Source organism: Volucribacter psittacicida (assembly GCF_004339025.1).
In the GTDB taxonomy this organism is placed as follows: Bacteria; Pseudomonadota; Gammaproteobacteria; order Enterobacterales; family Pasteurellaceae; genus Volucribacter; species Volucribacter psittacicida.
In genome coordinates this window covers 657,064-714,734 of record NZ_SMFT01000001.1, presented here as the reverse complement: position 1 = coordinate 714,734, position 57,671 = coordinate 657,064, and the positions used below count along the sequence as shown (strand labels likewise).

Sequence of the window (57,671 nt, the reverse complement as noted above, 5' to 3'; positions counted from 1 at the left end):
TCCTACTTTGGAATTAACTCGATAGCCTACTGAAATAATCACATCTAAATTATAAAATTCAATTTCACGATTAACTAATCTATTACCTTCTTTTTGAACCATTGCATTTTTTGCAACAGTTGAATCTTTGTCTAATTCTCCTTCAGCATAAATATTTTTTAAGTGGCGAGAAATTACCGACTTATCACGCCCAAAAATATCAGCCATCTGCTGTAAAGATAACCATACCGTATCCTGTTCAAACCGCACCTCCACTTTGGGATCTCCATCAACGGTCTGATAAATTTCAACTGGATTTTGCATTGTTTTCCTCCGCTATGATTATCGTTGTTAATTATAAAAAACACAAAAGTGCGGTCATTTTTCCATTATTTTTGAGCCAGTTTTGCCAAACGAATACTCACCGCCTGTTTGTGGGCTTCCAGTTGTTCTGCTGTAGCCATTAACTCAACAGTTTTGGCTAAATCCATAAAACCTTGTGGCGTTAATTCTTGCACTGTCATTCGCTTGCTAAAATCCGCCAATCCTAAGCAGGAATAGGTTTTGGTATAGCCATAAGTAGGCAAAACGTGATTAGTGCCTGAGGCATAATCGCCCATACTTTCTGGCGAATAAGCACCGAGAAATATAGAACCCGCATTATCTAACAATGGCAATAATTGGCGAGCATTCTCCACTTGCACCACCAAGTGCTCTGGGGCATATTGATTGCTAATGGCAATACATTCATTTAAATCTTTTGCCAGCAAAATACGGCTATGTTGCAATGCCTTACGAGCGGTTTCTGCTCGTGGTAATTGTGCTAATTGGCGTTCAATGGCATCAAGGGTATTTTGGGCGAGCTGTTTACTGTCAGTAACCAGCATTACTTGGCTATCTGCACCGTGCTCCGCTTGGGATAAGAGATCACTTGCCACAAACTCTGCATCAGCAAATTTATCTGCAATCACTAGCACTTCTGACGGCCCAGCTGGCATATCAATCGCTGTACCTAATTGTTGCACTTGGCGTTTTGCCTCCGTAACAAAAGCATTACCTGGGCCAAAAATTTTATCCACCTTGCTAACCGTTTGCGTACCTTGTGCCATGGCAAAAATTGCCTGTGCCCCACCGACGGTATAAATCTTATCCACGCCACATAAATTCGCCGTATATAAAATTTCATCGGCAATGGGCGGCGGACTACATAATACAATTTGCTTACAACCTGCCAATTTCGCTGGAATTGCCAACATTAATACTGTTGAAAATAACGGTGCAGAACCACCCGGAATATACAAGCCCACCCCATTAATCGGACGAGTTATCACTTGGCAACGCACGCCTTTTTGCGTTTCAATCTCCACCTCTTGTGGTTGTTGAGCTTGATGAAAGGCATAAATATTGGCATAGGCGTTTTGAATAGCTTGTTTTAACTCATCATTAATACGTTGACTGGCTTGTTCAATTTGCTGTGGCGTAACCACTAATTCATTGAGTTTACAACCATCAAATTTCTCCGCCAATGCCAATAAGGCTTGATCGCCTTGTTGTTCAACGAAAACTCGAATATTATCCACCGCACTTTTTACCGATTGCCCCGCAGAAATGGCAGGACGTGTTAAAATTTGTTGTTGCTGTGTTAAGGTTAATTCCGCCCAGTTAATCATTTGCATAATCAATTCCTTTTCCGTTAATTACTCTAACATTTTCTCAATCGGTAAAACCAAAATAGAACTTGCCCCAATTTCTTTTAAGCGTTCCATCGTTTCCCAAAATAGATTTTCTTGGCTAACCACGTGCATTGCCACTTTATTGCTATCTTCCGCTAATGCCAAAATAGTCGGATTTTCTACGCCGGGCAATAATGCCGTAATTTCCGCCAACTTATCTTTTGGCGCGTGCAACATAATATATTTACTTTCATTGGCTTGTTGTACCCCTTGAATACGTGTTAATAAGCGATCCACTAATGCCTGTTTTTCCTCCTCTAAGGGCAAAGCTCGCTGAATTAAACAAGATTTAGAGCGATAAATTACCTCCACTTCTCGCAAACCATTTGCCTCCAACGTCGCCCCTGATGAGACTAAATCACAAATGGCGGTGGCTAATCCTGCACTTGGGGCAACCTCCACCGAACCAGTTAATAAACAATTTTTAAACTTCACACCTTGCTGTTGCATATAACGTTTTAACAAGTTTGGGTAAGAAGTGGCGATACGCGCATTATTTAAATCTTGGATACTCTGATAGGGCATTTCTCTTGGTAATGCAATCGACAAACGGCAACTGCCAAAATCCAAACGGCGTAATTTTTTATAGCTGACCTGTTCGCCCGCAGAAATGCGTGCTAATTCTTCTTCCTCCAACACATTCTCGCCAATAATGCCCAGATCAACCACGCCATCAAACACTAAACCGGGAATATCATCATCACGCACTCGCAAAATCTCAAGGGGCATATTTTCCGCATAAGCAATTAAACGTTGCTCATTCCAATTAATTTTTACCCCACATTGCTTGAATAATGCTTGGGATTCCTGACTTAAACGTCCTGATTTTTGCATTGCAATTCTAACTCGATTATTTGTCATCATTTTTTCCTTTTTTGTTACTGAAACATTTATTTTAACCAAACAAAAACCCCTCGAAAGTTCACTTCCGAGGGGTGCTAAAATTGTTAATTTATACGCATTGCTCGGAAGTCCCATCTTCCAAGCAACACCAAACGCCTGAAAGATAATCAGGTGTGATGGTGATGATGAGCAGTGCGTTTGAAAATCATAATATTGTCCTTTTGTGTTAAGTGGTTTTTAACATACGCCGATTAAAATAAAATTGCAAGCGTTTTTTATTGGTAACAAATATTTTATTTATTTTCTTTTTCTTGCTTTAACAAATAACAACGGTGGGCGGTGTTTGAGATCTTTAAATTCCTGTTGCCATTGTGGTTGGTCGGCGAGCATTGGCTCGGCAATTTGTTCTATACAAAAACCTGTGGCGATAAGTTGGTTAATAATTGTCGCCATTGTGCGGTGATAGGTGGTAAAAGATTGTTGAAACCAATTACGCTGGCGTATGCCTTCTTGTTGATAATGATTAAGTCGGTAGGCGATTTGCTCTTTATGTTCATTTTTTTGCCAGCGTTCGCCTTGTTGGTGAGCAGTGGTAATGGGGTGTTCTTGCGAGAAAACCAATAAGCCGTTGGGGTTGAGTTTTGTATAAATTTGTTGGGTCAGTTGGGCAAAATCTTCAATATAATGAAAGGCATAGGAACTGGTAATTATATCAAAATCTTGCTCGGGTAATTGAGCAAGTTGATTCATTGATAATTGATATAAGGCAAAGTGCGGTCTGTTTTTGGCGAGATTTTTTTGTGCTTGCGCTAACATTGCTTGGGATAGATCCAGTCCAACCACAAATTTTGCACCTTGTTGTAAATAAAGGGCAATATGTTTACCTGTGCCACAACCAAGATCGAGCATTTTTTTACCTTGAATATTATCTAATAAGCCCAACATTGTGGGCTTTTCAATAATTTCGTTAATGCTGATGGGGTTTTGTCGTAATTGTTGATAGCGGTCAAAAAAACCTTCGCTATCATAAACGCTTTTTTCCGTCATTATTTATCCTTTGAATTGTGGCAAGATACCAAGCTGATCAGCTATTTGTGCCACAATATTTAATACGCCAAATAAAATAATGAAATAGATCATAAAGTTACCACCATAAACACGATAGTCGGTATGAGGATATTTTTTACGGCTTGCTTTGGCTAATAAAGCCGGGACAATAGCCGCCCAAATGGTGGCGGCGAGCCCTGCGTAGCCGATGGCAATCACAAAACCATAAGGAAATTGTAAACTTAAGAGTAAGGGCGGTAAAAAGGTGATTAAGGTGGTTTTGGTTCTGCCCATTGGGCTATCATCAAATTTAAGCATATCGGCAATATAGTCAAATAAGCCTAGGGTTACGCCTAAAAAGGAACTGGCAATCGCCATATAGGCAAAGAATTTTAGCACTAAGCCAATATAATCCGTTTGAATATAGGCATTTAGGGCTTGTAGTAATGCAGAAATATCGCCACCCTGAGCAATCACTGGGGCAAATTCGCTACGTGGTAAATTGCCTTGAATAGCAAGTTGCCAGAGAATATAAATCACTAAGGCAATGCCTGTGCCAATAAAAATACTATAAGCCACACGTTTGCCATTACGGTTATAATATTTAACTAAGCTCGGCACATTGCCATGAAAGCCGAAAGATACTAGACAAACAGGAAGTGCGGTCAAAATATAAGGTAAATATTGTTGTTCGCCTTGAGCGATATGATTAAACAAAATATCCGTTTTCACATCGCTTAATAGCCCTGCGGTGGAGATAAAAAAGGAAATGACCATACCTGCGATTAACACAGTGGTAAAGCGATCCACCGCTTTAGTAGAAAACCAAACAAAGAAAGCAAGGATTAAGCAAAAAATCAATGAGCCTGCACTACGCCCTATTAAGCCTTGTTCTGGGCTGGCAAAGTATTGATTAATCAAACTTTCAGTGATACTGCCGCCCGAAGTGATATAAGCATAGGTAAGAATATATAGCACAAAGGCGACAGAAAGACCGTTAATAATATTCCAGCCATTACCCAAGAGATCTTTAACAATGGTGTCAAAACTTGCTCCCGTTGGATAATGTAGGTTTGCTTCTAAAATCATTAACCCTGAGGTAGTCATACAAAACCAAGTGTAGAGTAAGACAAAGATTGAGCCAATAAACCAAATACCAGACATAGCGGTCGGATTGGCAAGCATACCTGCCCCAACGGCGGTGCCTGCGATAATCATTGCACCACCTAACAATGATGGAGATTTTGTTTGCATAGGGATTTCCTTATTTGTTTTTATTTTCGCACTATTATAGTAGTACAAAATAAAAAGTAAATAAGCGGATTTAAGCAGAATAAATTCTAATAAAACTTAGGGTATATTGCACAATCCAACCTACGGCGAGAGCAAAGATTAGTGTCATAATCCCTATAGTCCCGCCTAATAAAAAACCGAATGCACAAACCATGACTTCTATAATGGTACGAACAATCCCCACAGGACAGCGAAAATGATAACAAAGCCCCACCATTAAGCCATCTCTTGGTCCAGCCCCCAGATGACAAGTAAGATATAAGGCAGAACCTATACCAAAAAATAATATGCCTAAGCTGGCATAAGCGAATTTGGTTAAATATTGTTGTGGGACAGGTAAATTATCTACGCTGAGGCTTAAGACAATGGCGATCACAATAATATTTAAGATTGTGCCTAGCCCTGCTCGCAAGCCTAAGGGAATCCAAAGTAACATAACGGCGGCACTAATCCAAAAGGACGCCCAACCTATATCAATATGTGCTTGTAAAGAAATGCCTTGTGCGAACACCGTCCAAGGAGAAGAACCTAAATCAGCTAACACTAATAAACCATCGCCTAAACCCATTAATGCTAATGCTCCCATTAACATAGCTAAAGGTTTGGGATCTAAAGCATAAAGATGTGCCGCTGTCCATTTTGTGGTGGGTAATACCGAATATTTTTTCGTCATAAGCCTATTACGTTAATGAATTGCCCTAATCATAAAAGCAAATGGCTAAAATCGCCAAGATATTTATTTTATTAATCATACTTTTTTCTCATAAAAACAAGGTTAATCGATTGCTTAGCTTGAACAAAAAAAGTAGAATGGCGACCCATCTTTAACTTCAAATAGGTAAATCGCTATGGATACGCTTATTAGTATCATTGGTATTTTCGTTCTTCTTGCCCTTGGGGCATTATTTTCCAATAATCGTCGAGCCATTAATTTCCGCACCGTTGGTGGGGCATTATTGATTCAAATTGCCATAGGGGCATTAATTTTATATGTGCCTGTTGGTCGTGATGTACTTTTAGCCATGGCAAATGGTGTAAGCGAAGTTATTGCTTATGGTAACGAAGGAATTCAGTTTCTTTTCGGCGGTTTAGCCACAGATAAAGCCTTTGAAGTGTTTGGCGGCGAAGGATTTATTTTTGCAATTCGTGTATTACCTACCATTGTTTTCTTCTCTGCCTTAATTTCTTTACTTTATTATATTGGGGTTATGCAATGGGTTATAAAAATTATCGGTGGGGCATTGCAAAAAGCATTGGGTACATCAAAAGCAGAATCCATGTCCGCAGCCGCTAATATTTTTGTAGGACAAACAGAAGCACCTTTAGTGGTAAAACCTTTTATTAGCAAAATGACGGAATCTGAGCTATTTGCCATTATGTGTGGGGGCTTAGCCTCTATTGCTGGTTCTGTATTAGCAGGCTATGCTAGTATGGGAGTGCCAATCACTTACTTAATTGCCGCTTCCTTTATGGCAGCACCCGCTGGATTATTATTTGCCAAATTAATGTACCCACAGACACAAGTTTTCAACGATGATATTCAAAAAGTGGAATTAGAAAAGCCAGCGAATATTTTAGATGCTGCGGCTTCTGGTGCTTCGGCAGGTATGCAATTAGCCCTTAATGTAGGCGCTATGTTATTGGCTTTTGTGGCATTAATTGCTTTGCTTAACGGACTATTAGGCGCAATAGGAAATTGGTTTGATTATCCACAATTATCCTTAGGCTTAATCCTTGGTTGGATTTTCAAACCTCTTGCTTGGATCATCGGCGTACCTTGGTCTGAAGCAGAAGTAGCGGGACAACTGATTGGTACCAAGTTAGCCATTAATGAATTTGTCGGCTATCTTGAGTTTTCTAAATACTTATCGCCAGAAGCCCCTATGCAATTAAGCGATAAAACCAAAGCCATTATTACCTTTGCCCTTTGTGGTTTCGCTAACTTTAGCTCTATCGCTATTCTTATTGGCGGATTAGGGGGTATGGCACCAAATCGTCGTGGCGATATTGCTCGCTTGGGTATCAAAGCGGTGATTGCAGGTTCTTTAGCTAACTTAATGAGTGCAACCATTGCAGGCTTATTTATTGAATTAAGTGGCTCAGCCTTAGTCTAAAGACATAATGAGCGCAAAGTGCGGTCAATTTTGATAAAATTTATACACCACGCTTAGCGTGGTGTTGTTCTATAGTCGTCCCACTTTAAAATGATACAGCGTTGGTACGCCTTGTACTGTCTTCGGCGTTCCGCCTTGTCTCATTTTAAATTGAAACGACTATATTAAGCCAACGAAAACCTTTGCGTAGGAGGAAAAATGAAACGCGTATTTGTCATGATGTTAGATTCATTCGGTATCGGTTATGCTGATGACGCAGAAAAATTTGGCGATAAAGGCTCAAATACCCTAGGACATATCGCCGAACAATGCTTTGCTGGACAAGCTAATCAAAATCGGTCAGGAAAACTTCAATTACCCAATCTTGAAAAATTAGGCTTAGGGCTAGCAGCTCAACAATCAAGAGGGTTGCCCGCAGGTTTTAACCCTAATCCTGAGCTAATTGGCGGTTATGCCTATGCCAAAGAAATCTCCTCTGGCAAAGATACCCCCTCTGGACATTGGGAAATTGCAGGTGTACCCGTTTTATTTGATTGGGGATATTTTCCTCAGCACCAAAACAGCTTTCCAGAAGATTTATTGCAACGTATCGTAGCAAAATCAGGTATCCCTGGCTATCTTGGTAATTGCCATTCTTCTGGTACTGTCATTTTAGATCAACTTGGCGAACAACATATCCAAACAGGCAAACCGATTTTTTATACTTCCGCCGACTCCGTATTCCAAATTGCTTGCCACGAAGACAGCTTTGGCTTAGAAAAGCTCTACGAACTTTGTCAAATTGTGCGAGAAGAATTAGCGGATTATAATATCGGACGCGTGATTGCTCGCCCATTTATTGGACAAAAAGCTGGCGAGTTTCAACGTACAGGCAACCGCAAAGATTATTCCATTGAACCCCCATCAGCCACCGTATTACAAAAATTAGTACAAGAAAAACAAGGTGAAGTGGTTTCCATTGGTAAAATTGCGGATATTTATGCCCATACTGGCATTACCAAAAAAGTGAAAGCCACTGGCTTACCTGAATTATTTGATAAAACCTTAGAAGAAATCCAAAAAGCGGGCGACAATACTATTGTTTTCACTAATTTTGTCAACTTTGATTCTGATTATGGTCATCGTCGTGATGTGGCTGGTTATGCAGCGTCATTAGAATATTTTGATCGACGTTTACCCGAACTCCTTTCCCTCATTCGTGACCAAGATTTGTTAATTATTACCGCTGACCACGGTTGCGATCCTACTTGGCAAGGAACGGATCATACTAGAGAACATATTCCTGTGTTATTATACGGAACAAATGTGCCGAAAAAATTCTTAGGTAAACGAGAGACGTTTGCTGATGTTGGGCAAACCATTGCGAGCTATTTTGATTTGTCGCCAATGGATTACGGAAAAAATATTTTAGATTAACTCAAAAACTAACAAAATAAGGATACAAAATGACTCCACATATTAACGCACCAGCAGGTGCATTTGCTGATGTTGTATTAATGCCAGGTGATCCACTGCGTGCTAAATATATTGCCGAAACCTTTTTACAAGATGCCAAAGAAGTGACCAATGTACGCAATATGCTTGGTTATACTGGTACTTATAAAGGCAGAAAAATCTCCGTTATGGGGCATGGTATGGGTATCCCTTCATGTTCTATTTATGCCAAAGAATTGATTACCGAATATGGCGTAAAAAAAATTATTCGTGTAGGTTCTTGTGGTGCGGTGCGTAACGATGTCAAAATTCGTGATATTATTATTGGCTTAGGGGCTTGTACCGATTCCAAAGTTAATCGAATTCGTTTTAAAGACAATGATTTTGCCGCTATTGCCGATTTTGAGATGACCTCCGCTGCGGTACAAGCTGCACAACAAAAAAAGATTAATGTGCGTGTAGGTAATCTTTTTTCCGCTGATTTATTCTATACTCCTGATGTCGAGATGTTTGATGTAATGGAAAAATATGGCATTTTAGGGGTGGAAATGGAAGCCGCTGGGATCTATGGTGTTGCTGCGGAATTTGGGGCTAAAGCTCTGAGTATTTGCACCGTTTCTGATCATATTCGTACTGGTGAACAAACCTCTTCAGAAGAGCGTCAGCTAACCTTTAATGAAATGATCGAAATTGCCTTAGAATCGGTATTAATTGGGGATAACCAATAAATTAAGTGCGGTGCATTTTTTAAATTTTTAGTATCATATTCTTACCTACTTCTAAAGTAGGTAAGATTTTTTTATGTGTGATATTCTTGTTTTAATTTAAGACAAAGATTAATAATTTATTAAGTTTTAACCATTATCATTATGGTTAGGCATATAAGAAACAATAACAACATAAAGAGGGAAAATTTAAGGTGAATTTTATTGGAAAATTATTAGGTTTTATTGTGGGATACCGTTTTGGTGGTTTTTTCGGTGCAATTTTTGGGGCGATTCTAGGGCATCTTGCCGATAAAAAAATTTATGAATTAGGCAGTGTTAATTCTAGTTTTTTCCCAAAACCTCTGACTCGCCAATCACTCTTTATGCAATCCACCTTTGCGGTATTAGGGCATTTAAGCAAAGCAAAAGGGCGAGTAACCGAAAATGACATTCAACTTGCCACCAATTTAATGGCACAAATGCAATTAGACGATGCAAACCGTAAATTAGCCCAACAAGCCTTTAATCGTGGTAAACAAGCGGATTTTCCTATCCGCCAAGTGATGCGTGAATTTCGTGTCGCTTGCGGACAACGTGGCGATTTATTGCGTATGTTCTTAGAAATTCAAGTGCAAGCCGCTTTCTCCGATGCCCATTTACACGATAACGAAAAAGATGTCTTATTTGTGGTGGCGGAAGAATTGGGGTTATCTCGCTTACAATTTGAACGTATGTTAGCCATGGTTTATGCTTCACAACAATTTGCTCGTGGCGGTTATTATCAACAACATCGCCACCATCAACAAAACCAACAAGGCTATCAACAACAGCAATATCAACAGGGAGCAACCCTTGAACACGCTTATCAAGTCTTAGGAGTCACCGCCCAAGATGATCAGAAAACCGTTAAACGGGCTTATCGCCGTTTAATGAATGAACATCACCCTGACAAATTGGTTTCTAAAGGTTTGCCTGAAGAAATGATGGAAATGGCAAAAGAAAAAGCCCAACAAATCCAAGCCGCTTATGATTTAATTTGCAAAAATAAGGGGTGGAAATAAATTTGGCTATGCGTATTATCCTCGCCCCCATGCAAGGGGTTTTAGATCCCCTTATTCGTCAATTATTAACCGCCATTAATCAATATGATCTGTGCATTTCTGAATTTGTCCGAGTTGTGGATCAACGCTTGCCCAGTAAGCTGTTCTATCGCCTTTGTCCAGAATTAGCCAATCAAGGTTTTACTCCCTCTGGCACGCCTGTGCGTGTGCAATTATTGGGACAATATCCCCAATGGTTGGCAGAAAATGCCGAACATGCTATTGAACTAGGGTCTCAAGGTATTGATTTAAATTGTGGTTGCCCCTCAAAAACTGTAAACGGTAGCCAAGGTGGGGCAAGTCTGCTCAAACAGCCTGAATTAATTTACCAAGCAACCAAAGCCATTCGTCAAGCCGTCCCCAAACAACAGGTGGTCAGTGTCAAAGTACGGTTAGGTTGGGATAGTGCGGATTTTGCTTGGGAAATTGCCGATGCGGTACAACAAGGCGGTGCCAATGAAATAACAATCCACGCGAGAACCAAAATGGACGGTTATCGTGCCGATCGGATAAATTGGCATAAAATTCAACAAATTCGTGAAAAACTGCAAATTCCGGTGATCGCTAATGGCGAAATTTGGGATTGGCAATCAGCACAACGTTGCCAACAAATTACGGGTTGCCAAGATATTATGATTGGGCGTGGTGCCTTGAATATTCCTAATTTGAGTTTAGTTATCAAATATCAGCAACCTAAAGCTCAATGGGCAGAGGTTATGCAATTATTGCAACAATATGCTTATTTGCAAAACCCTTATGATACGGGGTTTTATCATATTGCACGCATTAAACAATGGCTCCAGTATTTAAAACAGGTTTATCCTGAAGCCAATACTTTATTTCATCAAATTAAAACCTATCAACAGGTGGAGCAGCTCAAAACCTGTATTAACCAACATCTTAAGGCATTTGACTTGCCACACGGCGATATAAATCCTTGCTATAAATCACAGCTGTGGGATTAGCCTGCTGATAGCCCGCTAAACTGGGATTCAGATAAACAGGGTAACGATATTGGAAAAGCGGTAAAACTACCTTGTCCTCTTGCACAAGGTTTTCTAATTGAGCATAAATCGCCGTTAAATTTTCTTCGCCTTGGGCAAGCAGGGCTTGCTCTAATTGCTTATCTAACTGAGCGTTGTGATAGCCCATTTTATTATCGGGGCTTTGGGAATATAACAGGCTAAAAAACGCCATAGGATCATTATAATCCGCACACCAGCCCGAACGGATTAAATCAAAATCGCCTTGATTACGCTTTTGTTGTAATTGCTGCCAAGTTACTGGCTCAGGCTTTATTCTAATCATATCGGATTGCGACCACATTCGGATTAATTGTTGTGCAATCAATGAATGTTCGCTTTCTTCGTCATAAGTTAGCCTTAAGGTCAATGGATTTCGCTCGCTAATTCCCTGTTGGGACAATAACTGTTCTACACTATTTCCTTGCCAATGATCGGTAAATTGCTGTTGTAAAGATTGGGGCAGAAAATCACGATGAACACGCAAGGTTGCTGGCAAGTCCTCTAAATGGCTTAACGCCAATAAGGAAGTTAAACCATTGCGGACTTTTTGTTGTGCCAATAAAGGATGACGAAAATTAAACTCATAATAATAAGTACATAACCGATCAAAATAGGAGAGATTTTCCATAGAAGATGGTGGATTTTCAACCAAATCAAGGGCAGTAATATCTTGCTTTGTGCTGATTTTATGATAATCCACTTGCTTGAATGATACGGCTTTTTCATTCCAGTAAAAGGGATTTTTCGCTAAATGAACCACATTATTTTGTTGAGATAAGAATTGATAAGCCCCATTTCCTACAAATTCTCCCTCGTTGACTTGCCCTTGATAATGCGGTAATAACGCCACATTGGCTAACATTTTGACTAAATAAGGCGTAGGTTTATCTAAGGTGATTTGCAAGGTACGAGGATCAATCGCTACAACGCCAAGTTGCTGTTCAGGTAAATCCCCTGCAATGACTGCTTGTGCATTATTCAGATTCATTAGCACTAAATATTGTTTTAATGGCGATGCTGAACCTGCTAATTGTTGCCAACTTTTTACCACATCCTCGGCCACCAGGGGCGTGCCATTAGACCAATGCAAGCCTTCACGTAAATGAAATTGCCATTGTTTACTATCCTCGCTATGCCAACTTTCCGCTAAGGCTGGGCTCACTTGCCCAGCGGCATCAAGAATGACTAAGCCTTCCAAAATATCACGCAAAAACGCCACTTGTTCTTCTCGCTTAAGCTGATAAAGATCGAAGGTCAAATCTTCATAAACACCCCTGGTTAATAAGGTTCGGCTCGGCTGGGTGTTTTCTGGCGCAAGCTGTTTATCTAACGAGGATTGCGATACAGGTTCGCAAGCGGTTAGCAAGCCAAAAATAATAGAAAAAAGCACCGCACTTTTCTTAATCATAGTCACCAAATATCCTTTATACCGCAGCAATCACGACAATTTCCACTTTCCATTCAGGATTTGCCAAAGCGGCTTGAACACAAGCTCTCGCTGGTGGGCAATGAGGATCAACCCATTGATCCCAAGCCTGATTCATTCGCTCATAATCTTGCATATCCGCTAAAAAAATCTGTGCCGATAAAATCTTCCGTTTATCTGATCCTACCGATGCCAATAATTCATCAATGAAACGCAGAACCTGTTGTGTTTGCCCATAAACATCAGCACTTGTATCTTCTGGCACTTGCCCTGCTAAATAGGCAATGCCTTGATAAACTGTCATTTCACATAAACGTGAATTTGCTTGAAATCGTTGAATGTTCATATTTTCCTCAATCATATTCCTAATAATACATCATCGTTTTAATTTAAAATAAGACAAAGCGGGCGGCGAGATGTGCCAACGCCATATTATTTTAAAGTGGGGCAAGAATATTATTCAAACTCATCTAAACCAAATTGATATAAGGCATTTTTCTTATATCCATACAATTTTGCCACAATAGCTGCCGCTTTTTTCAATGGCAACTCTTCACTAATCAGCTTCAAGGCTTGAATTGCTTGGGGAGAAAATGCTTGTTCCTCAAGCTGTTGGTAGCCCTCTACAATAACGACCATTTCGCCCTTTGTTCGATGGCTATCCTGTTGCAACCAAGTGATTAAATTTGCCAAATTATCGCCATAAATGGTTTCCCAAGTTTTGGTTAATTCACGAGCCAACACCACATAGCGATCCTCACCAAACTCTGCCAACATATCCTGTAAACAAGCCAAAATCCGATGAGTGGACTCATAGAAAATTAAAGTGCGGTCTTCTTTGGCTAAATTTTTTAACTTATCGCAACGTGCTTTAGGTTTTGCGGGTAAAAAACCTTCAAAGCAAAAACGGTCAGAGGCAATCCCTGAGGCACAAAGCCCTGTAATTGCCGCACAAGCCCCAGGAATAGGTACAATCGTAATTCCAGCTTGTCGGCATTTACGCACCAAATGAAAACCGGGATCACTAATTAAAGGCGTTCCCGCATCAGACACCAAAGCAATATGCTTCCCTTGTTTTAGCTTTTCCACCAATAAATCCGCTTTTTGTTGCTCATTATGATCGTGTAAGGCAAAAAAGGGCTTATGAATGCCATAATGGCTTAATAATAGCCCTGAATGTCTAGTATCTTCGGCAGCCACCAAATCCACTTGTTGTAAAATTTGTAACGCTCGTTGGCTAATATCTTGTAAATTACCAATGGGCGTTGCCACAATATAGAGAGTACCTAATACATTATCCATCATATTTTTGTCTTTAATTTGCTTTTCATCATTGAGAAAGTTAAGATTGCCAAGATTTTGGCACGAAATCTGTTAATATTTACCACAAAGCATGGAATATTAAAAAAATTTAGTGCTATTATACCCAGTCAGCAACAAAATAATGCCATATTATTTGCTGCCATGGATTATTTAATAAACATAATCATTGATTTCACAATCCTTATGGAGTAATTATGTTAGCTATTCTATTACAACGCATTAATTTTAAAAATCGATTAATGCCTTTTTTATCCGCACTGTTACTAGCAGGTTGTACGGCAAACGGTATTTTTGGTACCAGCAGTAGCAATCTGCTAAAAAATGATGCCAATTATCATTCTGAATTTTACCTCAACCAAATTCAACGCCAACAAAATGCTGAAGATAAAATTACCTATCAACTTTTAGCGGCACGTGTGTTAGTAAATGAAAACAAAATCCCCCAAGCTGAAGCCTTATTAAGCGAATTAGGCGCGATTTCGGATAAAACACAGTTACTTGATAAAAGTCTTGTGGAAGCTGAGATTGCCGCAGTGAAAAAAGAGAACAGTAAAGCCACAAATTTACTCAAAAGTCTTGATCTCTCACAACTTAGTGCTTCACAAAAATCACGTTATTATCAAACTGAAGCCCGAATTGCTGAAAATCAATATGATGTGTTAGCGGCGATCCAAGCGAGAATTAAAATGGACGCGGAATTATCCGATAGCCAGCGAAAACAAGAAAACAATGATCGTATTTGGGCATTATTGCGTAATGCCAATCGTGGCGTAATCAATAATACCAATCCACAAGGTAATGCGGCACTTGCAGGCTGGTTAGATTTAGCACAAGCTTATAATGACAATCTTGCTAACCCAAGTTATCTGACTACTGCCTTACAAAACTGGCGATCCTCTTACCCAAGCCATAGTGCCGCGTATTTATTACCAACAGAATTACAAGGTATTTTTAACTTCCAACAAACTCACTTAGGTAAAATTGGTTTATTACTTCCTTTAAGTGGTAACGCTCAATTAATCGGTTCTACCGTCAAAGCAGGTTTTGATGATGCCAAAGGCAATAGCCCTGAAAATATACAAGTCTTTGATACTATGGCAAATTCTATGCCTGACATTCTTGCTCAAGCACAACAAGCAGGTATTACCACGTTAATTGGTCCATTGATTAAAGGGAATGTGGATAATTTAATTAATAGCAATAATCTACAAGGTTTTAATATTCTTGCCTTAAATTCAACACCAAATTCTCGTGCCTTAAGCCAAGTATGCTATTACGGCTTAGCACCTGAAGATGAAGCACAAGCGGCGGCAAATAAAATGTGGAATGATGGTATTCGCCAACCTCTCGTGATTGTGCCACAAAATGATTTAGGACAACGTACCGCTTCCGCCTTTAATTTACGCTGGCAACAACTTGCAGCCACAGATGCCAATACACGCTTCTACAATAATGCTGACGATATATTGCCATTATTAGAACAAAGTGGCGAGGTACAAGCCTTATATATTGTGGCGTTAAGCGATAGCTTACCAATGATCAAAAATGCGGTAGATAATAGCAATCGTCAGCTTAAACTCTACGCAAGCTCAAGAAGCCATTCGGGCAATAATGGTCCTGAATACCGTATGATTATGGACGGATTAACATTCAGTGATATTCCATTTTTCCGAGATACTCAATCTAGCCAATACCAAAAAGTAGAAAACCTTACCCAAGGGGATTACTCACTTATGCGTTTATATGCCATGGGATCTGATGCTTGGTTGCTGATCAATCAATTCAATGAATTACGTCAAATTCCGGGATACAGCATCAATGGTTTAACGGGAGTGCTTAGTGCGGGGCCAAATTGTAATATTGAACGTGGAATGACCTGGTTCCAATATGTTAATGGTGAAATTCGTATCCTGAATTAATGAAAAAAACAAATAAACGTCAACAAGGGGCAGAGTTTGAGTATCAAGCTCGCCTCTTTTTAGAATCTCAAGGTTTAACCTTTATCGCCGCTAATCAATATTTTAAATGTGGCGAATTGGATTTGATTATGCAAGATCAGCACACGCTCGTTTTTGTTGAAGTACGCCAACGTTCTAGCAGCCAATTCGGTAATGCCATTGAAAGTATTGATTATCGTAAACAGCAAAAATGGATACAAGCGGCAAATCTTTGGCTTGCAAATTATGAACGTAGTCTTGAAGATACCGATTGCCGTTTTGATCTCATTGCTTTTGGTGCGAATGTTAAACAAATACAATGGTTACAAAATTTTATTGAATTAAATAATTAATTTTATGTTAGAAAAAATCAAAGATCTCTATACAGAAAGCCTACAAACCCAAATTTCAGCTGCGGAATTACTTCCTGAAAGAATTCAACAAGCTGCCCAAAATATGGTGAATTGCCTTATTCGAGGTAATAAAATTATTGTCTGTGGACATGGACGCTCACATATCAATGCCCAATTATTGGTGGCTAATTTACTTAACCGATATGAATTAGAACGCCCAAGTTTCCCTGCGGTATTGCTTTCGCTAGAAAGTGCGGTGGGTTCTGCCATTATTTTTGATAGTGATCCCGACTGTTTATACCAACGCCAATTTAATGCCGTTATTCAGCAAGGGGATATTCTTGTCGTCTTTTCGCCCTATGGAAAAGAAGACGTTATTTTAAATCTTATCCATAATGCCGCCAGTAAAGACATTATGGTTATCGCTCTAACCAGTGCACAAAACGATCATATTCAAGGTTTATTGGCAGATGATGATGTTGAAATTGCGCCACCAACAAGCAAAGAAAGCCGAATTATAGAAAACCATACCTTCGTCATCAATGCACTTTGCGAACTTATTGATCACGGTATTTTATTCTCATCTGACAACGATCAACATTAATCCTGATGCGATAAAAAAGTTTTTGTTATATACTAGCTCACTAATTATCGTCATGACATAGTCGTTTGCCATTAAGGAGTTATCATGAAAAAAAGTCATTTACTCAAATTAAGCGCCATTATTGGCAGTGTTTTTGTTTTACAGGCTTGTGTTACCGCTGCTGTGGTTGGTACAACCGCCGCCGTTGCCACCAAAGTAGCGACAGATCCGCGCACCTTAGGCACACAAATTGATGATGAAACCTTAGAAGAACGCGTCTTATCACAAATACGCTCCGATGAACAAATTAAAGAAGAAGGACGAATTCAAGTGGTGTCCTATAATGGACGTATCTTATTAATCGGACAAGTTCCCCAAGAAAACTTAAAAGAAATGGCAAAAAACCTGGCGATGGGCGTCAATGGCGTTACCGATGTTTATAATGAAATCCGCTTAGGCAATCCTATTACTATTGGACAAATTAGCAAAGATAGCTGGATCACCACACAAATAAAATCCAAAATGCTCGTGAGTGCCGAAGTAAAAGCCTCTAATATTAAAGTAATTACCGAAAATGGCGAAGTATTCCTAATGGGAAATGTTACCCAACAACAAGGTGATGCAGCCGCAGAAATTGCAAGAAATATCTCGGGCGTACAAAAAGTCATAAAAGTATTTGCATATTTAAACTAAATCCCATAGTTTAAACAAAAAACAAAAATAAAGATGAAGGGTAAACAAGATGAATGAACAAAATAAACTTAGCAAATTAGAACGTCAACAAAAACGCCATACCAAAGAATTTCTTATTTCTTTCTTAGGTGTTTGGTTAGTTATCGCTGTTTTAGCGGAAATATTTATTGTGATTGAAGTATTGGATAACCACCCTGGCTATCTCATCACTTCTATTATTGCTCTAGCTTTTGTATTAATCTTTTTTGCCTTATTTGTTTGGAATAAAAAAACCAAAGACAAAATTTAAGCAATAATCATCATATAGTCGTTTCAATTTTAAAATAAAGCAAGGCGGTACGCTGAAAATAGACAAAGAAGTAGGACGAGGCGTGCCAACAGCCTATTATTTTAAAGTGAGCGACTATAAAACCACTATCATCGCAAACCTACCTTTTATATTTGACACGAATTTTATGCCTAAAATCTACCTTTCTCATCAACAGATCAAGTTACAGCATAATAATCAAATTTCCCTATTAGAAAAGCTAGAACAGCAAGGCATATCCCCAGAATACCAGTGCCGTCAAGGTTATTGTGGTGCCTGCCGCACAAAATTAATTAAAGGCAAAGTATCCTATAAAGAAGCCCCCCTTGCCTTTTTACAACCTGACGAGATATTACTTTGTTGCTGCGTTGTTGAGCAGGATTTAGAAATTGAGTTATAGGTTTTTTAGGAAACAATCATTATTTTATTCGGCTATTTTTCTCCTCCAATATTTCCCAACGATTAAAAGATTGCTCAAGTTCCGCTTCTAAATCAGCGAGTTGCTGTAACTTCGCAGAAGTATATTGATGATCTTGTTGAAAAAACTCGGGTTGGCTGACCTCTTGTTGTAATAATTCAATTTGTTGTTCTAATTGTTCCAGTAATTGAGGTAATTGCTCTAATTCCCGTTGCTCTTTATAAGTCAGCTTAACTTGCTTTTCTTGCTGAAAAACTTTTTTATTTTTGACCGCACTTTCCTTATTTTTATTCGTAGTTAATGAGCTAGCTTGTTGCGTGCTCTGCTTTTGTGCAAAATATTGTTGTTGCTGTTGTTTCGCATCAGAAAAACCGCCCACATATTTATTCACCACGCCATCACCTTCAAAGAAATAACATTCTGTTACGGTATTATCAATGAATTGACGATCATGGCTAACGATTAATAATGTACCTTGATAATGGGTAAGAATATCTTCTAATAATTCCAAGGTTTCCACATCAAGATCATTAGTAGGTTCATCAAGGATTAATAAATTGTTCGGTTTTAGTAGGAGCTTTGCCAATAATAAACGATTACGTTCACCACCAGATAAGGCTTTGACCGGGGTCATAGCACGCTTGGGTGAAAATAAAAAGTCCTGCAAATAGCCTAGAACGTGACGTTTGACCCCATTGATTTCAATATCCTGTTTGCCATCAGCCACATTATCCATCACCGTTTTTTCTGGATCTAATTCCGCACGATATTGATCAAAATAAGCAATTTCTAATTTTGTGCCGCAACGGATTGTGCCACTATTTGGGGTTAATTGCTCTAATAACAATTTAATAAAAGTAGTCTTTCCACAACCATTTTCGCCGACTAAGGCAATTTTATCGCCGCGTAAAATGGTTGCTGAAAAATTTTTGAGTAATACTTTATCATTAATGTTGTAACTGACGTTATCTAACTCAAAAACGATCTTGCCCGAGCGATGAGATTGATCTAATTGAATGTTGACATTTCCCATCACTTCTCGCCGATTTCGTCTTTCTTCTCGCAAGGCTTTTAATGCCCTTACTCGCCCTTCATTACGCGTACGGCGAGCCTTGATCCCTTGTCTAATCCAGATTTCTTCTTGTGCAAGTTTTTTATCAAATAAATCATTTTGCAATGCCTCAACCCGTAAATTCTCTTCTTTACTTTGCACATAATCATCATAATTACCTGCATAAGACACTAATTTACCTCGATCTAAATCCACAATACGGGTCGCCATTTTGCGAATAAAAGCACGATCGTGAGAAATAAAAACAATCGCCCCTTTAAACGACAGTAAGAGTTCTTCCAACCATTCTATGGTTTTTACATCTAAATGGTTGGTCGGTTCATCAAGCAGTAAGACATCGGGATCACAAACTAAAGCACGAGCCAAAGCGGCTTTGCGTAACCAACCGCCAGAGAGTTCTGTTAAGGGCGTTTGAGCTGATAGGGACAATTTAGTCAGCACATCATTAATTTTATTTTCAAATTGCCAAGCCCCAAGATGCTCTAATTGGCTTTGTAATGAAGCTAATTCATTTAGTTTTTGCTCGCTATATTGTTGTTCTAATTGGAGAGAAAGGGAATGATATTGTTTGAGTAATGCCGCTAAATGTCCTATGCCTTCCGCAACATAATCAAATACCGTCCCGCCACGATGACGTGGCGGATCTTGTTCTAAACGGGCAATAACCGTTTCTTTTTCATATTGCAACACGCCATCATCTAACTTCATTTCACCCGCAAGAATTTTTAATAATGATGATTTACCCGCCCCATTACGTCCCACCAAGCAAACCCGTTCGCCTTTTTCAATATAAAGTTCGCTATGATCTAATAAAGGGTGATCGCCAAATGAAAGATAGGCGTTGTTAAGATGAATTAATGCCATATATTGCCTTTTATTTAGGGCTGTTTATGTTAAACAACCGAAATGTTATAGTCGTTTCAATTTATTCTGAAAAATGTCGCCATTCTAGCAAATTTACTAAGATGTGGACAGGGAGGATTTTTGTGAAAAAATCAAAAAACAGACCGCACTTGAAATTAAAGATTGCGATTGTTACCTAAAAAGATAGTTACACTAGATTCAGCCATAATTAATTTAATAAGATATCAAAGCAAAGTGTAAAATGGATATTTCAAAATATTGCCTAAGTCTTTGGCTACATTTATTACTTTAATTTCAATTATATAAAGATTACAAACCGCTTTAAGTTATGTTAAAGCGGTTAAAAACTATTTTCATTATTATAAGAAATAGAATCAAGATCCAGACTAACTTGTCAAGCTTTGTTCGAAGCTGTTTTTTTATAGCCGTTACACTTGATTCCTCAACCCCATCTCCCAAAAGCCTATTTCCATACGCACAGCGGTGTTAAAAATCTGTTGGATTTTGTTTGGCTGATGAGGTTGGGCGAGTAAGCGGTTTAGGGTGCTTTCCGCTTGTTGGGCGGCGGTTTGGTAGTCTTGGCTGGCGTACATATTAATCCAACTTTGGTAAGGGTTGTTTGCTGGGCTTTGGGTGGCAGCCTGTTTGCCGATTTCGGCGTAGCCCAGTATGCAAGGGGAGAGGGCGGTGTGGAGTTCGGTGAGGGTGCCTGTTAAGCCGCAGTCGATGACATAGCGTGTGTAGGCAATGCAGGCGGCGTGTTCTTCTAGGTGTTGAAGTTGTTGTTCGGTTACGCCGTATTGCTGGCAATATTGGATATGTAGTTGAATTTCTTGATCAAGCATTGCATTAATGCCTTGTTGCGCGGCGCGCATATCGGCGAGGTTGTCGCTTTTATAAACGGCTAAGCCCCAAGTGCGGGTGAATTGGAGAAGAAAAAGATAATCTTGTTGTAAATAGTAGCGAAAGTTGGCGAGGGGGAGGGTGCCTTGACGCAGTTGTTGGACAAAGGGGTGATTGACATAGTCTTGCCAGTGTGGGCATTGTTGTTTGAGTTGTTGAAAGGTCATATTTTCTCCTTAGTTTGTGAGTAGTTGTTGAACGCTTTGGGCGATGTTGGGGGATTGGGTAAGGGCGGAGATGACGGCAACGCCATTTGCACCTGTTTGGCGGAGGTGGCGACAATCTTGGGGGTGTTTGATGCCACCAATGGCGACAATGGGTTTCTTTATTCCTGCTTGTCTGAGTTGTTGAATGAAATTTAATCCTACCACTGGTTTGGGATCTTCTTTGGATTGGGTTGGGAAGATCGGCCCAACGCCAAAATAATCAATATCTGGGTTGTTATCGCTGGCGAGGGCTTGGGATAGGGTGTTGATGGATAAGCCTAGAATAAAAGGGCGGTCGATTTTGCGTTTAATTTGGGCGATAGGGGTATCGGTTTGCCCGACGTGGATACCGTCGGCATCAATTTCTATTGCCAGTTCCACATCATCATTGATGATAAAGGGGACTTGATATTGACGGCATAAATCTCGGCATTGAATGGCGAGCTGTTTTTGTTGTAGCGGTTGGGTAGCAAGGGAAAATTGCCCTTTATCACGAAATTGAAAGCAGCTAATGCCCGCTTGCAAGGCTTGGTTTAAGGTATTGAGAAAATGTTCGCAAGGGTTGCCCGCTAAATGGCGAAAGTCTTGGCTACCTGCGACAAAATAAAGGGAGAGTTTGGTTTGCATTATGCCTCCTGATAAGCCCAATGGTTGGTTGGTCCATGCCCTTGACCGATATTGAGCGGGTGGGCAATGGCGGCGGTAATAAAATCTTTGGCGGTTTTAATGGCTTGGGTTAGAGACCGCCCTTTGGCAAGTTCGGCAGTTAAACAGGCGGAGAAGGTGCAACCTGTGCCGTGGGTATGTGGGGTATCAATGCGTGGTGTGGTGAGGCTAAAGTGTTCTGTGGGGGTAAAAATCCAATCTTGACAATATTCACTTTGTGAATGGCGATAATGCCCCCCTTTAATAATCACGTTTTGACAGCCCATTTTTTGTAATTGGTGCGCCGCTTGTTGCACACTTGCTTGATCGTTAATGTTAATCCCCGTTAAAGTTTCCGCCTCTGGGATATTTGGCGTGATCACATCAGCAAGGGGCAGTAAATGTTGAATTAAGGCTTCAATGGCATTTTGTTGTAGCAAGGGCGCACCTCCTTTGGCAATCATCACAGGATCAAGCACAAAATGCCCAAAATGATGTTGCTTTAATTGGCGCGCCACACATTCAATAATCTCCACACAACCGAGCATACCCACTTTAAAGGCGTTAATCTGAAAATCTTGTGCAATGGCTTGGAGTTGCGCCTCAATATTGCCACAAGGAATGGTATGAATATCAAACACGCCCAGCGTATTTTGCGCGGTTACCGCCGTAATCACTGATGTACCAAAGACTTGACGCATTTGAAAGGTTTTCAAATCCGCCTGAATGCCTGCTCCGCCGCCGCTATCCGAGCCAGCAATGGTTAATGCTTGTGCTATCTTAGACATAATCTACCCTCTCATATTGCGTAATTTGTTCAGCATTGAGCGCACCAAGTGCATCTAATAATGCCATATTGAATTGCCCATATTGGGTCGGCTGGAGTGGTTGGGCGGCAAGTTCGCCAGCAATCGCATAAGCTGTACAAGCCTCAAGGATTGCCGCAAAATATTGAGAGGGATCAGCTACCGCCACAAAAGCCGCACAAATTGCACTCAATAAACAGCCAGACCCTGTAATTTTGGGAAACATCGGCGTACCATTGTGGACTAAGGCGGTATTGGCACCGTTACTAACCACATCCGTTGCCCCACTGATGGCTACCACACATTGATATTGTTGAGCGACACGCTGTGCAATGCTAATGACATCGGCATTGCCTTGCCCAGCGTCCACCCCTTTGCTTTGCCACTGCTCCCCAGCAATACACGCCAATTCGCCAGCATTGCCTCGAATCACCGCAAACTTCACTTCGGCAAGCAAGCGATCAATGGTTTCACGACGATAAGCCGTTGCCGCCACGCCCACAGGATCAAGCACCACAGGAATATGCTGTTGATTCGCGGTTTTACCCGCTAAAATCATCGCTTCCACTCCTTTGCTAAATAGCGTACCAATATTAATCACTAAACCACGATTAAACTGCTGAATATCCGCCACTTCTGCTACATTATCAGACATCAACGGCGAAGCCCCTAACGCCAATAAACCATTGGCACTATAATTGGCAACTACGATATTGGTCAGATTATGAATCAGCGGATTTTGTTGCCGAATCTTGGCTAAAAATTGAGATTGCATAGCAAGTCCTTATTGCAAAATTGAACGAAAGAAAAGATCGTCAATACTAAGAAATAAGGCAAGCAATAATTAAAGAAAGGGATAAGCATACTTAGTTTCCTACGGCAGTATTAACTGAATCAGGTTCACGGGTATTTTCTCAGCTTGATGATGACATCACCAACAGCACCCCGACTAATGTATGGCAGTATAGGGGATTTTGGGAGAGATGGGAAGTTTATTTCGTAGATACTGGTGAAATGTTACTTTATTAATATAAGAACAGGCAAAATTAGTATTAGCATCTCATTTATAATTTTACAAATACCCAAATTTTCCCTTATCTCTTTAATTTACCTATAAAAAACGTTAGTATAATGCTTTGTTTTATGGATTGATAAGGGAACATAATGATTATTGTTTATGGGATTAAAAATTGCGATACGGTAAAGAAAGCCTTGAAATGGTTGGCGGAACATCATATTGAGCATAAGTTACATGATTATCGTGTTGATGGCATTGAGCCACTTTTTATTGAGCAGGCGGAAAAGGCGTTTGGTTGGCAGAGTTTAGTTAATAAGCGTAGTACCACTTGGCGTAATTTAGCGGATGATGTGAAAGAAAATTTGTCAAAACAGACCGCACTTGAGTTGTTGTTCGCTCAGCCTACTTTGATGAAACGTCCTATTATTTTGCAAGATAATCTGGCGTTAATTGGCTTTGATGAGGCGGAATATCGTCAAGCCTTTATTAACTAAAAATTTTGCAAAAAAACACCGCACTTTTAGGCAAAGAAAAGAATGAAAACAGAGATTATTGCGTTAGCTCAGGCGTTAATTCGCCGTCCTTCTATTAGCCCTGATGATCAGGGCTGTCAAAAATTGATTGCAGATCGTTTAGCCCCTTTGGGCTTTAAATTAGAATGGCTACCTTTTAATGATACCTTGAATTTATGGGCAACCCATGGGAGTGGCGAGCCTGTAGTGGCTTTTGCGGGGCATACAGATGTGGTGCCAGTAGGCGATGAAACGCAATGGCAATATCCGCCATTTTCTGCGCAAATTGTTGATGATATGTTATATGGGCGTGGTGCGGCGGATATGAAAGGCTCGTTAGCCGCGATGGTGGTGGCGTTAGAGCAATATGTGAAAAGCAATCCCAACCATAAGGGAACATTGGGGTTATTGGTAACATCCGATGAAGAGGCGGCGGCTCACGATGGCACAAAACGAGTGGTCGAAACCTTAATACAGCGTGGCGAGAAAATTGATTATTGCTTGGTGGGGGAGCCGTCCAGTAGCCAGCAATTAGGCGATGTGGTAAAAAATGGGCGGCGCGGTTCAATAACAGGGAATTTGTATATTGAAGGCGTGCAGGGGCATGTGGCTTATCCTCATTTAGCGGATAATCCTGTGCATAAGGCTTTGCCATTTTTGACTGAATTAAGCCAGTATCAATGGGATCAGGGCAATACCTATTTTCCACCGACAAGTTTGCAAATTGCCAATATTCAAGCTGGGACAGGCAGTAATAATGTGATCCCCGGTGAGCTTTATGTGCAGTTTAATTTACGTTATTGTACTGAAGTCACGGATGAAATCATTAAGCAGAAAGTGGCGGAATTGCTGGATAAATATGGGTTATCTTATCGCATTGAATGGTGGTTATCAGGTAAACCTTTTTTAACGCAACCGGGTAAATTAGTGAATGCGGTGGTTGAAAGTTTACAGCAAGTGGCGAATATTACGCCTAAATTAGAAACCAGTGGAGGCACCTCCGATGGGCGTTTTATTGCTTTAATGGGGGGGGAAGTGGTGGAGCTAGGGCCGCTGAATAAGACCATTCATAAAGTTGATGAATGTGTGAGTTGCCAAGATTTGGCGACCTTGGGGCAAGTTTATTTCGCTATGTTGCCACCTTTATTGGCATCTGAATAAGTATTTATGCAAGAATATCATTTTGATTGGGCAATGTTGACAGGTAAAAGTCGTGCTCATTTAGCACCTTTACCTTGCCCTTTTTCCACACAACATTATTTGCAACCAAAAGCCAATAAGGCTTTTCAAGCCTTGCAACAACAGGCAAAAAAAGCGGGGTTTAATTTACAACCTGCCAGCAGTTTTCGCGATTTCCAACGTCAGCAGCAAATTTGGAATGCTAAATTTGTGGGACAACGTAAGGTGCATAATGATGAGGGAGAGGCTATTGAATTAAGCCATTTATCCCCTTGGCAAAAATGCCAGGCAATTTTGCGTTGGTCTGCTTTGCCGGGGGCGAGTCGTCATCATTGGGGAACAGAAATTGATATTTTTGATCCTGATTTATTGCCCCCCCATCAATCGCTTCAACTAGAGCCTTGGGAATATGAAAATGGGGGGTATTTTGCCGAACTTAGCGAGTTTTTACAGCAAAATTTAACGCATTTTGATTTTGCTTTACCTTTTTTAACTGATAATCAAACTAAAATGGGGCGTGAACCTTGGCATATTAGTTATTTACCTGTTGCCGAGCTTGCTCAAAAATATTTTACCCCAGAGGTTTTATTAAAGGCCTGGCAACAGGAATACATCGCTGGACAGGATTGTTTGATTAAGCATCTTGATGATATTTTTCAGGATTATATAGTCATTCCACTTTAAAATAATACAGTGTTGGCACGCCTCGCTGTACTTGTTGTACTGTCTTCGGCGTGCCGCCTTGTCTTATTTTAAATTGAAACGACTATATTATTGCAGGCTAAGTTGCAATAATAATGGATTGTGATCGGAGCTTTCCGTATTAATCACTTTTGCTTCTTCTACCTTAACCCCTCGTACAAATACGTGATCGAGGGGATTTCCCATAAAACGTTTACGCACATCATTGGTATAGCCAACTTCTTTGAGCTGATATTTTTCTGCAAGACCTCGAATCAAGGATAAACGATGATGATTCCAAGTGTTAAAATCGCCCGCAAGAATAATAGGGCCTTGATGCTCATTGATAATTTGGAACATACGTTCTACTTGGATTTTATAATTATTGAGATTCCATTCAAAATTTACCAGATGAAGATTAATAACCAGTAATGGTGGCTGGTTTGCACGTAAATACTCAGTAGCAATGCCTACTTTAGGTACTTGAATCCAAGGCTCAGATTCAGTGCCTACACAATAGGAAATAGGAGCTACTTTGGATAAGGTATTGACGCCACTTTCATTATTTAAGTAAGAATAGGCTCGTGCATACAATGAAGTAGATAAAATAGGGCTTAATAATTGAGCAATATTTTGGGTAGTAGAAGCCTCTTGTAACAGCACTAAATCCATATCTTGTGCAAGTTTTTCTAATTCGGGCTTCCAACCTTGATCTTCGCCTTTATGAATATTCCATACTAATACATTCACTTTATTTGGAAATGGTGGCGTAATGGTTTTAGCCTGATAACAAAGCAAGCGATCATAGTTTGCCACAACAGGATAATAGATTTCAGGATTTGCGCTAGATAAACTGATTTTAGGTTTATCATAGAGATCAAAACTATAAAATAAATAGATAATAACTAAGGAAATAAGAGCAAAAATGCTCAAAATAATGGTTTTAATTTTATTCATTTGAGGTATTTAATAATATTTATCTTTATAAATAGTGAGACTTTGCTTATACTACACATCGCCCTTAAAGCCAGTGTTTAAGGGCATTATGAATATTTTATTCAATTTATCGTCATCTTACTTTAAATGGAAATGACTATAATATGAGTTGAATTTTTCACAGTTTAGCATGTTTTATTAAAATGTCAGATAGGACGAGTCATTATATTTTTTTAAGGTTTAATTTATGAGCATTTATAGCTATATTTGTTTTTTATCTGCTTTATCTATTTTACTCGGATTTATCACCAGTAAAATTAACGATAAGATACAATCGACTATTGCTATTACAGCTTCCGCAATGGTGGGGTCATTAATTTTAATTGTTTTAGGTTATTTGAATTGGTTTAACCTTGATACTATTGCCAAAGTTGTTATGGAGGAGCTTGATTTCAAGAGCTTCTTATTAAATGGAATTTTAGGCTTTCTGTTATTTGCTGGGGCATTAGGCATAAAATTACCCGTTATGAAAGATCAAAAATGGGAAATTGCCACTTTTTCTTTATTTTCCACCCTTGCTTCTTCCTTTATCGTTGGTGGACTTATTTATTTAGGTGCCAATCTAATTGGTTTATCTCTCGATTTTATTTATTGTATGTTATTTGGGGCTTTAATTTCGCCAACAGATCCTATTGCGGTATTAGCCATTATTAAAAACCTCAAAGCGCCAAAACGATTGTCTATGCAAGTAGAAGGCGAATCCTTATTTAATGATGGTGTAGGGTTAGTCATTTTTATTACCATTTTTACCGTTGCTTTTGGTGGGCAAGAGCCTACGATTAGCGGTATTTTAGGCTTATTTTTTCACGAGGCTATTGGCGGTATATTATTTGGTCTGGTTTTAGGCTTTGTGGCACATTTATTAATCTCAAATACCGATGACGGAAGTTTAGAAATCTTATTAACCTTAACTATCCCAACCGCTGGTTTTATGCTAGCGAATGTATTACATTTATCAGGGGCATTAGCCATGGTGGTTGCTGGGATTATGGTAGGAAATTGGACAAGACAAAAAGGATTTTCCGAACAAAGTCAACGTTATCTCGATCATTTTTGGGAAATGATTGATCATTTCTTAAATTCATTATTATTCTTTCTTATTGGCTTTGCTTTATTGCTGGTTGATTTTACCTTTAAAGGTTTTATCCTTATGTTATTGGCGATCCCAATTTGTTTATTCGCCCGTTTTGCAAGTCTATGGTTACCTTTCAAAGTAATGCAACGCTTTAGAACATACAACCCTTATACCTTGAAAATTCTAACTTGGGGAGGCTTACGCGGCGGTCTATCTATGGCAATGGCATTATCTATTCCAAAAGGAACAACCTTTATTGGCGATACAGGCATTGATGTACATGATTTATTGTTAGTATTAACCTATGCAGTGGTACTTTTTTCCATTTTGGTACAGGGCATTACTATTGAAAAAATGATTCAAAAAGCCAAAACCGTTGATCCTAACCGAGAAGAGTATTTACGGAGCAGTGAGGTTTTGGCTAAGATGAAGCATTAATATTACTGTTTACGTTGAAATATATGGTCGTCCCACTTTAACATGATACAGCGTTGGTGCACCTCGCTGTACTACTTGTACGGTCTTTGACCATTTTAAATGGGAACGACTATACTTTTTATTCTTAATTTAGTAAACTTAATGACAAACCACCTTAATCGCTAGCCCTCCTTGTGAGGTTTCACGATATTTTGCATTCATATCTTTGCCTGTTTCATACATCGTTTCGATGACTTTGTCTAAACTGACTCTTGGGCTTGTTGTGCGACGTAATGCCATACGGCTGGCATTAATGGCTTTTACTGAAGCGATAGCGTTACGTTCAATACAAGGCACTTGTACTTGCCCGCCTACGGGATCGCAGGTTAAACCAAGGTTATGCTCCATCGCAATTTCAGCCGCAATGCAAACTTGTTCTGGTTTGCCGCCTAATATTTCTGTTAATCCAGCCGCAGCCATTGAGCAAGCTACGCCCACTTCTCCTTGACAACCTACTTCTGCCCCAGAAATTGAAGCGTTCATTTTGTATAAAGAGCCGATGAAACTACAGGTTAATAAGTAACGTTCAATAACGTTCTCTGTGATGGGGGCGATAAATTTACCGTAGTAAGCCAATACTGCGGGGACAATGCCACAAGCACCATTGGTTGGGGCGGTAACCACTCGTCCGCCAGCGGCATTTTCTTCATTCACTGCAAGTGCATACATATTGACCCAGTCAATGACTTTCATTGGATCATTGGATAAATTATTGTTGGCTTCAAGCATTCGATATAAGGTTGCAGCACGGCGAGGCACTTTTAATGGACCGGGCAATAATCCTTCGGTGTTTAAACCATGTTCAATGCAATCGTTCATCGTTTGCCATACCAAGTTTAAATGTTGTTTTAAGGCAGTTTTGCCGTGTAATGCGATCTCATTTTGTAACATTAAACTCGAAATGGAGAGGGCGGTATCATTACAATAATTCAAAACGTCTTGGGCATTGCTATAAGGATAAGGCACATTGATTTGTGTCGTTTGTTGTTCGCCAAAATGAGCTTCATCAACAATAAATCCTCCTCCGATGGAGTAATAGGTTTGTTGATAGACGACATCATTATGGCTTAATGCTTTAATACGCATACCATTTTCGTGTAAAGGAAGAAAGCTATGATGAAATTGTAAATTGCGGTTATAGTCAAATTTTACGCTCACTTTGCCCTCAGCAAGTGGCAATAATGCGGTCTGTTTAAGTTGTTCAATAAAGCGTGGAATTAAATCAATATCAACATTATGAGGGAGATAGCCTGCTAATCCCATAATAATCGCAATATCCGTATTATGCCCACGCCCTGTCATAGATAAAGAGCCATAAACATCAACCTGTATTTCGGTAATGTGTTCAAGCTGTTGTTGCTGAATTAAATCATCAATAAATTGTTTACCTGCTTTCATTGGACCAACAGTATGCGAACTGGAAGGACCAATACCCACTTTAAACATATCAAATACACTAATCATACATACTCACATTATTATTTTTATTGTTAAGCCTAAGCCTGTTGTCCGTAGTATAAGGGTATTAAGCGAACAACAGGCGATGGGGCGGCTATTTTACCGATTTTTTATAAAATTAAAATAAGCTATAGATCACCGCTGAAATGGCGACAAATCCCATAACAGTAACAAAAACATTGCTCCATTTTCCTTGGTAACGTTTCATCGCTGGAACTTTGCGAATGGCGTACATCGGCATAATAAATAAAATCATAGCGATAATAGGGCCACCAAGAGATTCAATTAAGCCTAAAATACTCGGATTAATGATCGCCACGCCCCATAAACTTAAGAGAAAGAAAAGTGCGGTGAAATAATTTAATTTTTTACGGTTAATCGGTTGTTGAGTTTGACGCATTTTGATTAATAATCCTTCTAGCCCTTCTCTCGCCCCTAAATAATGACCAAAGAATGAACTAGTGATCGCGAGGAAAGCGACCAATGGACCAAAATAAGAGATATAGGGGTTATCAAATTTATTGGCAAGGAAAGAAAGAATACTAATATTTTGTTCTCGTGCTAGGGCTAATTCTTGTGGTGTAAGTGTTAATACACAACTAAAGACAAATAGCATAACGAACACAAGTAAAATGGTTGCCGTTCCTCTTAAGGTTTGGCTAGCGTGTTGTTCGGTACGTTTAGGATCTTGATATTGGCGTAATTGTGATTGTGAAAAGGCAGAGATCGCAGGAGAGTGGTTAAAGGAAAAAACCAAAACGGGAATAGTTAACCATAATGTCCCTATAAAGTTTTGTAATGTTGGCAATTCGTGCAACATTGAACTATTCCAATGAGGAATCAGATAAAGGGATAATCCGAGTAAAATAAGTACTAAAGGATAAACTAAAAACTCCGTAATTTTGAGCATAATTTTTTCATTCATCAGCATTACTGAAATGAGGGTAGCAATAAGCACGAAAGATAAAATAATGCGATTTGGCGATGGTAAAGATAATTGATTAACCATAAAAGACTCTACAGTATTAGTGATACCATTACCATAAATTAACAGAATAGGAAAAATGGCAAAGAAATAAAGTAGCGTGATAAGTTTCCCTGCGGTTTTACCAAAATGTTCTTCTACCACTTCGGTAATATCACTACCCGGTTTACGCGAAGAAAGCACAAAGCGAGCTAAACCGAGATGAGCAAGATAGGTCATTGGACCTACTAAAATTACCATAACGACGAGCGGCCAAAAGCCCCCCATTCCTGCATTAATGGGTAAAAATAACACGCCTGCTCCAACAGCAGTCCCAAATAAGTTTAACATCCAAATTACATCAAATTTATTCCAGCGAGGGGATGATTTTGACACAGACATACATACTCCTAATATTTGTAAGGTTTTTATTATTTTTCGGTGTGTATACTAATCTTTACAGGTTTAATATTCAAAAGGAAAATTGGAAATTTGTGATCGAGGTAATAGTATTTTTATCGTCGGCGTTAATCATGTGAAAGCGTTGTTTTATATTGTTTATAAAAGGGTATTTATCTGTTAATACCTTTGGGGAGAAATGGTTACTTTTTTGTAAAAATTTCGTTTAGATCACAATATCGTATTATTTTTTCAGGCATAATAATTTCTATGCGAAAACCGAGCAATCTATTATATAATGGCTCGCAAAATTAAGGCTCTAAAGGAAGCAGTATGCAAAAAAAGAAAGCATTAAATGATTGGTTATCCTCCACCGCTCTGGGAGGCGTGAATCAATCTTATATTGAAGATATTTATGAGCAATATCTTGATGATCCTAAAAGTGTTGATGAAAGCTGGCAACAGCTATTTAAATCTTTCCCACAATCAAAGACGCTTGAACAGCAACATTCTCATGTTCGTCAATATTTTCGTAAATTAGCGCGAGAATCCAATCAGAATACGGTAACAGTCATCGATCCCGATGCTGGGGCAAGACAGGTGCGTTTGTTACAATGGATTAATGCTTACCGTTTTAGAGGGCATTTAGAAGCAAATTTAGATCCCTTAAATTATTATCGTTGGAAGCGCTCTAGCGTGCCTGAATTGGATTATCGTTATCATGGTTTTACAGAACAAGATTTGAATGAAACCTTTAATATTGGTCGCTATGTCTTTGATAAAGATAATATTAAAATGGCGGATTTGGCGGTAGCATTAAAGGAAACCTATTGCGGTAGCATTGGATTAGAGTTTATGCATGTTTCTGATATGGCACAAAAACAATGGCTACAAGCAAAAATTGAGACCTTATTAAATAAACCCTTATTTACCGCACAAGAGAAAAAGACCTTTTTGCAAGAGCTTACAGCGGCTGACGGCTTAGAACGTTATTTAGGGGCGAAATTTCCGGGAGCAAAACGCTTTTCTTTAGAGGGTTCGGATGCCTTTATTCCGATGATGAAAGAAATTATTCGCCATGCAGGTAAGCAAGGGGTAACGGATATTGTTATGGGTATGGCACACCGTGGGCGTTTAAATCTGTTAGTGAATGTATTAGGTAAGAAACCTGCTGAGTTGTTTGATGAATTTGCGGGCAAACATGTGGGCGATCGAACAGGGGATGTGAAATATCATCAAGGTTTTTCTTCTGATTTTGAAACAGATTGGGGCAAAGTACATCTTACCTTGGCGTTTAACCCTTCTCATTTAGAAATTGTGAATCCTGTTGTGATTGGTTCTGTGCGAGCGAGACAAACGAGAATTGAGGATAAAACTCATGATAAAGTGTTAGCGGTAACGGTGCATGGAGATTCTGCGGTTACAGGGCAAGGCGTGGTGCAAGAAACGCTGAATATGTCATCGGCAAGAGGTTATAATGTTGGCGGTACGATTCGCATTGTGATTAATAATCAAATCGGTTTTACTACCTCCAACCCAAATGATACACGCTCAACGGAATATTGTACGGACATTGCTAAAATGATCCAAGCACCGATTATTCATGTGAATGGCGATGATCCTGAAGCGGTCGCCTTTGCGGCAAGAATGGCTGTGGAATATCGTAATTTGTTTAAACAAGATATTTTTATTGATTTAATTTCTTACCGTCGTCATGGGCATAATGAGGCTGATGAGCCTTTAGTCACTCAGCCTATGATGTATAGCATTATCAAAAAACATCCTACCCCACGTAAGGTTTATGCGGATCGTTTAATCGCAGAACAGGTCATTAGCCCAGAACAAGAAATTGAAATGATCAATACCTATCGTGATGCTTTAGACAATGGGGAATGTGTTGTGCCTGAGTTTCGTCAAATGGATATGACTAAAGTAGATTGGCTGCAGTATCTTAACCACGATTGGACAGCACCTTACCCTCATCAATTTGATCAAGCCCGTTTTCAAGCATTAGCACATCGTATTTGTGAATACCCCGACAATCATAAATTGCATAGTCGAGTAGCAAAAATTTATCAAGATCGGAAAGCGATGGCGGCGGGCGAAAAACCGCTAGATTGGGGGATGGCGGAAACTATGGCTTATGCCACCTTGTTAGATGAAGGTATTCCTGTACGTTTATCGGGCGAAGATGCAGGACGAGGAACCTTTTTCCATCGTCATGCGGTTATCCATAACCAAAATGATGGAACGGGTTATATTCCTTTGGCAAATTTACATTCAAAACAAGGGCGTTTTGAGGTTTGGGATTCGGTGTTATCGGAAGAGGCGGTATTGGCTTTTGAGTATGGTTTTGCCACCACTGATCCAAAAACTTTAACCATTTGGGAAGCACAATTTGGCGATTTTGCCAATGTGGCACAGGTGGTGATCGATCAATTTATTAGCTCTGGCGAACAAAAATGGGGAAGAATGTGTGGTTTAACGATGCTATTGCCTCATGGTTATGAAGGACAAGGGCCTGAACATTCTTCCGCACGTTTAGAACGCTATTTGCAACTTTGTGCGGAACAAAATATGCAAGTTTGTGTCCCTTCTACACCAGCTCAGGTTTATCATATGTTACGCCGCCAAGCCTTGCGGAAAGTTCGCCGTCCATTAATTGCGATTTCGCCGAAATCCTTATTGCGTCATCCTCTTGCGGTGTCTGCTATGACGGAATTGACAGAGGGATATTTCCAAACGGTTATTGGCGAAATTGATCCTTTAGAGGCAAGCAAAATTAAGCGAATTGTGCTTTGTTCAGGTAAGGTTTATTATGATTTATTAGAATATCGCCGCCAACAACAGCTTGAACAAGTGGCGATTATTCGCATTGAACAACTTTATCCTTATCCCCACGAAGAAGTAAAAGCCATTTTGGCACAATATCCTCAAGTAACCGATTTTGTTTGGTGCCAAGAAGAACCGCAAAATCAAGGGGCTTGGTATTGTTCTAAACATAATTTTGAGGCTTCTATTCCAGAGCAGGCGACCTTACGTTATGCAGGGCGACCTGCTTCTGCCTCGCCAGCGGTAGGCTATATGTCTTTACATATTAAACAACAACAGCAACTGATTGAAGATGCTTTAATCGTATCAATGTAACATTTTGAACCTATATCATAAAAAAGTGCGGTGGTTTTTGCGAAAATTTTTATTTTTACTCGTAGGATCACCCAATAACCCATAAGGAAACGAAGATGACCATAGAGATTTTAGTGCCAGATTTACCAGAGTCCGTTGCCGATGCGACTGTTGCCACTTGGCATAAAAAAGTCGGCGATAAGATTTGTCGTGATGAGGTGTTGGTGGAAATTGAAACTGACAAAGTTGTGCTTGAAGTGCCAGCCAGTGTGGACGGAATTTTAACGGAAATTCATCAACAGGAAGGGGCAACCGTCATAAGCAAGCAATTATTGGGCAAGTTAGAGCAACAAGCTGGTGATGGACAAATTACTAAAGAACCAGCTCCACAAGCCAATGAAGCAACGCCAGCGGATCGTCATCAAGCCACATTGCAGGTTGATGAAAGCCAAGGGGATCATCAAGGCCCAGCCATTCGCCGTTTATTAGCAGAACATAATCTGGAGGCGAGTGCCATTAAAGGCACAGGCGTAGGCGGACGTTTAACACGAGAAGATATTGAACAATATTTAGCTCAACAACCATCAACCCCATCGCCAATTCAAGAGGCAGAGCCTATCATTACTCAACGTAGTGAAAAACGTGTGGCAATGACCCGCTTGCGTAAACGTATCGCGGAACGCTTGTTAGAGGCGAAAAACAATACAGCGATGTTGACCACCTTTAATGAAGTGGATATGCAGCCGATTATGACCTTGCGTAAACGTTATGGCGATAAATTTGAACAACAACATGATACACGCTTAGGCTTTATGTCTTTTTATATTAAAGCCGTAGTAGAGGCATTAAAACGCTATCCAGAAGTGAATGCGTCCATTGATGGCGATGATATTGTGTATCACAATTATTTTGATATTAGCATTGCGGTTTCCACGCCAAGAGGTTTAGTTACCCCAGTGTTGCGTGATTGCGATAAGCTCAGTATGGCGGATATTGAAAAAAATATTAAAGCCCTAGCCGAGAAAGGACGTGAGGGCAAACTCACTGTCGAAGATCTGACGGGCGGAAACTTTACTATTACTAATGGTGGCGTTTTTGGTTCATTGATGTCAACGCCGATTATTAATCCGCCACAAAGTGCCATTTTAGGTATGCACGCTATTAAAGATAGACCTGTGGCAATCAATGGACAAGTAGAAATTCGTCCGATGATGTATTTGGCATTATCTTACGATCACCGTTTAATTGATGGCAGAGAATCGGTAGGATTTTTGGTGACAGTAAAAGAATTATTAGAAGATCCAACACGTTTGCTGTTAGAAATTTAATGATATAAAAAGTGCGGTGCATTTTTAAATTATTTTATAGTCGTCTCATTTTTAATTGAAACGACTATCATTATATAAATAAAAATAAATGCAATAAACACAACAAGGCTTTTAATGTGAGGAGATCAAATGAACTTACATGAATATCAAAGTAAACAATTATTCGCAGAGTATGGCTTACCTATTCCAAAAGGCATTGCTTGTTATTCAGAGGAAGAAGCAATCCAAGCGATGAATCAACTTGGCGGCGAGAAATGGGTGGCAAAATGCCAAATTCATGGGGGAGGACGAGGTAAAGCAGGCGGCGTACAACTTGTTCATAATAAAACAGAAATGGCAAGTTTTGTACAGAAATGGCTCGGGCAATCTTTAGTGACTTTTCAAACCGATTCGCAAGGGCAACCTGTACATTGTATTTATGTGGAGCAATATTCAGATATTCATCAAGAATTATATTTAAGTGCAATTATTGATCGTTCTTTGCAGAAGTTAGTCTTTATGGTATCGGCACAAGGCGGTATGAATATTGAAGACGTGGCAGAAAAAACACCGCACTTATTGCATAAGGTTGCCATTGATCCCTCATTAGGTGCGATGCCTTATCAAGGGCGTGAATTAGCCTTCAAATTGGGTTTGCAAGGTGAACAATTAAAACAATTTGTACAACTTTTTCTAAAACTCGCCAAATTGTTTATTGAAAAGGACATTGCTTTATTAGAAATCAATCCCTTAGGTATAACGCAATCGGGGCAATTATTATGTTTAGATGCAAAAGTGGTGGTAGATAGTAATGCCTTATATCGTCAGCCTGAATTAGCCCAAATGCAGGATAAGAGCCAAGAAGATCCTAGAGAGTCCCTCGCTGAGTTTTTTCAGCTTAATTATGTCGCATTAACAGGTAATATTGGTTGTATGGTCAATGGGGCAGGGCTGGCGATGGCAACCATGGACATCATTAAACTCTATGGCGGTGAACCCGCTAATTTCCTTGATGTTGGCGGAGGGGCGACAAAGGAACGTGTTGCTGAAGCCTTTAAGATTATTTTATCCGATAAGGCAGTGAAAGCCGTACTTGTGAATATTTTTGGAGGAATTGTACGTTGTGATTTAATCGCTGAGGGGATTATTGCTGCGGTAGATGAAGTGGGCGTGAATGTACCTGTTGTGGTGCGTTTAGAAGGGACTAACGCACAATTAGGACGAGAAATTCTCGCCACGAGCAAGTTAAATATTATTGCCGCTCAAGGTTTAGCAGAGGCGGCACAACAAGTGGTTGCTGCTTTGGAGGAAAAATAATGGCTATTCTTATTGATAAACATACCAAAGTGATTTGCCAAGGTTTTACTGGTGGACAAGGCACTTTTCATTCTGAACAAGCCCTTGCTTATGGTACCCAATTAGTGGCAGGAGTATCGCCAGGTAAAGGTGGCACAACCCACTTAGGCCTCCCCGTCTTTAATACTGTAAAACAAGCGGTTGAAGCAACAGAGGCAACGGCAAGTGTTATCTATGTTCCCGCCGCAGGTTGTAAAGATGCGATTTTAGAAGCGATTGATGCTGGAATCACATTAATTGTGTGTATTACAGAAGGGATACCAACACTGGATATGTTACAAGTCAAACAAAAATTAAACCAAACGGGCGTGCGAATGATCGGACCAAACTGCCCGGGCATTATTACGCCAGAGGAATGTAAAATCGGCATTATGCCAGGACATATTCATCAAAAAGGACGCATTGGTATTGTATCTCGTTCAGGTACCTTAACTTACGAAGCAGTTAAACAAACAACGGATGAAGGATTAGGGCAATCTACTTGTGTAGGCATTGGCGGCGATCCGATTCCGGGCAGTAATTTTATTGATATTCTCGCGTTATTTGAACAAGATCCTCAAACCGAAGCTATTGTGATGATTGGCGAGATCGGCGGAACTGCTGAGGAAGAAGCTGCCGCTTTTATTAAACAACATATCACTAAACCTGTCATAGGCTATATTGCAGGCGTGACCGCCCCAAAAGGCAAAAGAATGGGACACGCAGGAGCAATTATTAGTGGCGGTAAAGGCACAGCTCAAGAAAAATTTACCGCATTAAGAGAGGCGGGGGTTACGGTGGTTGAAAGCCTAGCGGATATAGGTAAAACTGTTAAGCAGATTGTAGGTTAGATACTTTCTTTAATTAATAAGGGCTGATTATTCAGCCCTTATTGGTGTTTGGCGTAATGGCTTACCTATTACACCAAACTTTTTATAAGGCTTTTAGCCTAACTTTATATGAAAATACTTGATTTACTCCACCCCCACAAAAGCCTCTCTTAGCTGTTGTAATTGATCGCGTAATTTTGCAGCTTGTTCAAATTCTAAATTTTGTGCTGCTTTGTACATTTGTTGCTCCAATTTCTTCATTTGTTGTTGATAATCTTTGGCTGATTTTGGTGTTTGATAAAGTGCGGTTGGTTCTGCCACCATTTTTTGTTGTTTTTTCTGTTTCGCTTTGTAATTTGTTCCTTGTCCAATATCTAATAATTCACCAATTTTCTTATTCAAGGCTTGTGGCACGATATGATGCTGTTGATTATAACGCATTTGTTTTTCTCGGCGGCGTTGGGTTTCTTCGATAGCTTTTTGCATGGATTTGGTAATGCTATCTGCATATAAAATGGCTTTGCCTTTTAAATTTCTTGCTGCTCGTCCAATGGTTTGGATCAATGAGCGTTCGGAACGTAAAAAGCCTTCTTTATCGGCATCAAGAATCGCCACGAGAGAAACTTCTGGCATATCTAAACCTTCTCGTAATAAGTTAATTCCTACCAAGACATCAAACTCCCCTAAGCGTAAATCACGAATAATCTCTACTCGCTCTACCGTATCAATATCGGAATGTAAATAACGTACTTTTACATTATGTTCCGCAAGATAATCGGTTAAATCTTCCGCCATTTTTTTGGTTAAGGTTGTTACTAGCACACGCTCATTTTGTTCTACTCGCAAGCGAATTTCCGATAATAAATCATCAACTTGGGTCATTACTGGGCGTACTTCAATTTCAGGATCAAGTAAACCTGTTGGGCGAACAACCTGATCAATGATTTCCTCCCCTGATTTTTCGAGTTCGTAAGGCCCCGGCGTAGCAGAAACATAGATAGTTTGCGGTGCGAGGCGTTCAAATTCTTCAAAACGCAATGGGCGATTATCTAAGGCAGAGGGTAAACGAAAGCCATATTCCACTAAAGTTTCCTTACGAGAGCGGTCACCTCGATACATACCGCCAATTTGCGGAACAGTAACGTGGGATTCATCAATAATCAATAATGCATCAGTTGGCATATAATCAAATAAGGTGGGAGGTGGTTCGCCTTCTTGCCGCCCTGATAAATAACGTGAGTAATTTTCAATGCCTGAGCAATAGCCTAGTTCATTCATCATTTCTATATCAAATTGGGTGCGTTGGCTAATGCGTTGTTCTTCAAGTAATTTATTATGTTCAAGAAAATATTGTTTACGTTGGGTTAATTCTGCCTTGATTTTTTCAATGGCATCTAAAATACGTTCTCTTGGCGTAACATAATGGGTTTTCGGGTAAACGGTATAACGTGGTACGCTACCAAAGCTACTTCCTGTTAAGGGATCGAATAAACTTAGGCGTTCAATTTCATCATCAAATAATTCTACACGTACCGCCTGAGCTTCTGATTCCGCAGGAAAAATATCAATAATTTCGCCACGCACACGAAAAGTCCCGCGTTGAAAGGCTTGATCATTGCGAGTATATTGCAATTCAGCCAGCTGTGCCAAAATTTGCCGTTGATTAACCAAAGCCCCTTGCTGTAAATGCAACATCATTTTTAAATAAGAATCAGGATCCCCTAAGCCGTAAATCGCCGAAACCGATGCCACCACAATGGTATCACGCCGTTCTAAAAATGATTTGGTGGCGGAAAGACGCATTTGCTCGATTTGATCATTAATTGAGGCATCTTTTTCAATAAAGGTATCGCTACTGGGTACATAAGCCTCTGGTTGATAATAATCATAGTAAGACACAAAGTATTCCACCGCATTTTCTGGAAAAAAGGCTTTCATTTCCGCATAAAGCTGAGCGGCTAAGGTTTTATTTGGAGCAAGCAACATAGCAGGACGATTGAGTTGTGCAATAACATTGGCTATTGTAAAGGTTTTGCCTGAGCCTGTTACCCCTAGTAAGGTTTGATGTGCCAAGCCATCATTTAAATTTTCAATAATTTTGGCAATGGCTTGTGGTTGATCGCCCGAAGGTTTAAAGTCCGAATGAAGAATAAATGGTTTTGCTGATTTTTCACCCATAATAATCACAATCTCGTTAATAAATGATTTTGCTTTATTCTAACACAATGCAAAAGTGCGGTCATTTTCTCAAAAATTTTTAAGTTTTACACAGACTTATCTTTGTCAAGAGAATTAGCCTAAATTTTTCTTAAAAATATTTTCATTTTTTACTGGAAATTTCTTAACTAGTTGATATATAAAGAAATGATATTTTGCAACCAATTCCACCTTAGGCTTGAAAGAAGCCTTGATTTATCAGGCTTGAAAGATTTTTCTTAGCAATAATCCACAAAGTTATCCACAGCAACTGTGGATAGAAAAATAAGATAGCTGTAATAGGGATAACAAATGCAAATTAATTCTTCATTTGAATTAAAAAATAGATTTTTTTGTTGACAAGCAAGTTAAACATCTTTATCATTCGCCACCATCTTGGATGATTAAAGAATTATTCCTCCTTAGTTCAGTCGGTAGAACGGTGGACTGTTAATCCATATGTCGCTGGTTCAAGTCCAGCAGGAGGAGCCAATTTTCTTTTAGTTGAGTTTTTATTTGTCTCCTTTTGTAAGAACTCGTTAATAACTAAAAGAGCTTAGCCCATAACCTGAAATAAGGTTATGGGCTTTTGTTTTATCGCTTTTACTCAAGGACACATTATGCTAACTGCGAGCCTCGCCATTGTTGCTGGACTGATTCTGTTAATTTGGAGTGCTGATCGTTTTATTGACGGTGCGGCGGTAACGGCAAAGCACTTCGGTATGCCACAATTACTGATTGGCATTATTATTGTAGGGTTTGGTACTTCAGCTCCAGAAATTATTGTCTCTACCATTTCTGCTCTAAATGGAAATCCGGGTATTGCGCTCGGCAATGCTTATGGATCAAATATTACCAATATCGCCCTTATCCTTGGTTTAACCGCATTATTGCGTCCAATTCTGGTACATTCTCAAGTATTAAAACAAGAATTACCCATTCTCGCTATCATTACCTTAATTTCAGCATGGCTTATTTACGATGCTGAGATCTCTCGCCTTGATGCCATCATCTTATTAGCCATTTTTATCCTTTATATGGCTTGGACAATCCATACAGGTCTAACACAAAAAGAACATAATGAACAAAATAGCGAAATGATCCCCTCCAAAATGGGGCTAAGTATGGCAGTATTTTGGATTATTGTAGGATTAATGCTATTAGTAGTGAGTTCACAAATGTTGGTTTGGGGAGCCGTTACTATTGCCGAATATTTTGGCGTTTCTGATTTAGTGATTGGTCTGACCATTGTTGCCGTTGGGACATCTTTACCTGAATTAGCTTCATCGTTAATGGCGGCGAAAAAAGGGGAACATGATTTAATTGTGGGCAATATTATTGGTTCAAATTTATTTAATACCCTCGCTGTTGTCGGCGTTGCAGGCGTTATTCAGCCGATGAAAGTCGCTTCCGAAATCTTTAGCCGTGATATGCTCATTATGACCATATTAACTTTCTCCTTATTTCTTTTAGGCTATGGATTTACTCAAGCACAAGGTAAAATTACCAGATTAAAAGGTGGATTATTATTCGTGATTTATATTGGCTACAATGTTTATCTATTTTATACTGTGCATTAATTTTATTGATAACCCATTTAGTTTTGCGAAAAGATTATGACAATAAGAACGCCATTACAAATTAGCAGTTTAACTCCACATCCATCTTTAGAATATTGGTCAGTATGTAAAGTTGAAGCACTATTTGAAACCCCTTTTATGGAATTAGTTTATCGTGCCGCTCAAGTTCATCGAGAAAATTTCAATCCTCGTGCCATTCAGCTCTCAACCCTGATGTCCATCAAAACAGGAGGCTGTCCAGAAGATTGCAGTTATTGTCCTCAATCGGCACGTTATCAAACAGGCGTACAAAATCAAGAAATCCTTGATGTAGATTATATTCTTGAAAAAGCAAAAATTGCTAAAGCTCGAGGAGCAGGGCGTTTTTGTATGGGGGCAGCTTGGCGTGGTCCAAAACCTAAAGATATCAAGAAAGTGACAGAAATCATCAAAGCGGTAAAAAGCCTTGGATTAGAAACTTGCGGAACATTTGGCTTATTGCAAGACGGTATGGCAGAAGAATTAAAAGAAGCGGGGCTGGATTATTATAATCATAACCTTGATACCTCACCTGAGCATTATAAAGAAATTATTGGCACTCGCCGTTTTGATGATCGTATTAACACATTGGGCAAAGTGAGAAATGCAGGCTTAAAAGTTTGCTGTGGTGGCATTGTAGGAATGAATGAAACTCGCAAAGAACGAGCAGGGCTTATCGCCAGCCTCGCCAATTTAGATCCTCAACCAGAGTCTGTGCCTATTAACCAACTTGTTGCCGTAGAAGGCACCCCCTTATTTAATGCGGAAAAGCTAGATTGGACAGAATTTGTTCGTACCATTGCGGTTGCTCGCATTACAATGCCCAAAAGCTATGTCCGCCTTTCTGCAGGACGACAAGGAATGAGCGAAGAAATGCAAGCTATGTGCTTTATGGCAGGCGCAAATTCTATTTTCTATGGCGATAAATTATTAGTCACAGAAAACCCAGAAGAAGATCACGACCAAGAATTAATGGCAAAACTCGATCTTGAACCAGAAACGGAGCATAATCGACTAAAATCAGAGAATGGATAGAATGGAGCTAACCATAATGAAAAAATGCCTTTATCTTCTATTAGGCTTATCCTTAGTGGCTTGTAGCAATGTTACCACCACGAAACAACAGGCTAAACAAGCCTTTGAGCAAGGGATTCAAGCCTATCAACAACAAAATTATCAACAGGCAAAACCTTTATTTCAGCAGGCAGAAAAATTGGGGCAGTTTAAAGCACCACGCTATTTAGCCTTTTTGGCATTAAATGGCTGGGGAGAACCGAAAAATATTGCGTTAGCCTTAGATTATTTTCGCCAAAGTGCCGAGCAGGGCGATATTACCAGCCAATATTGGTTAGGGTACTTTTACCAAAAAGGGATTGGTGTCAAGCAAGATCTCCGTCAGGCGCAATATTGGTATCAAAAATCGGCACAACGTGGTGATATTATTGCCTCCCCCGCAATGACCGCCTTAGGGAATTTGTATGCCACAGGACAGGGTGTACATAAAAATCTTCAACAAGCGAGAGATTGGTACCAAAAAGCGGCATTAGTTGGCAATGTTGAGGCTCAGCAGGCGTTGTTAGCGTTGTAATAAGTTGATAAGTAAAGTGCGGTAAGAATATTAGAAATTATTTCTATAATAAGTTTTTCAGCTCTTTTGAGTGAATCATCATTTAAATTACTTATTCCCCAACTCCGGATTTATTCTAACCACTAATTGTGTTATTTGAGGATTATGTTGCTGTATCTGTTTTAATAAATCTTGTTGTTTAAATAATAAGGCTTGACGGACACTGGCGTTTTTGGCTTCTAGGCAAAGCTGATGAGATTGTATATTAGCGATACGAAATTGATAGCGAAATTGTGCTGGGAATAATCCTTGTATTTGCTGATTAAGCTGTGATAAGAAAAGCCCGCGTTGCATAATTTTAGCTAGGCTTGAGTTTTCTAATACCCCTGTGATATTCATCATTTTTTTATTACGCATTGCTTGATTTTCCCTCGTTAAACCCTATGTTAAGGTAGGCATTATAATGAATTTCCGTTATAATGAGCAAAATTTTTGGGAAGAATATTGTGAACGTTATTGGTAATAAGAAAAAATCTTCATTTTGGCCACATTTATTATTAGGTATGTTGGCGCTTTTTTTATTGCCTACCAATCAAGAATTTGAGGTTGTTAATGATAATTTAGAAACCAATTATCAACCTTTACAACAAGTAGAACAGAGCGATATTGATATTGCTTTTGTTCAACAATTTAGCCTTGTGGCGGATTGGGATATTTTACGAGATTTCCCAAAACTTTCACAAAACCTACCGCACTTTTATGCAAAAATCCTTGTGCGTCAACGCCCTATCCGAGCAGGCCCCGTCATTTAAATTTATTATTTTATATTGCTATTTATGCTTATTTATTTGATAAATAAGTGTTTTTTAATTTTTAAAAATGATAAAGAGATATTATGCTTTCAACTATTGTAACTAAAGTGTTTGGTAGTCGTAATGACCGTATTTTACGCCGTTTAAATAAACGTGTTGCCCAGATTAATAAATTAGAGCCTGAATTTGAGGCGATGACTGATGAACAATTACAAGGAAAAACCGCTGAGTTTCGTCAGCGTTTGACACAAGGGGAGAAACTTGAGGATTTAATTCCTGAAGCCTTTGCCACAGTGCGTGAAGCGAGTAAGCGTGTGTTAGGTATGCGTCCTTTTGATGTTCAGCTTATTGGAGGAATGGTGCTTAATGATCGTTGTATCGCAGAAATGCGTACCGGTGAGGGCAAAACTTTAACCGCAACCCTGCCTTGTTATTTAAATGCCTTGAGTGGTAAAGGGGTGCATGTGGTTACCGTTAATGATTATTTAGCGCGCCGAGATGCGGAAACCAATCGTCCTTTATTTGAATTTTTAGGTATGACGGTTGCTGTCAATGTGCCGGGAATGTTGCCACAAGAGAAGCGCGCTGCTTATGCCGCCGATATTACTTATGCCACTAACAGCGAATTAGGTTTTGATTATTTAAGAGATAATTTGGCTCATTCAGCACAAGAACGTTTCCAACGCCCATTACATTATGCTTTGGTGGACGAAGTGGATTCTATTTTAATTGATGAAGCTCGTACCCCTTTGATTATTTCTGGGCAAGCAGAAGATAGCTCGGAGCTTTATGTCGCTATTGATAAATTAATTCCTAAATTGATTTTACAAGAAAAAGAAGATAGCGATGAATATCAAGGCGATGGCGATTACACCGTTGATTTAAAGAATAAACAAGCCTATTTGACCGAACGTGGACAAATTAAAATTGAGAAATTATTGGCTGAATTAGGTTTAATGACGGAAGATGAGTCCTTATATTCGCCATCAAAAATTTCTTTACTGCACCACGTTTATGCGGCATTGCGTGCTCACGCTTTATTTGAACGCAATGTAGATTATATTGTGAAAGATGGCGAAGTGGTGATTGTTGATGAACATACAGGTCGTACTATGGCAGGTCGCCGTTGGTCTGATGGTTTACATCAAGCCATTGAAGCCAAAGAGGGCGTAAAAATTCAAAGCGAAAACCAAACTGTCGCCTCTATCACTTATCAAAATTATTTCCGTCTTTATGAAAAATTGGCGGGGATGACGGGGACAGCGGATACCGAAGCCTTTGAATTTCAACAAATTTATGGCTTAGAAACCGTTGTGATTCCAACCAATCGTCCAATGATTCGTGATGATCGTACAGATTTAATGTTTGAAAATGAGGCCTATAAATTTGAGGCGATCATTAAGGATATTAAGGATTGTGTGGCACGCAATCAACCTGTGTTAGTGGGAACCATTTCCATTGAAAAATCTGAATTATTGTCTTTAGCCTTAACCAAAGCAGGCATTAAACATAGCGTATTAAATGCGAAATTTCATGCTCAAGAAGCAGAAATTGTGGCGAATGCAGGTTATCCCGGCGCGGTAACCATTGCTACCAATATGGCAGGACGAGGAACAGATATTGTCCTGGGCGGAAGTTGGAAAGCGGAAGTAGAGAAATTAGATAACCCAACTCAAGCACAAATTGATGAAATTAAAGCCGCTTGGCAGAAACGCCATGATATTGTTATGGCTGCAGGTGGGCTACATATTATTGGTACAGAACGCCACGAATCACGCCGTATTGATAACCAGTTGCGAGGACGTTCAGGGCGTCAAGGCGATCCTGGTTCATCACGTTTTTACCTTTCTTTGGAAGACGCATTAATGCGGATTTATCTCAATGAAGGCAAATTAAATATGATGAAAAAAGCCTTTACTGAACCCGGCGAGGCGATGGAATCCAAGTTATTAGCCAAAGTGATTGCCTCAGCACAAGCAAAAGTAGAGGCTCATAACTTTGATGGACGGAAAAACTTATTGCAGTTTGATGATGTGGCAAACGATCAACGCCACGCTATTTATAATCAACGTAATTATTTATTGGATAACGAGGATATTTCTGAAACCATTGAGGTTATTCGAAATGATGTATTCAATGCAGTCATTGATCAATATATTCCACCACAATCCTTAGAAGAAATGTGGGATATTCCTGCCTTGGAGCAACGTTTAAAAACGGATTTTGCCTTGGATTTACCTATTCAACAATGGCTAGAAGAGGATAATCATTTACATGAGGAAACCTTGCGTGAGCGTATTTTACAATATGCCGTAGAAGAATATAAACGTAAGGAAGAGCTTGTGGGTGCGGATACCATGCGTAATTTTGAAAAAGGCGTGATGTTACAGCTTTTAGATGAATTATGGAAAGATCATTTGTCCGCAATGGATCACTTGCGTAAAGGTATCCATTTGCGTGGTTATGCACAGAAAGATCCGAAACAAGAATACAAAAAAGAATCTTTCCAAATGTTTACCGAAATGCTTGATGCCTTAAAATTAGGTGTGATTAGCACCTTAAGCAAGGTACAAGTGCGTAGCCAAGAGGAAATTGAGGCTGCTGAACGTGCCAGAATCGCAGCCGCACAACGAGAGGCGGATAATATTCAATTACACGCTAATAGCGAACAAGCGAATAATGAACCACAACAGGTTAATCGTAAAATAGGGCGTAATGAGCCTTGTCCATGTGGTTCAGGTAAGAAATACAAGCATTGCCATGGTAGTCGAGTAAAAGCCTAGAAAAACCAAGTGCGGTCGATTTTTAAAAAATTTTAAAATCTGATCGCACTTTTTTATCAGTTAAACCCATTGGAGAAACCAAAATAATGGAAAAACCCTTAATTAAGGTAGCCGTAGGGATTATTCGTAATGAATTTAAACAAATTTATTTAACCCAACGCTTAGAAGGACAGGATTTTGCTCAAGCATTAGAATTTCCCGGTGGCAAAGTGGATCCCGGAGAAACCCCCGAACAAGCCTTAAAACGAGAACTTGAGGAAGAAGTGGGAATCCATGTTTTATCCGCTTACCCTTATGAAAAATTCTGCTTTGAATATCCAACAAAATTTATTGAATTTTATTTTTATTTAGTTGAAGAATGGGTAAATGAACCCTTTGGACGAGAAGGACAAGAGGGGCTATGGGTTGCTCAAAATGAATTAGATGCAAGCCAGTTCCCACCAGCAAATGCCCAAATTGTTCAGCGGTTATTGGGGGAGATCTTTTCGCAAAGTATTGTTTAATAATCTATGGAGCAGTTGTGCTTAAAGGAGGGATAGTGCAATTTATAGTAGGTTTTGGTTTGTTTCATACCATTATAGTTATTCCATTTTAAAATAATTTTGAAGGACTATAAAACAGCCCCACGCAATGATTTCAAAGTAGAACGATGATAATTTACTGACTTATTCACAAAACCCCATAATATACCCTATTTTTTTTTACGGTTTTAAGCTATCCTATATCACATTTTCAATGATTAATTCTTTTATCATCTCACCTTTATAACAAAAGTGCGGTGGTTTTTTATTTAGTTTTTAAGGTATCGCTAATGTTAGAACAATATCGTCCTGATTTAATTGAGCCTGAAGTGCAACAGTACTGGGCTGACAACAAAACATTTAAAGCCGTAAAAGATACAAGCAAAGAGAAATATTATTGCCTTTCTATGTTGCCTTATCCTTCTGGGCGTTTGCATATGGGACACGTCCGCAATTATACCATTGGTGATGTGGTGTCTCGTTATCAACGTATGAATGGCAAAAATGTACTGCAACCTATGGGGTGGGATGCCTTTGGTTTACCTGCTGAGGGGGCGGCGATTAAGAATAGTACCGCACCAGCAAAATGGACTTATGAAAATATTGAATATATGAAAAACCAGTTGAAGGTGTTAGGTTTTGCTTATGATTGGGATCGTGAGGTGACGACTTGTCGCCCTGAGTATTATAAATGGGAGCAATGGTTTTTCACTGAGTTATATAAAAAAGGCTTGGTGTATAAAAAAACATCGACTGTGAACTGGTGCCCTAATGATGAAACGGTTTTAGCTAATGAGCAAGTACACGAGGGCTGTTGTTGGCGTTGTGATACGCCTGTAGAGCAAAAAGAAATTCCGCAATGGTTTATTAAAATTACTGATTATGCTGAGCAATTACTTGGTGGTTTGGATCAGCTTGATGAATGGCCTGATATGGTAAAAACTATGCAGCGTAACTGGATTGGGCGTTCTGAAGGGGTTGAGATTACCTTTAAATTAAAAGACAGCGAACAAAGAGTGGCGGTTTATACCACGCGTCCTGATACCTTTTATGGCGTGTCTTATATGGCGGTGGCGGCGGGACATCCTTTAGCGGAGCAAGCGGCACAACATAACCCAGCCTTAGCACAATTTATCCAAGAATGTAAAAATACCAAAGTGGCAGAAGCGGAATTAGCCACCATGGAAAAGAAAGGGATGGCGACAGGTTTATTCGCTATTCATCCTTTAACGGGCGAAGACGTGCCAATTTGGGTCGCCAATTTTGTGTTAATGCATTATGGTACAGGGGCGGTAATGGCGGTGCCTGCCCACGATCAACGAGATTTTGAGTTTGCTAGCAAATATGGTTTACCTATTAAACAAGTGATTGCGCCTGCCAATAATGAAAGCATTGATTTGAGTAAATGTGCTTTTACTGAGCATGGTATCAATGTGAATTCTGCGGAATTTGATGGTTTAGATTTTAACGCGGCATTCAATGGTATCGCCGATAAATTAGAGGCAATGGGCGTTGGTAAACGCCAAGTAAATTATCGCTTGCGTGATTGGGGCGTTTCCCGTCAACGTTACTGGGGCGCACCCATTCCGATGTTGACCTTAGCGAATGGCGACGTTGTGCCAGCACCGTTACAGGATTTACCGATTATTTTACCTGAAGATGTGGTAATGGATGGGGTAAAAAGCCCGATCAAAGCAGATCCAGAATGGGCGAAAACCACTTATCAAGGACAGCCAGCGTTAAAAGAAACGGATACCTTTGATACCTTTATGGAATCCTCTTGGTATTATGCACGCTACACCTCGCCAACTTATGATAAAGCGATGTTAGACAGCGATGAAGCGAATTATTGGTTACCTGTAGATCAATATATTGGCGGCATTGAACACGCCACTATGCACTTACTTTATTTCCGCTTCTTCCATAAATTGTTGCGTGATGCGGGCTTAGTCAATTCCGATGAGCCTGCTAAAAAATTATTGTGTCAAGGTATGGTATTGGCTGATGCGTTCTATTACACCAGCCCAACCAATGAACGTATTTGGGTTTCTCCAACGCAGGTTACGCTTGAACGTGATGAAAAAGGGCGGATTATTAAAGCCACTGATCCAGAAGGACGTGAGCTAGTCCATAGTGGTATGACGAAAATGTCAAAATCCAAAAATAACGGTATTGATCCGCAAGAAATGGTGGAAAAATATGGTGCAGATACCGTCCGTTTATTTATGATGTTTGCCTCGCCAGCGGAAATGACCTTAGAATGGCAAGAATCTGGCGTAGAGGGGGCAAAACGTTTCTTGGCTCGTGTATGGAATTTAGTTTACGAATATCAAAAAGATCCTGCCAAAACAACGCTAGATTTGACCGCACTTTCCAGTGAGCAAAAGGCATTACGCCGAGATGTACATAAAACCATTGCGAAAGTTAGCGATGATATTGGTCGCCGTCAAACCTTTAATACCGCCATTGCCGCGATTATGGAGTTAATGAATAAATTAACCCGTGCTAGCCTTGCCACTGAACAAGATAAAGCCTTGATGGCAGAGGCATTAAGTTCGGTGGTGCGTATGCTTTACCCAATCACGCCACACATTTGCTTCCAATTATGGCAAGCCCTTGGCAATCAAGAGAGTATCGATAATGCCCCTTGGGTGGAGGCAGATCCGCAAGCGATGATCGATGAAGAAAAATTGGTGGTGGTACAGGTTAATGGCAAAGTGCGGGCTAAAATTACTGTACCAGCGGATATGGAAGAAGAACAAATTCAACAACGTGCTTTAGCGGAAGAAAATGTTCAAAAATTCCTTGATGGTTTAACCATCGTGAAAACCATTTATGTACCGGGTAAATTATTTAGCTTTGTGGCAAAATAATTCTAATATTGACCGCACTTTGAATAAAGTGCGGTATTTTTTAGAGAGATTTCTTATGTTAAAACAACTTAAAACAATCTTGATTATCAGTAGCCTATCGTTACTTTCTGCTTGCGGTTTTCATTTTCAAAATGAACAAATTTTACCCAAAGAAATACAAACTATCCAACTAGAAAGTAGCGATCCTTATAGCGATATGGCAAGAGCCTTACGTAACCAATTACAATTACGCAATATTAATATTGTGGAAAATCAAAACAATGTTACGGTTTTACGTTTAAATAAAACCAGTACAGATTCTTCTGTGGCGTCTGTTTTTAAACAAGGACGAGAAGCCGAAAAAATTCTCATCTTAAATGTTGAGGCTTCGGTTAAATTACCAAATCACGTGGCTTATCCAATTTCAGCGCATGTTACCCGCACTTTTTTTGATAACTCTCGTGCTGCGTTAGCAAAATCCGCAGAAAAAGAGATGATCTGGCGTGATATGTATGAACAAGCTGCACGTCAACTGATTATAAAAATGGCGGCTATTCCTCATAAAATAACGACTGAAGTCCAATGATTCGTATTTTTGCTGAACAACTAAACACACATCTTGCCCGACATCTAAATCCCATTTACTATTTAGTGGGGCAAGATCCATTATTATTAGAAGAAAGTACACAGCAAATTATTCAAACCGCACAGGCTCAACAATTTGATGAAAAATATCAAGTAAGCATTGACAATAATACGGATTGGAATGAATTATTTGAACGTTGCCAATCTATGGGGTTATTTTTTAGTCGGCAAATTATGATTCTTATTTTGCCTGATAAATTAACAAGCACATTGCAACAAAAACTTGCTGAACTTATCTCATTATTACATCAAGATATTCTACTTATTTTGCAATTTAATAAGCTAACCAAAGAATATGAAAAGCAGAAATGGTATCAACAAGCCAATGAATATGACCCCCAACTGCTCCAAGTGAATTGTCAAACGCCAAATATTGCTCAATATCCCCGTTGGATCACACAACGAGCAAAAGCAATGGGATTAAATCTTGATCAAGAAGCTACCCAATTATTAAGTTATAGTTATGAAAATAACCTATTAGCCTTACACCAAACCTTACAACTCCTCGCTTTACTTTATCCTGATCACAAATTAACTTATCCCAGAGTAAAAGAAATTGTTGAACAATCCTCCGTTTTTACCCCTTATCAATGGATCGATGCCCTATTAGAAGGCAAAGAAAAACGAGCAAAACGCATTCTCGAAGGCTTACAACAAGAAGATATTCAACCTATTATTCTATTGAGAATACTACAAAAAGAACTCAATATTTTGCTCGAAATTTCTCAGCCACAGCAGAAAATCCATCTAGAGCAATCTTTACCTCATCAACAATTAAATGATATTTTTGCTAAATTAAAGATTTGGCAAAATCGCCGCCCATTATTTTTAGCCATATTAAAACGTTTTACCTATCGTCAATTATTTCAAACTTATCGAAAATTAGCAGAAATTGAACGCGCTATAAAACAAGATTTTAGTAGCGACATTTGGCAACAATTAGAAGAGCTTAGTGTGAGTATTTGTAGTAATAGGTAGAATGATTTTTATAGGTGTAGTGGAAAAAAGTTGCTAATAATTTTTCAAGTTATTAGTAACTTTTTTATTAAGAAAATTTTTATAAATATTTCTCATAATATAGTCGTTTTAAATAAGATACTATGTTGAACTCTCTTATATACTGATTGTATATGGATTTTTTAGCAGCTATTTTGTTCATTACACCTTTAAACTGAAAGGGCTATAAAAGGGTTATCATTTTAATGATAATAAGTTGGTTACTTAGGTTTATTGAGTAAATCAGCAAGTCCAGCTTTCATCATTGACATTTGAGATTCATACAATGCTTTGCTCTCTTGTTCATCAATCATAAAATTAATGGTTTCAGATAATGTCATTTTATTTTTCTTAGAATATTTTGAAAGTCTCAACCAAACAGCATATTCTAAATCAATAGACTTTTTCTTTGTCGATTGTTTTTCGGCATTAAAAAAACGTTTTCGCTTAGCTCGGATCGCTTGATCTAGCTTTATGGCTAAATTAGGAGAAAGGTGTTGAGTAATCCAATTTTCAATAATGGTAGGATTATGTTGTGCTTGAATTAATTGCTGAGCAATTTCCTGCTCAAGGCTTTTTTCTTCATACGCAGTAATTTTTTCCCCATTACGTTGTTTTTTTACTAAATAAAGCCATTTCCAATGTGCTTCTTGATTTTCAAGTTTTTGATATTTCATAGATATTCCTAGCGAGTAAACGAGAGGAAAAGAGATTTAATCAATCATATTAAATGTTATGTTACCTGTTCATCATTTTTTTGGCTAGCATTTTATTATTCATAGTTGAATGATAGTTTCATCTTTTATATTGAAAACTAATGAGAATAAAACACAATCCCTATGCTATCCCAATAAATTTTATGCCATAATAGCCACAAAATATTTTATATCAGAGTGAGAGTTTCGTGTCTTTATCTTTATCCAGTCAATATTGCTTAGATTATCAGCAGTTAGTACCACAATTATTGTTGTCTGAACAGGCGTTTCAATGCGTTGATTATATGGCGTTGCAGCCGAGGGCGGTGTCTTGTTTGCGTTATTTTTTGCAAAATCCAACGGATAAATTATTGTTATTGAAAAGTAATGAGTGGGCGGAGAATAGCCAATTTATTGAGAATTTTGTGCAACAAAATTCAGTGGTTTTTACACCGCAAAATAGCGATAAATCAGCGGTAGCAGGGGTAAAATATGTGGTAAAACAAGGCGATGAAACCTGTTTTCCACAAGTTCAGCTGATGCCTGCACAATCTGTGGAGGATAATTTTGTCAGTAAATATAAGGTGGCGAAAGCCTTATATTTTGATCGCTGTAAGTTATTGGGCTGTTTACGTCAACATACCTTGACTAAGCATATTGAGTTGCAAGCTGGGCTTGTTCATGCGGTAAATCAAGGGGTATTGATTTTAAATTTATCCAGTTTGTTGGCACAATTTGAGCTATGGCAACCGTTAAAAACTATTTTACTGACTCAGCAATTTGATTGGTATTCCCTTGATCCTCGTTGTCCTTTGCCTTGCGAGATTCCAAGTTATCCTTTGCAGTTAAAGTTGATTTTATTGGGGGATCGTGAAGACTTGGCTCGTTTTGCGGAATTAGAGCCTGAATTGAGTTATCAGGCATCTTATGGCGAAATGGAAAGCTATTTTGATTTAGAGCAGGTTGAACATCAGCAATTATGGGCAAATTTTGTACGTACCTTTGCACAGCAAAGAGGATTGCCAGCCATTGATGACGCTGGTTTAAATAAACTTTATCAATTATTGGTGCGAGAAAGCGAAAATCGTTATTTAGTAAGCATTGATTTGGCGAGGTTACAGCATATTTTAAGCGGAGCAAGTTTGTATGCGGAGCAAGCAAGCCTAAGTGCGGTGCATTTTGAGCAATTTTTTCAGCAACAGCTATATCAGCAGAGTTTTTTGATGACGCAAACTTATGCAGATATTTTACACGAGCAAGTGTATATCGCCACGGACGGGGAAGTGATTGGGCAGGTCAATGGGCTATCGGTGGTGGAGTATCAGGGAACGCCGATTGTGTTTGGCGAACCTTCAAGAATTAGTTGTGTGGTAAATTTTGGCGACGGCGAGATTGTTGATGTGGATCGTAAAAATGAGCTAGCAGGAAATGTGCATGGTAAGGGTATGATGATTGCTGAGGCTTGTTTAATGGGCTTGCTTAATTTGCAATCGCAATTACCTTTTTCAGCCTCTTTGGTTTTTGAGCAATCTTATACGGATATTGATGGTGATAGTGCTTCTTTGGCGATTTTTTGTGTGTTGTTAAGTGCCTTAGCGGATTTGCCGCTGCCTCAATCCATTGCCATTACGGGGGCAATTGATCAGTTTGGCTTGGTGCATCCTGTGGGTGGGATAAATCATAAGGTTGAGGGCTTTTTTAGAATTTGTCAACAGCGAGGATTAACAGGGCAACAAGGGGTGATTATCCCTTCGGTCGCACGTCAGCAATTAAGTTTGTCAGAGGAAGTCGTAAGTGCGGTGCAAAATAAACAATTTTTTATTTGGGCAGTGGAAGATGTTTATCAAGCCATAGAAATTTTGTTTAAGCGTGATTTAATTGAAGCACAACAGAAAAATGGAGCATTACAACAGCCGGCTTTATCTTATTTTATTACACAACGTATTGAATTAAGGGGAGAAGTTATCCATAAAAAACCTTGGTTTAATTGGTTTAAATAGCAGGTTTATGGGAGGTATTGCTATCCCACTTTAAGGTTTCGTTGAAAGCAAGTCTATAAGGCTTGCTTTTTTATACTGGTTGGACAAGTAAGCTTACAAGTGTTAGCTATTTTGTTTTGAGTTTAACTCTGTTAAAATCTTGGCATATGCTTAGCATAAAGATTTATTATAAATAAGAGGAAAATAAAATGATGAACACTTGTACCTCAAATAGAAAACATTCCTATTCTTATGAAGATTTGTTGGCATCAGGGCGAGGGGAGCTTTTTGGCGAAAATGGCCCTCAGTTACCCGCACCAAGTATGCTTATGATGGATCGTGTGGTTGAGATGAATGAGAATGGGGGAAAATTTGGCAAGGGCTATATTGAAGCGGAATTGGACATTCATCCTCAATTAGATTTTTTTGGTTGTCATTTTTTAGGCGATCCTGTGATGCCAGGGTGTTTAGGGCTTGATGCCATGTGGCAATTAGTGGGATTTTTCTTAGGTTGGATCGGCGGACAGGGAAAAGGACGTGCTTTAGGGGTAGGCGAGGTAAAATTTACAGGACAAGTTTTACCTACTGCCAAAAAAGTAACCTATCGTATTCATATGAAACGTGTGATTAATCGTAAATTAGTGATGGGTATGGCTGATGGCGAAGTGGAGGTTGATGGACGTGTGATTTATACGGCAACCGATTTGAAGGTAGGTTTATTTCAAGATACTTCAACGTTTTAATGGCGTGATCCATTTGATTTTAATCCCCTTGTTGATTTATTCAACAAGGGGATTGTTTTTTGTGCCATCGCTGAGAAAAGCGTGTTAGAATAAGCGAATTTTGTTGAGTATGATAAAGGTTAGTCAATGAAACCGAGTATTATTGCGAAATTAGAAAGTTTAAATGAGCGTCATCAAGAGCTTGAAGCCCTATTGGGGGACGCCACTGTTATTGCTGAACAGGATAAATTTAGGGCTTATTCTAAAGAATATGCACAATTAGAAGATGTGGTGAAATGTTTTTCTCGCTGGCAACAGTTGCATAAGAATAAGCAAGACGCTGAGCTTTTGCTCGATGATCCTGATATGAAGGAAATGGCAGAATTAGAAATTGAAGAATGCAACAGCGAAATTGAAACCACGGAACAACAGCTACAAATTTTATTATTGCCAAAAGATCCGAATGATGAATATAACTGTTATTTAGAAATTCGGGCGGGAACTGGCGGTGATGAAGCGGGCATTTTTGCTGGGGATTTATTCCGTATGTATAGCCGTTATGCGGAGTCTAAACGTTGGCGTGTGGAAGTGCTTAGCGAAAATGAAAGCGAGCAGGGCGGTTATAAAGAGATTATTGCGCGTATTAGTGGCGACAATGTTTATGGGCAATTAAAATTTGAGTCTGGCGGACATCGTGTTCAACGTGTGCCTAAAACGGAATCGCAAGGGCGTATTCATACTTCTGCTTGTACGGTGGCAGTGATGCCTGAATTACCTGAAAGTGAATTGCCTGAAATTAATCCTGCGGATTTGCGGATCGATACTTATCGTTCTTCTGGCGCAGGGGGGCAGCACGTGAATACCACCGATTCTGCGGTGCGAATTACCCATATTCCTACGGGCATTGTGGTTGAATGTCAAGATGAACGTTCGCAACATAAAAATAAAGCGAAAGCCTTGTCTGTCCTTGCTTCTCGTATTGTGCAAGTGGAGCAGGAGCGTCAAGCGGCGGAACAAGCAACGACGAGACGTAATTTATTAGGTTCTGGGGATCGTTCCGATAAAATTCGTACCTACAATTATCCGCAAGGGCGTGTTACCGATCATCGGATTAATTTGACGGTTTACCGTTTAGATGAAGTGATGAATGGTAAAATTGATGAATTAATTGAACCTATTATTACTGAATATCAAGCCGATCAATTAGCGGCATTATCGGAACAAGCCTGATGACCTATGCACAATGGCTTGTACAAGCCATAGGGCAATTAGAGCAAGCCTCTTTTATGGAGAGTGCAAAATTAGATACCCATTTATTGCTTGAAAAGGTAACGGGGAAAAATCGTGCCTATCAGTTTGCTTTTGCCGATACCTTGTTGTCAGAAAAACAACAGCAAGAATTAACCTGTTTATTGCAACGCCGTTTAGAGGGCGAGCCTATGGCCTATATTCTTGGTGAGAAAGAGTTTTGGTCATTGCCTTTGTGGGTTTCGCCTTATACCTTAATTCCCCGTCCTGATACGGAATGTTTAGTAGAAAGTGCGGTGGGTTTGGTCAACGTTTTTCTTGCCCCTTTATTGACCGAAAAACGGTTACGCATTTTAGATTTAGGCACAGGCACAGGGGCAATAGCCTTAGCGTTAGCCGCAGAGCTTACCCCTTGGGCAAGCAAGCAAGGCATTGAACTTGAGATTTATGCGGTGGACGTGGTGGAACAAGCGGTGGCTTTGGCTCAACAAAATGCACAACGGCATCATTTAAAGATTAAGGTTATACAAAGTCATTGGTTTGCTCAGCTTGATCCTAATGATAAGTTTGATTTAATTGTCAGCAATCCACCTTATATTGATGCAAGGGACGAGCATTTACAACAAGGTGATGTACGTTTTGAACCACGTTCAGCCTTAGTGGCAGAACAACAAGGGTTAGCGGACTTACATTGGATTGTGCATCAAGCACCGCATTTTTTACGTCCGCAAGGTTGGTTAATTCTGGAGCATGGCTGGCAACAAGCCGAAAAAGTGCGGTCGTTTTTTGATAAAAATAATTGGCAGCAAGTGGAAACACGGCAAGATTATGGGCAGCGAGATCGTATCACCTTGGCTTGCCTTAACCCATAATAAGAAATTGAATAAAT

52 protein-coding genes, 1 tRNA gene, 1 riboswitch and 1 other annotated feature (1 of these 55 running past the window's edge) are annotated in these 57,671 nt (G+C 39.4%); of the genes, 33 read left to right on the top strand and 20 right to left on the bottom strand.

The features are described from left to right. The 6 genes from EV694_RS03235 to yczE all read right to left on the bottom strand — a co-directional run. Window positions 1–303: the 5' end (the start) of a virulence RhuM family protein/type II toxin-antitoxin system death-on-curing family toxin gene (locus tag EV694_RS03235; RefSeq protein ID WP_132689131.1), read on the bottom strand. It extends 696 nt beyond the left edge of the window; the window shows 303 of its 999 coding nt (coding positions 1–303); the start codon lies at window positions 301–303; its stop codon lies off the left edge, out of view. Between the two features lie 65 nt (window positions 304–368). Then, window positions 369–1,655, bottom strand: a complete 1,287-nt coding sequence (gene hisD / locus EV694_RS03230) for a histidinol dehydrogenase (RefSeq protein ID WP_132689128.1) — start codon at window positions 1,653–1,655, stop codon at window positions 369–371. A gap of 21 nt (window positions 1,656–1,676) precedes the next feature. Continuing rightward, complete coding sequence (gene hisG / locus EV694_RS03225; protein WP_132689125.1) at window positions 1,677–2,576, bottom strand: ATP phosphoribosyltransferase; 900 nt, start codon at window positions 2,574–2,576, stop codon at window positions 1,677–1,679. A gap of 38 nt (window positions 2,577–2,614) precedes the next feature. Next, window positions 2,615–2,744, bottom strand: a sequence feature (His leader region). A gap of 108 nt (window positions 2,745–2,852) precedes the next feature. After that, a complete protein-coding gene (locus EV694_RS03220) occupies window positions 2,853–3,602 on the bottom strand; it encodes a class I SAM-dependent DNA methyltransferase (protein ID WP_132689123.1) in 750 nt (249 codons plus the stop codon). Window positions 3,603–3,605: 3 nt separating this feature from the next. Continuing rightward, window positions 3,606–4,856: a tryptophan permease gene (gene mtr, locus EV694_RS03215; RefSeq protein ID WP_132689121.1), complete on the bottom strand. Its 1,251-nt coding sequence runs from the start codon at window positions 4,854–4,856 to the stop codon at window positions 3,606–3,608. A gap of 70 nt (window positions 4,857–4,926) precedes the next feature. Continuing rightward, window positions 4,927–5,568, bottom strand: a complete 642-nt coding sequence (gene yczE / locus EV694_RS03210) for a membrane protein YczE (RefSeq protein WP_132689118.1) — start codon at window positions 5,566–5,568, stop codon at window positions 4,927–4,929. A gap of 175 nt (window positions 5,569–5,743) precedes the next feature. Here yczE and EV694_RS03205 point away from each other — a divergent pair, with 175 nt between their 5' ends. The 5 genes from EV694_RS03205 (at window position 5,744) to dusC (ending at window position 11,215) form a co-directional block, all read left to right on the top strand. After that, window positions 5,744–7,009: a NupC/NupG family nucleoside CNT transporter gene (locus EV694_RS03205; protein WP_132689116.1), complete on the top strand. Its 1,266-nt coding sequence runs from the start codon at window positions 5,744–5,746 to the stop codon at window positions 7,007–7,009. A gap of 198 nt (window positions 7,010–7,207) precedes the next feature. Further along, window positions 7,208–8,425, top strand: coding sequence for a phosphopentomutase (locus EV694_RS03200; protein ID WP_132689114.1), 1,218 nt, complete (start codon window positions 7,208–7,210; stop codon window positions 8,423–8,425). Between the two features lie 29 nt (window positions 8,426–8,454). Then, window positions 8,455–9,171, top strand: coding sequence for a purine-nucleoside phosphorylase (deoD, locus tag EV694_RS03195; protein WP_132689111.1), 717 nt, complete (start codon window positions 8,455–8,457; stop codon window positions 9,169–9,171). A gap of 191 nt (window positions 9,172–9,362) precedes the next feature. Beyond that, window positions 9,363–10,211, top strand: a complete 849-nt coding sequence (djlA, locus tag EV694_RS03190; protein ID WP_132689108.1) for a co-chaperone DjlA — start codon at window positions 9,363–9,365, stop codon at window positions 10,209–10,211. An 8-nt stretch (window positions 10,212–10,219) separates the two neighbouring features. Next, entirely contained in the window at window positions 10,220–11,215 is a 996-nt protein-coding gene (gene dusC, locus EV694_RS03185; RefSeq protein WP_132689246.1) for a tRNA dihydrouridine(16) synthase DusC, read from the top strand. Here dusC and EV694_RS03180 read toward each other — a convergent pair. From EV694_RS03180 to rsmI, 3 genes are all read right to left on the bottom strand, one after another. Further along, complete coding sequence (locus EV694_RS03180; protein ID WP_132689105.1) at window positions 11,151–12,683, bottom strand: peptide ABC transporter substrate-binding protein; 1,533 nt, start codon at window positions 12,681–12,683, stop codon at window positions 11,151–11,153. The two genes, dusC and EV694_RS03180, sit on opposite strands and share 65 nt — an antisense overlap. Window positions 12,684–12,699: 16 nt before the next feature. Further along, window positions 12,700–13,047 (bottom strand): RidA family protein, encoded by a 348-nt coding sequence (locus EV694_RS03175; RefSeq protein ID WP_132689103.1) that lies wholly within the window; start codon window positions 13,045–13,047, stop codon window positions 12,700–12,702. A 110-nt stretch (window positions 13,048–13,157) separates the two neighbouring features. Then, the gene (gene rsmI, locus EV694_RS03170; protein ID WP_132689243.1) at window positions 13,158–14,003 is read right to left on the bottom strand and encodes a 16S rRNA (cytidine(1402)-2'-O)-methyltransferase; all 846 of its coding nucleotides are present in this window, start codon (window positions 14,001–14,003) and stop codon (window positions 13,158–13,160) included. Between the two features lie 215 nt (window positions 14,004–14,218). Between rsmI and EV694_RS03165 the strand changes: the two genes are divergently transcribed. From EV694_RS03165 to yfaE, 6 genes are all read left to right on the top strand, one after another. After that, the gene (locus EV694_RS03165; RefSeq protein ID WP_132689101.1) at window positions 14,219–15,943 is read left to right on the top strand and encodes a penicillin-binding protein activator; all 1,725 of its coding nucleotides are present in this window, start codon (window positions 14,219–14,221) and stop codon (window positions 15,941–15,943) included. Beyond that, window positions 15,943–16,314 carry a YraN family protein gene (locus EV694_RS03160; protein WP_132689098.1) on the top strand — a complete coding sequence of 124 codons (372 nt, stop codon included), beginning with the start codon at window positions 15,943–15,945 and terminating at the stop codon, window positions 16,312–16,314. Before EV694_RS03165 ends, EV694_RS03160 begins: the two co-directional genes overlap by 1 nt. Before the next feature lie 4 nt (window positions 16,315–16,318). Then, on the top strand, window positions 16,319–16,918 hold the full coding sequence (locus EV694_RS03155) for a D-sedoheptulose-7-phosphate isomerase (RefSeq protein WP_132689096.1): 600 nt from the start codon (window positions 16,319–16,321) through the stop codon (window positions 16,916–16,918). An 84-nt stretch (window positions 16,919–17,002) separates the two neighbouring features. Beyond that, window positions 17,003–17,590 (top strand): division/outer membrane stress-associated lipid-binding lipoprotein, encoded by a 588-nt coding sequence (gene dolP, locus EV694_RS03150; protein ID WP_132689094.1) that lies wholly within the window; start codon window positions 17,003–17,005, stop codon window positions 17,588–17,590. 49 nt (window positions 17,591–17,639) lie between these two features. Next, complete coding sequence (locus EV694_RS03145) at window positions 17,640–17,879, top strand: hypothetical protein (RefSeq protein WP_132689091.1); 240 nt, start codon at window positions 17,640–17,642, stop codon at window positions 17,877–17,879. A 166-nt stretch (window positions 17,880–18,045) separates the two neighbouring features. Then, complete coding sequence (yfaE, locus tag EV694_RS03140) at window positions 18,046–18,297, top strand: class I ribonucleotide reductase maintenance protein YfaE (RefSeq protein WP_132689089.1); 252 nt, start codon at window positions 18,046–18,048, stop codon at window positions 18,295–18,297. A 19-nt stretch (window positions 18,298–18,316) separates the two neighbouring features. Here yfaE and EV694_RS03135 read toward each other — a convergent pair whose 3' ends face one another. From EV694_RS03135 to thiM, 5 genes are all read right to left on the bottom strand, one after another. Then, complete coding sequence (locus EV694_RS03135; RefSeq protein WP_132689086.1) at window positions 18,317–20,251, bottom strand: ABC transporter ATP-binding protein; 1,935 nt, start codon at window positions 20,249–20,251, stop codon at window positions 18,317–18,319. Window positions 20,252–20,679: 428 nt separating this feature from the next. Beyond that, on the bottom strand, window positions 20,680–21,321 hold the full coding sequence (gene tenA, locus EV694_RS03130; RefSeq protein WP_132689084.1) for a thiaminase II: 642 nt from the start codon (window positions 21,319–21,321) through the stop codon (window positions 20,680–20,682). A gap of 9 nt (window positions 21,322–21,330) precedes the next feature. After that, window positions 21,331–21,987, bottom strand: a complete 657-nt coding sequence (thiE, locus tag EV694_RS03125; protein WP_132689081.1) for a thiamine phosphate synthase — start codon at window positions 21,985–21,987, stop codon at window positions 21,331–21,333. Continuing rightward, on the bottom strand, window positions 21,987–22,793 hold the full coding sequence (gene thiD, locus EV694_RS03120; protein ID WP_132689079.1) for a bifunctional hydroxymethylpyrimidine kinase/phosphomethylpyrimidine kinase: 807 nt from the start codon (window positions 22,791–22,793) through the stop codon (window positions 21,987–21,989). Before thiD ends, thiE begins: the two co-directional genes overlap by 1 nt. Then, window positions 22,786–23,586, bottom strand: a complete 801-nt coding sequence (gene thiM, locus EV694_RS03115; protein ID WP_132689076.1) for a hydroxyethylthiazole kinase — start codon at window positions 23,584–23,586, stop codon at window positions 22,786–22,788. The genes thiD and thiM overlap by 8 nt, the downstream gene beginning before the upstream one ends. A gap of 79 nt (window positions 23,587–23,665) precedes the next feature. After that, a riboswitch (TPP riboswitch) is annotated at window positions 23,666–23,769 on the bottom strand. Between the two features lie 206 nt (window positions 23,770–23,975). Here thiM and EV694_RS03110 point away from each other — a divergent pair. The 3 genes from EV694_RS03110 to EV694_RS03100 are packed head-to-tail and all read left to right on the top strand — an operon-like array spanning window position 23,976 to window position 26,204. After that, window positions 23,976–24,323, top strand: a complete 348-nt coding sequence (locus EV694_RS03110) for a Spx/MgsR family RNA polymerase-binding regulatory protein (protein ID WP_207859777.1) — start codon at window positions 23,976–23,978, stop codon at window positions 24,321–24,323. A 42-nt stretch (window positions 24,324–24,365) separates the two neighbouring features. Beyond that, window positions 24,366–25,502 carry a succinyl-diaminopimelate desuccinylase gene (dapE, locus tag EV694_RS03105; protein WP_132689072.1) on the top strand — a complete coding sequence of 379 codons (1,137 nt, stop codon included), beginning with the start codon at window positions 24,366–24,368 and terminating at the stop codon, window positions 25,500–25,502. A 6-nt stretch (window positions 25,503–25,508) separates the two neighbouring features. Next, on the top strand, window positions 25,509–26,204 hold the full coding sequence (locus EV694_RS03100; RefSeq protein WP_243645959.1) for a M15 family metallopeptidase: 696 nt from the start codon (window positions 25,509–25,511) through the stop codon (window positions 26,202–26,204). A gap of 87 nt (window positions 26,205–26,291) precedes the next feature. Here EV694_RS03100 and EV694_RS03095 read toward each other — a convergent pair whose 3' ends face one another. Further along, complete coding sequence (locus tag EV694_RS03095) at window positions 26,292–27,158, bottom strand: endonuclease/exonuclease/phosphatase family protein (protein ID WP_132689069.1); 867 nt, start codon at window positions 27,156–27,158, stop codon at window positions 26,292–26,294. Between the two features lie 226 nt (window positions 27,159–27,384). Between EV694_RS03095 and EV694_RS03090 the strand changes: the two genes are divergently transcribed. After that, the gene (locus tag EV694_RS03090; RefSeq protein WP_132689066.1) at window positions 27,385–28,710 is read left to right on the top strand and encodes a cation:proton antiporter; all 1,326 of its coding nucleotides are present in this window, start codon (window positions 27,385–27,387) and stop codon (window positions 28,708–28,710) included. A 138-nt stretch (window positions 28,711–28,848) separates the two neighbouring features. On the opposite strand, the gene EV694_RS03085 is transcribed toward EV694_RS03090, so the two are convergent. Together EV694_RS03085 and EV694_RS03080 are read right to left on the bottom strand one after the other, a co-directional pair. Continuing rightward, window positions 28,849–30,213 carry an L-serine ammonia-lyase gene (locus tag EV694_RS03085; RefSeq protein WP_132689063.1) on the bottom strand — a complete coding sequence of 455 codons (1,365 nt, stop codon included), beginning with the start codon at window positions 30,211–30,213 and terminating at the stop codon, window positions 28,849–28,851. A 112-nt stretch (window positions 30,214–30,325) separates the two neighbouring features. Further along, complete coding sequence (locus tag EV694_RS03080) at window positions 30,326–31,573, bottom strand: serine/threonine transporter (protein ID WP_132689059.1); 1,248 nt, start codon at window positions 31,571–31,573, stop codon at window positions 30,326–30,328. Window positions 31,574–31,903: 330 nt separating this feature from the next. On the opposite strand from EV694_RS03080, the gene sucA reads away from it, so the two are divergent. The 4 genes from sucA (at window position 31,904) to sucD (ending at window position 38,189) form a co-directional block, all read left to right on the top strand. Continuing rightward, window positions 31,904–34,717, top strand: coding sequence for a 2-oxoglutarate dehydrogenase E1 component (gene sucA, locus EV694_RS03075; protein ID WP_132689056.1), 2,814 nt, complete (start codon window positions 31,904–31,906; stop codon window positions 34,715–34,717). Window positions 34,718–34,812: 95 nt separating this feature from the next. Further along, a complete protein-coding gene (gene odhB / locus EV694_RS03070; RefSeq protein WP_132689053.1) occupies window positions 34,813–36,024 on the top strand; it encodes a 2-oxoglutarate dehydrogenase complex dihydrolipoyllysine-residue succinyltransferase in 1,212 nt (403 codons plus the stop codon). A gap of 129 nt (window positions 36,025–36,153) precedes the next feature. Further along, window positions 36,154–37,320 carry an ADP-forming succinate--CoA ligase subunit beta gene (sucC, locus tag EV694_RS03065; RefSeq protein ID WP_132689050.1) on the top strand — a complete coding sequence of 389 codons (1,167 nt, stop codon included), beginning with the start codon at window positions 36,154–36,156 and terminating at the stop codon, window positions 37,318–37,320. Beyond that, on the top strand, window positions 37,320–38,189 hold the full coding sequence (gene sucD / locus EV694_RS03060) for a succinate--CoA ligase subunit alpha (RefSeq protein WP_132689047.1): 870 nt from the start codon (window positions 37,320–37,322) through the stop codon (window positions 38,187–38,189). The genes sucC and sucD overlap by 1 nt, the downstream gene beginning before the upstream one ends. 123 nt (window positions 38,190–38,312) lie before the next feature. Here sucD and uvrB read toward each other — a convergent pair whose 3' ends face one another. Next, a complete protein-coding gene (gene uvrB / locus EV694_RS03055) occupies window positions 38,313–40,346 on the bottom strand; it encodes an excinuclease ABC subunit UvrB (protein WP_132689044.1) in 2,034 nt (677 codons plus the stop codon). Between the two features lie 434 nt (window positions 40,347–40,780). Between uvrB and EV694_RS03050 the strand changes: the two genes are divergently transcribed. The 4 genes from EV694_RS03050 (at window position 40,781) to EV694_RS03035 (ending at window position 43,550) form a co-directional block, all read left to right on the top strand. Further along, window positions 40,781–40,856, top strand: a tRNA-Asn gene (locus tag EV694_RS03050). Window positions 40,857–40,984: 128 nt separating this feature from the next. Then, on the top strand, window positions 40,985–41,944 hold the full coding sequence (locus EV694_RS03045) for a calcium/sodium antiporter (protein ID WP_132689041.1): 960 nt from the start codon (window positions 40,985–40,987) through the stop codon (window positions 41,942–41,944). 36 nt (window positions 41,945–41,980) lie between these two features. Further along, on the top strand, window positions 41,981–42,997 hold the full coding sequence (bioB, locus tag EV694_RS03040) for a biotin synthase BioB (protein ID WP_132689038.1): 1,017 nt from the start codon (window positions 41,981–41,983) through the stop codon (window positions 42,995–42,997). A gap of 16 nt (window positions 42,998–43,013) precedes the next feature. Beyond that, entirely contained in the window at window positions 43,014–43,550 is a 537-nt protein-coding gene (locus tag EV694_RS03035) for a tetratricopeptide repeat protein (RefSeq protein WP_132689035.1), read from the top strand. A gap of 87 nt (window positions 43,551–43,637) precedes the next feature. Here the strand turns inward: EV694_RS03035 and EV694_RS03030 are convergent, their stop codons facing one another. Further along, window positions 43,638–43,946, bottom strand: coding sequence for a DciA family protein (locus EV694_RS03030; protein ID WP_132689032.1), 309 nt, complete (start codon window positions 43,944–43,946; stop codon window positions 43,638–43,640). 62 nt (window positions 43,947–44,008) lie between these two features. Between EV694_RS03030 and secM the strand changes: the two genes are divergently transcribed. The 6 genes from secM to holA all read left to right on the top strand — a co-directional run bounded on the left by secM (window position 44,009) and on the right by holA (window position 52,120). Then, a complete protein-coding gene (gene secM, locus EV694_RS03025) occupies window positions 44,009–44,341 on the top strand; it encodes a secA translation cis-regulator SecM (RefSeq protein ID WP_132689030.1) in 333 nt (110 codons plus the stop codon). Window positions 44,342–44,424: 83 nt separating this feature from the next. Then, a complete protein-coding gene (gene secA / locus EV694_RS03020; RefSeq protein ID WP_132689027.1) occupies window positions 44,425–47,124 on the top strand; it encodes a preprotein translocase subunit SecA in 2,700 nt (899 codons plus the stop codon). Window positions 47,125–47,210: 86 nt separating this feature from the next. Then, a complete protein-coding gene (mutT, locus tag EV694_RS03015; RefSeq protein ID WP_132689023.1) occupies window positions 47,211–47,627 on the top strand; it encodes an 8-oxo-dGTP diphosphatase MutT in 417 nt (138 codons plus the stop codon). Window positions 47,628–47,935: 308 nt separating this feature from the next. Continuing rightward, the gene (leuS, locus tag EV694_RS03010; RefSeq protein ID WP_132689021.1) at window positions 47,936–50,518 is read left to right on the top strand and encodes a leucine--tRNA ligase; all 2,583 of its coding nucleotides are present in this window, start codon (window positions 47,936–47,938) and stop codon (window positions 50,516–50,518) included. 55 nt (window positions 50,519–50,573) lie between these two features. Further along, a complete protein-coding gene (locus EV694_RS03005; protein WP_132689018.1) occupies window positions 50,574–51,083 on the top strand; it encodes an LPS-assembly lipoprotein LptE in 510 nt (169 codons plus the stop codon). Continuing rightward, window positions 51,080–52,120 (top strand): DNA polymerase III subunit delta, encoded by a 1,041-nt coding sequence (gene holA / locus EV694_RS03000; RefSeq protein WP_132689015.1) that lies wholly within the window; start codon window positions 51,080–51,082, stop codon window positions 52,118–52,120. The genes EV694_RS03005 and holA overlap by 4 nt, the downstream gene beginning before the upstream one ends. A gap of 239 nt (window positions 52,121–52,359) precedes the next feature. Here the strand turns inward: holA and matP are convergent, their stop codons facing one another. Continuing rightward, a complete protein-coding gene (gene matP / locus EV694_RS02995) occupies window positions 52,360–52,815 on the bottom strand; it encodes a macrodomain Ter protein MatP (RefSeq protein WP_132689012.1) in 456 nt (151 codons plus the stop codon). A gap of 227 nt (window positions 52,816–53,042) precedes the next feature. Between matP and EV694_RS02990 the strand changes: the two genes are divergently transcribed. From EV694_RS02990 to prmC, 4 genes are all read left to right on the top strand, one after another. Continuing rightward, on the top strand, window positions 53,043–54,833 hold the full coding sequence (locus tag EV694_RS02990; protein WP_243645957.1) for an AAA family ATPase: 1,791 nt from the start codon (window positions 53,043–53,045) through the stop codon (window positions 54,831–54,833). Between the two features lie 191 nt (window positions 54,834–55,024). Next, window positions 55,025–55,555, top strand: a complete 531-nt coding sequence (fabA, locus tag EV694_RS02985; RefSeq protein ID WP_165865494.1) for a 3-hydroxyacyl-[acyl-carrier-protein] dehydratase FabA — start codon at window positions 55,025–55,027, stop codon at window positions 55,553–55,555. A gap of 126 nt (window positions 55,556–55,681) precedes the next feature. Continuing rightward, a complete protein-coding gene (gene prfA, locus EV694_RS02980) occupies window positions 55,682–56,764 on the top strand; it encodes a peptide chain release factor 1 (protein ID WP_132689006.1) in 1,083 nt (360 codons plus the stop codon). Further along, window positions 56,764–57,654: a peptide chain release factor N(5)-glutamine methyltransferase gene (gene prmC / locus EV694_RS02975; protein ID WP_132689003.1), complete on the top strand. Its 891-nt coding sequence runs from the start codon at window positions 56,764–56,766 to the stop codon at window positions 57,652–57,654. The genes prfA and prmC overlap by 1 nt, the downstream gene beginning before the upstream one ends. The last annotated feature ends 17 nt before the right edge of the window (window positions 57,655–57,671 follow it).

Bases quoted from the DNA above. Each gene is read 5' to 3' on its own strand.
- thiE (WP_132689081.1), bottom strand. From the start codon at position 21,987: ATGCAAACCAAACTCTCCCTTTATTTTGTCGCAGGTAGCCAAGACTTT.
- yfaE (WP_132689089.1), top strand. From the start codon at position 18,046: ATGCCTAAAATCTACCTTTCTCATCAACAGATCAAGTTACAGCATAAT.
- EV694_RS03035 (WP_132689035.1), top strand. From the start codon at position 43,014: ATGAAAAAATGCCTTTATCTTCTATTAGGCTTATCCTTAGTGGCTTGT.
- EV694_RS03005 (WP_132689018.1), top strand. From the start codon at position 50,574: ATGTTAAAACAACTTAAAACAATCTTGATTATCAGTAGCCTATCGTTA.
- secA (WP_132689027.1), top strand. From the start codon at position 44,425: ATGCTTTCAACTATTGTAACTAAAGTGTTTGGTAGTCGTAATGACCGT.
- sucD (WP_132689047.1), top strand. From the start codon at position 37,320: ATGGCTATTCTTATTGATAAACATACCAAAGTGATTTGCCAAGGTTTT.
- EV694_RS03030 (WP_132689032.1), bottom strand. From the start codon at position 43,946: ATGCGTAATAAAAAAATGATGAATATCACAGGGGTATTAGAAAACTCA.
- holA (WP_132689015.1), top strand. From the start codon at position 51,080: ATGATTCGTATTTTTGCTGAACAACTAAACACACATCTTGCCCGACAT.
- mutT (WP_132689023.1), top strand. From the start codon at position 47,211: ATGGAAAAACCCTTAATTAAGGTAGCCGTAGGGATTATTCGTAATGAA.
- uvrB (WP_132689044.1), bottom strand. From the start codon at position 40,346: ATGGGTGAAAAATCAGCAAAACCATTTATTCTTCATTCGGACTTTAAA.
- thiM (WP_132689076.1), bottom strand. From the start codon at position 23,586: ATGCAATCTCAATTTTTAGCCAAGATTCGGCAACAAAATCCGCTGATT.
- hisG (WP_132689125.1), bottom strand. From the start codon at position 2,576: ATGATGACAAATAATCGAGTTAGAATTGCAATGCAAAAATCAGGACGT.
- EV694_RS03085 (WP_132689063.1), bottom strand. From the start codon at position 30,213: ATGATTAGTGTATTTGATATGTTTAAAGTGGGTATTGGTCCTTCCAGT.
- sucC (WP_132689050.1), top strand. From the start codon at position 36,154: ATGAACTTACATGAATATCAAAGTAAACAATTATTCGCAGAGTATGGC.
- odhB (WP_132689053.1), top strand. From the start codon at position 34,813: ATGACCATAGAGATTTTAGTGCCAGATTTACCAGAGTCCGTTGCCGAT.
- prmC (WP_132689003.1), top strand. From the start codon at position 56,764: ATGACCTATGCACAATGGCTTGTACAAGCCATAGGGCAATTAGAGCAA.
- EV694_RS03160 (WP_132689098.1), top strand. From the start codon at position 15,943: ATGAAAAAAACAAATAAACGTCAACAAGGGGCAGAGTTTGAGTATCAA.
- EV694_RS03100 (WP_243645959.1), top strand. From the start codon at position 25,509: ATGCAAGAATATCATTTTGATTGGGCAATGTTGACAGGTAAAAGTCGT.
- EV694_RS03110 (WP_207859777.1), top strand. From the start codon at position 23,976: ATGATTATTGTTTATGGGATTAAAAATTGCGATACGGTAAAGAAAGCC.
- EV694_RS03135 (WP_132689086.1), bottom strand. From the start codon at position 20,251: ATGGCATTAATTCATCTTAACAACGCCTATCTTTCATTTGGCGATCAC.
- EV694_RS03220 (WP_132689123.1), bottom strand. From the start codon at position 3,602: ATGACGGAAAAAAGCGTTTATGATAGCGAAGGTTTTTTTGACCGCTAT.
- EV694_RS03080 (WP_132689059.1), bottom strand. From the start codon at position 31,573: ATGTCTGTGTCAAAATCATCCCCTCGCTGGAATAAATTTGATGTAATT.
- yczE (WP_132689118.1), bottom strand. From the start codon at position 5,568: ATGACGAAAAAATATTCGGTATTACCCACCACAAAATGGACAGCGGCA.
- dolP (WP_132689094.1), top strand. From the start codon at position 17,003: ATGAAAAAAAGTCATTTACTCAAATTAAGCGCCATTATTGGCAGTGTT.
- EV694_RS03145 (WP_132689091.1), top strand. From the start codon at position 17,640: ATGAATGAACAAAATAAACTTAGCAAATTAGAACGTCAACAAAAACGC.
- hisD (WP_132689128.1), bottom strand. From the start codon at position 1,655: ATGCAAATGATTAACTGGGCGGAATTAACCTTAACACAGCAACAACAA.
- deoD (WP_132689111.1), top strand. From the start codon at position 8,455: ATGACTCCACATATTAACGCACCAGCAGGTGCATTTGCTGATGTTGTA.
- bioB (WP_132689038.1), top strand. From the start codon at position 41,981: ATGACAATAAGAACGCCATTACAAATTAGCAGTTTAACTCCACATCCA.
- sucA (WP_132689056.1), top strand. From the start codon at position 31,904: ATGCAAAAAAAGAAAGCATTAAATGATTGGTTATCCTCCACCGCTCTG.
- EV694_RS03045 (WP_132689041.1), top strand. From the start codon at position 40,985: ATGCTAACTGCGAGCCTCGCCATTGTTGCTGGACTGATTCTGTTAATT.
- mtr (WP_132689121.1), bottom strand. From the start codon at position 4,856: ATGCAAACAAAATCTCCATCATTGTTAGGTGGTGCAATGATTATCGCA.
- secM (WP_132689030.1), top strand. From the start codon at position 44,009: ATGAGCAAAATTTTTGGGAAGAATATTGTGAACGTTATTGGTAATAAG.
- fabA (WP_165865494.1), top strand. From the start codon at position 55,025: ATGAACACTTGTACCTCAAATAGAAAACATTCCTATTCTTATGAAGAT.
- dusC (WP_132689246.1), top strand. From the start codon at position 10,220: ATGCGTATTATCCTCGCCCCCATGCAAGGGGTTTTAGATCCCCTTATT.
- EV694_RS03165 (WP_132689101.1), top strand. From the start codon at position 14,219: ATGTTAGCTATTCTATTACAACGCATTAATTTTAAAAATCGATTAATG.
- tenA (WP_132689084.1), bottom strand. From the start codon at position 21,321: ATGACCTTTCAACAACTCAAACAACAATGCCCACACTGGCAAGACTAT.
- EV694_RS03090 (WP_132689066.1), top strand. From the start codon at position 27,385: ATGAGCATTTATAGCTATATTTGTTTTTTATCTGCTTTATCTATTTTA.
- leuS (WP_132689021.1), top strand. From the start codon at position 47,936: ATGTTAGAACAATATCGTCCTGATTTAATTGAGCCTGAAGTGCAACAG.
- EV694_RS03200 (WP_132689114.1), top strand. From the start codon at position 7,208: ATGAAACGCGTATTTGTCATGATGTTAGATTCATTCGGTATCGGTTAT.
- dapE (WP_132689072.1), top strand. From the start codon at position 24,366: ATGAAAACAGAGATTATTGCGTTAGCTCAGGCGTTAATTCGCCGTCCT.
- EV694_RS03180 (WP_132689105.1), bottom strand. From the start codon at position 12,683: ATGATTAAGAAAAGTGCGGTGCTTTTTTCTATTATTTTTGGCTTGCTA.
- EV694_RS03095 (WP_132689069.1), bottom strand. From the start codon at position 27,158: ATGAATAAAATTAAAACCATTATTTTGAGCATTTTTGCTCTTATTTCC.
- EV694_RS03155 (WP_132689096.1), top strand. From the start codon at position 16,319: ATGTTAGAAAAAATCAAAGATCTCTATACAGAAAGCCTACAAACCCAA.
- thiD (WP_132689079.1), bottom strand. From the start codon at position 22,793: ATGTCTAAGATAGCACAAGCATTAACCATTGCTGGCTCGGATAGCGGC.
- matP (WP_132689012.1), bottom strand. From the start codon at position 52,815: ATGAAATATCAAAAACTTGAAAATCAAGAAGCACATTGGAAATGGCTT.
- EV694_RS03175 (WP_132689103.1), bottom strand. From the start codon at position 13,047: ATGAACATTCAACGATTTCAAGCAAATTCACGTTTATGTGAAATGACA.
- prfA (WP_132689006.1), top strand. From the start codon at position 55,682: ATGAAACCGAGTATTATTGCGAAATTAGAAAGTTTAAATGAGCGTCAT.
- rsmI (WP_132689243.1), bottom strand. From the start codon at position 14,003: ATGGATAATGTATTAGGTACTCTCTATATTGTGGCAACGCCCATTGGT.
- EV694_RS03205 (WP_132689116.1), top strand. From the start codon at position 5,744: ATGGATACGCTTATTAGTATCATTGGTATTTTCGTTCTTCTTGCCCTT.